The organism is Amycolatopsis azurea DSM 43854 (assembly GCF_001995215.1).
Lineage (GTDB): Bacteria > Actinomycetota > Actinomycetes > Mycobacteriales > Pseudonocardiaceae > Amycolatopsis > Amycolatopsis azurea.
Genome location: NZ_MUXN01000035.1, coordinates 1 through 51,007, shown reverse-complemented (window position 1 = coordinate 51,007; position 51,007 = coordinate 1). Strand labels below are relative to the sequence as shown.

The following is a 51,007-nucleotide window of genomic DNA, read 5'->3' as shown; positions in this document are numbered from 1 at the left end:
CCGGGCGGCGGCCGCCGCCCGGCGGGTTCCGGCGCTGGGGGCGGCGCGGGGGTTCCTCACCCGGCCAGCCGGGTTCGTCGGCTTCGCCCGGCCATTGGGCACGGCGAGGTGCATCAGGCTCCTGGCCAGGCCAGGAGCGATTGCGGTCGTCGTTCACGAATGGGCCTCCCAGACCGGCGCTTCGGGGGTCGCCGCTCTGTGCTCAACTGCGTTTTCGATACCTGTCACTGACCCGCTGTCCTCTGCGACCGGGTCCGTGGCCGGGTGCTTCCCGGATCTCCTGTTCCGAGGACGTAGGACCGCACCAGGTGGTTCCAGTGACAGCTCCGGCAGACCTCGACCTCGTAGACGGTGAACTCGGCGAAGTGCCCGTCCATCCGCATCAGTTCTTCCGGTGTCTTGGCGGACCCGGCGACGTGCTTGAGCTCCTCGCCGTACACCCAGGACACCAGGGTCAGTTCCTCCCGATGACAGACCGGGCAGTCCTGCTCACCTGGTCGTCCGTGGAATTTCGCGGCCCGCAGGAGGTACGGACCCGCGTCGCAGACGTCGTATGTGCCGACCCGTCCGGAGTGGACGCCCTTGAGCAGCGCGCGCCGCTGTAAGGCGTAGTCCACGACCTGCCGCTGGTTTCGCACGCCAACAGAGTACGGGCTCTTGCTGTGTGGTCCACGCCCCGTTCTCGGCGGGACGGTGCGTGCGCGGTCGGACACGCCGAAGATTCGATAACTCTCCGGTGAATTTAGTCCGGTTCCGAAGCGCTCGATCGGGGTTAGCTACACCACTCCGATGTATCGGCGCGATATAGTGGGCCGGTAGGTTGACCGAGCCGGTCTCGGTGGCCAACGCGACCGGTCGCGGTTTGTTCCCGGAAGGGGGTGCGGTGTGCTCGAGCTCGCGATCTTGGGGCTGCTGCACGAGACCCCCATGCACGGTTACGTGCTGCGCAAACGTTTGCACGAGACGCTCGGGATGTTCCGGACGTTCTCGTACGGCTCGCTGTACCCGACGTTGCGTCGGCTGCTCCGTGCCGGTTACCTCGTCGAGGAGCTCGAAGAGGTGGAAGACCGGGCATGGGCACGCCGGGGCAAACGCGTGTACAAGCTCACCGCCGAGGGCAAGGAACGGTTCGCCGAACTACTCGGCGACGCCGGCCCGCAGACATGGGACGACGAAGGCTTCGGCGTCCACCTGGCGTTCTTTTCGAGGACACCGGCCGACGTCAGGATGCGAATCCTGGAAGGCCGTCGTCGTCGGGTCGAGGAACGCCGAGAAGGACTTCGGACGGCAATGGCGCGGGCCGAGGAGAAGATCGACCGCTACACCCGTGAGCTGCACCGGCTCGGGCTGGAGTCCAGCGAGCGGGAGGTGCGCTGGCTCAACGAGCTCATCGCGCACGAACAGGCCGAGCAGCGCGGACCGGAGACCTGAGGCGCTCTCCGTGCCCGCTGCGGATTACCTACAACTGTTGGACTAATGAAGGAGAAACCGGCATGGGCGAGAACCGCCGCGTTCGGGTGGCCATCGTGGGCGTCGGCAACTGTGCGGCCTCGCTGGTCCAGGGCGTTCAGTACTACCGCGACGCAGATCCCAGCACCCGCGTGCCCGGTTTGATGCACGTCGTGTTCGGCGAGTACCACGTCCGCGACATCGAGTTCGTCGCCGCGTTCGACGTGGACGCCAAGAAGGTCAGCCGCGACCTGTCCGAGGCGATCTTCGCCAGCGAGAACAACACCATCAAGATCGCCGACGTGCCGCCGCTGGGCGTCACCGTGCAGCGCGGTCACACCTACGACGGGCTCGGCCGGTTCTACCGCGAGACCATCGAGGAGTCCGACGAGGCCCCGGTCGACGTCGTCGCGGCGCTGCGCGAGGCCGAGGTCGACGTGCTCGTCTCCTACCTGCCGGTGGGTTCCGAAGAGGCCGACAAGTTCTACGCGCAGGCGTGCATCGACGCCGGTGTGGCGTTCGTCAACGCGCTGCCGGTGTTCATCGCCTCCGACCCCGAGTGGGCGGAGAAGTTCCGCGCGGCAGGCGTGCCGATCGTCGGCGACGACATCAAGTCCCAGGTCGGCGCCACCATCACGCACCGCGTGCTGGCGAAGCTGTTCGAGGACCGCGGCGTCCAGCTCGACCGGACGATGCAGCTCAACGTGGGCGGGAACATGGACTTCCTGAACATGAAGGAGCTGGAGCGGCTCGAGTCGAAGAAGATCTCGAAGACCCAGTCGGTCACCTCGCAGGTCGACCGCGAGCTCGGCAAGGGCAACGTCCACATCGGGCCGTCCGACTACGTGCAGTGGCTCGACGACCGCAAGTGGGCCTACGTCCGGCTCGAAGGCCGCGCCTTCGGTGACGTGCCGCTGAACCTGGAGTACAAGCTCGAGGTGTGGGACTCGCCGAACTCGGCGGGCATCATCATCGACGCCGTGCGTGCCGCGAAGATCGCGAAGGACCGCGGCATCGGTGGCCCGATCCTGTCGGCTTCCTCGTACTTCATGAAGTCGCCGCCGGAGCAGTACGACGACGCGACCGCGCGCGACGAGGTCGAGAAGTTCATCGCCGGCGAGGCGTGAGCTTCTTCTGACGTGAGCTGAAGGCTCCCGTCACCGCATACGACGCGGTGACGGGAGCCTTCGCTGCTTCAGGAGTAGGTAGGACTACTTGGTCAGGCGTGAGTACAACGCCGCTACCTGCTGTTTCCCCCGGTTTCGGGATGCCTGGGTCATTGAATCGGCCTGTTCTGCTCCGTAGTGTGATCGATTGACTACCGGAGCAGGGGAGGGCTCATGGCTGGTTATGACGTGGTGATCGAGAAGATCAGAGGTACGGGGCGAGCGGCGACGCGGGTCGCGGAAGGGCTGCGCGGGGCGACGTGCTCGGCGGCGGTGCCGTCGGGCGACGCCGGCATGCCGGGAGCGCGCTGTGTGGGCAAGCTCGCCGCGGTCAAGCAGGCCTTGCGGGATCGTGAGCAGGGCTACGAGCGGCGTCTCGACACGCATGCGGCGAGTATGGCGAAAGCCGCCGACCTCTATAGCAGTCGTGAAGACGCTGCCACGGCGGATCTCTCTGTCCCGGCGCAGTCGACGGGTGGGAGGAAGCCGGTCTGATGGTCACCTGGGCTGATGTGACTCGATGGGATTCCGCACCTCTGCAAGGCGCGGTCGGTGAGGTCAACACCGCGTACAACAAGGTCGTCGCATGCTCGGAAGACCTGCGCGGCATCACTACGGCCGACGGCTGGCACGGCACCGCGGCCGGAGCCGCTGCGGACGAGGTCGATCAGGTCATCGACGGCCTTGAGGAGTACGCCGCCGAGGTCGCCTCGTTGCGCCGAAGCGCGGGGGACGTCGGAGACGCGATCAGCGGCGTCATGAACGGCGTCAAGGAAGTCGAGGGGCTCGCCCGCGCCCACCACTTCACCGTCGGTGGCGACGGGGCGATCGTCGACAACGGGCCGCCCCCGGACACCCCGGAGGATCAGAGGGAAGCCGTCGCCCGCGAACGGGCGACGATCGCGGCGGAACTGCGCGATCGCGTTTCCGAGGTGCTCAGGAGCGCGACCGACATCGATGACGACTTCTGCCTCGTGCTCGACCGGATCATGTCCGGACAGACCATCGACGCGACCGGCAACGACAACGAGAACACCTCGCTCGCCGCGGCAGGCAATTCCGGCGCTGCCATGGGATCGCTCAGCATCCCCGCGCCACCGCCAGAGGGCGCGACGGCGGCTCAGAACGCCGCCTACTGGGCGACCTTGAGTGAAGCGCAGCGGACCCGGCTGGCCATGGACCGGCCGGAACTCGTCGGACCACGGGACGGTTTCTCGGCAAAGCAGCGCGACATCGCCAACCGTGAACTGTTGGACCGGCAGCAGTCCAGGTTGCGGCATGAACGCGACGAACTACAGCGAAAGATCACCGAGTTCCCTCGAACCGGAGCCGGTCAGATCAAGCTCAACGACCGGCTGGAGTTCGACGCGCTCAAGGCGGATCTCGACGAACTCGACGGGAAACTTCGCGGTCTCGACGACATCGACCACCGGCTTTCGATGAGCGATCCCGCCAGTCCGAACTACGACCCCACCAAGCAACGGCCCTACGTGCTGCGCATCGATGACGCGGGCGCAGGCCGGGCTGTCGTCGCGATGGGCAATCCTGATACGGCGCAAAACGTCGCGACCTACGTGCCCGGTACCGGGTCGGAGCTTTCCAAGGTCAACGGTGACCTCGGACGAGCGGACAGCATGGTCAGCGCCGCGCAGCAGGCCGGAGCGAAAACACCGTCGGTGATCACTTGGATCGGCTACGACGCACCGCCGGGCCTCATGGACGCTGCGAACGAGAGTTTCGCCGACAACGGGAAACATGCTCTCGACAGCTTCCAGGACGGACTGAGGGAAAGCCATCAAGGAGCTCCCTCTCACAACACAGTCCTCGGGCACAGCTACGGCACGACCCTCGTCGGACACGCTGCGAGAGACGAGCACCTCGCCGTAGACGACATCGTGCTCGTCGCCAGTCCGGGCGTCGGTGTCGATCACGCGAGCCAGCTCAACATGCCTCCCGAGCACGTGTACTCCACGACGGCCGCGAACGACGCGATCAACATCACCAACTTCCCTCGTATCGAGGGGCAGGGCGATCCCCTCGACCCCCTCGGTCCCGACCCCACCGACCCGGAATTCGGCGGCAGGACGTTCACCTCGGATCCAGGCCCAAGTGGCCCGATTCTCGGCAACAGCGAGGCCGCTCACAGCGAATACTGGACGCGAGACAACCCCGCTCTGCGCGACATGGGCCGAATAATCGCGGGAAAGCAGCCAGGTAATTGATGCAGAACAGGAAAGTGACCTTCTCAAGTGCGGCGTCGGCGATGCTGCTTCTCTGTGTCGCGAGTTGTGACAGTCCTCAGGAGGGCGAAGTGGGTGGCACGATAACGATTCAAGAGGCGAACCAGCGGCTTGAAGGCTATATCCAGCAGGCAAAGACGGCTCTTCCGGCGTCAGCCGTGTTGGTGCTGCGCGGGCAGAGCAAGGAAGCGCCTTGTGATGATCCGAGTGACAACGGGCCGAAGGGGCGGGTCGTGGCCGATCGCGGTTACCAGGTGACCGGCCTGGCTGCTGCGGGTATTTCGGAGTACTTCAGTGCTCTGCGCTCGTGGGCGCAGAACAACAACTACCAAGTCCTGCAAGAGAAGCAGAACCCGCAGTACCTCTGGCTGGAAAGGCGTGACGACGGATTCCGTCTGGCGTTGGATTCCAACGAGTCCGGCGAGCTGTATCTGAACGGCTCGTCGCCCTGCGTCTGGCGCAATGGCACACCGGAGCCGACCAGCTAGGCGTCGGGCAGTGACGCCAGTGCGGCGGGTAGATCCGTGATCGACCCGATCACCGTCGTCTGCGCCAGCACCGCCGGATCCGGCGGGAAGTGCGGATTCGGCACCGCGTACACCGTCATCCCTGCGGCCAGCGCCGCGCGCAACCCGTTCGTCGTGTCCTCGACGGCCGCGCAGTTCTTCGGCTCCGCGCCCAGCAGTTCGGCCGCCTTCAGGTAGACGTCGGGCGCCGGTTTTCCCGCGCCGACCTGCTCCGAGGACACCGCCGTCGGCACCGGTAGCCGCGTGATGTCCAGGAACGCCTTGATCAGCAGCGGCGGCGACGAGCTCGCGATCGCCACCGGCCAGTGCTTCGCGACCTCGCGCACGACGTCCGGGGCGCCCGGGATGATCGGCGGCTTCTCCGCGTACCGCCGCGCCATCCGTTCGATCACCACCTGCGCGACGTCCGCCGGACGGAGCTGGACGCCCAGGTCGTGTGCCAGGTAGGCGGCCCATTCCGGGGTGCTCATCCCCTGCATCGCCCTGGTCGACTCGTCGCGCCAGGTGCCGTGGAACTCGTGGACGACGGCCCGGCGGACCTCGTCCCATGTCGTTTCCGAATCCACCAGGACACCGTCGAGATCGAAGATCACCGCTTCCACGCCTTCAACCCTAGGCGTTGGCACCCTGTGCGGCAGATTACTTAGCCATGCTCAGTAATTTTAGTTAGCATGGCTAAGTGACCACGAAAGTCGCCGACCTCGCGCACCGGCTCCGCCCGCTGGTGTTCCGGCTGTACTACCTCGTCCGCCGGGAGACCCCGCAGGTACAGCTCACCCTCACCCAGGGATCGGTGCTGTCGGAACTGTTGAACGGCGGACCGCGCCGGATGAGCACGCTCGCCGACCTCGAACGGGTCCGGATGCCGACGATGACCGACGTCGTCCGCCGTCTCGAACGGCTCGGCCTGGTCAGCCGTCGTCCGGATCCCGCCGACGGCCGGGCCGTGCTCGTCGAGGTCACCGAGGTGGGGCAGCGCTTCCATCGCCGGTTGATCGTCGCCAGGGAGGAATTCCTCCGCGAGCGGCTCCTCGAACTGGACGAGTACGACCGCGCCGCGATCGAAGCCGCGCTCCCCGCCCTCACCAGGTTGCTGCGGCACGAAACTCAGGAAGACAAGAAGGAGGAACTGATCCGCGATGAGCGCTGAGTCCCACTCGAGCCTGTTGGACGCCCTGAAAGGACAGCCCAAACAGGTATGGATCACCGCGTTCGCCGCGGTCATCGCGTTCATGGGCATCGGGCTGGTCGACCCGATCCTGTTGTCGATCGCCGAAGGCCTGCACGCGACGCCGTCCGAAGTGACCCTGCTGTTCTCCTCCTACCTGGGCGTCCAGGTGGTGGCCATGCTCTTCACCGGTGCCATGAGCGCCCGCTTCGGCGCCAAGCGCACGGTGATCACCGGCCTGTCGCTGATCGTGCTGGCCACCGCGCTGTGCGCCGCCGCCGGCTCGATCGAGCAGCTCGTCGGGCTGCGCGCGGTCTGGGGTCTCGGCAACGCCTTCTTCATCGCGACCGCGCTGTCGGTGATCGTCGGTGCCGCCGCCGGTGGCCAGTCCGGCGCGATCCTGCTCTACGAGGCCGCGCTCGGTGTCGGTCTCGCGGTCGGCCCGCTGCTGGGCGCCCTGCTCGGCAGCATCTCCTGGCGCGGCCCGTTCTTCGGCACGGCCCTGCTGATGGCCGGCGCGCTGGTGCTCTGCGCGGTCTTCCTCCGCAAGGACGCCCACGAGGACCGGCCACGTATCCGCCTGCTCGACCCGATCCGCGCCCTCAAGCACACCGGCCTGCTGCGCACTTCGATCGGTTCCGCCCTCTACACCGCGGCGTTCTTCGCCGTCCTCGCCTGGTCGCCGTTCGTGCTGGAGTGGAGCGCGGTCGCGGTCGGCCTGGTGTTCTGCGGCTGGGGTCTGTGCGTGGCGGTGGCGGGCGTGGTCCTCGCCCCGCGGCTCGCGGCGAAGTTCGGCGAACGGCACGCGACCGTGCTGGCCGTGCTCGCCTACGCCGTCCTGCTCGCGGTGATGCTGGTGCCGAGCAAGCCGGTGCTGGTGGCCGCGATCATCGCCTCGGGTCTGGTGTCCGGCCTGCTCAACACGCTGTTCACCGGGATGGCGATGTCCATCAGCGACGCTCCCCGTCCGGTGGCCAGCGCGGGCTACAACTTCCTCCGCTGGATGGGCGGCGCGGTCGCCGCGACCCTGGTCGGCCACGTGGCCGAGTGGTTCGGCTCGCCGCACGCGCCGTTCCTGGTCGCCGCCGTGCTCTGCGTCCTCGCCGGTGGACTGCTCGCCGCGCGCCGCACCAAGCCGGACGTGTACCGGGTGCCCGAGGAGGCCGCGCTCGTCGGCGAAGAGTTCTGATCTGTACGGAAAGTGAACAATGGACCAACGGGGGGTTTCCTCCCGTTGGTCCATTGCCCTAGCGTCGACCTCCCGAACTGCCTGACCGGAGGTCCGCGTGAAGTTCCTTCCGTTACTGGCCGGCCACTCACCAAGCCGGGCTTCAGTGACCTGTACCTATCGCTGTGGCGACGCGTGCTTCCACGACGCCCCGAACACCTCGGACAACCCCACCTTCGCCGAGGTGCTCGGCGCGGTGAGCCGCCGCGGCGCGCTGAAGGCGACCGCCGTCGTCGCGCTGGCCGCCGGAACCCCGATCGCGCTCGCCGCGCCCGCGTCCGCCGAGCCCGGGGCCGCGCCGACCGGCCGCCCGAAACCGCCGCCGGGCACCGACTACCGGCGCGTCCAGCCGAACACGCTCGACGCCGTCGTGGTGCCCGAGGGCTATGAGCAGGGCATCGTGATCCGCTGGGGTGACGCGGTCCTGCCTGGCGCGCCGGAGTTCGACTTCGACCACCAGACCGCCGAGGCGCAGGCGAAGCAGTTCGGCTACAACTGCGACTTCGCCGCGCTGCTGCCGCTCGACCGCTGGGGACTTTGCTCGCTCCTGGTCACGAACCACGAGTACACCTCGGAAGAGTTCATGTTCCGCGGTTACGACCGCGAGAACCCGACCGAGGAACAGGTCAAGATCGCCTGGGCCGCACACGGCCTCACCGTCGTCCAGGTGTCGCGCGGACGCGACACCGGGCACCTGCGGCCGAAGATGTCCCGCTACAACCGGCGGATCACGCTGCACACCCCGTTCAAGGTGACCGGTCCGGCGGCGGGCAGCGACCTGCTCAAGACCGCCGCCGACCCGACCGGCACGGTGGTGCTGGGCACGATGAACAACTGTGCCGGTGGGGTCACGCCGTGGGGCACGATCCTCTCCGGCGAGGAGAACATCAACCAGTACTTCGGGAACGCGGAGACGGTGACCGATCCCGTGGCGCGCAAGCGATTCGCGCGTTACGGCATCAAGGGAACCGCGACCACCCGCAAATGGGAGCGGTTCGACGCGCGCTGGGACATCGCCAGGGAAGCGAACGAGGCGCACCGGTTCGGCTGGGTGATCGAGCTGGACCCGAACGATCCGGACAGCACCCCGGTCAAGCACACGCATCTGGGCCGGTTCAAGCACGAGACGGCGAACATCCGCGTCGCCAAGGACGGCCGCGTCGTCGCCTACTCCGGTGACGACGAGCGTTTCGAGTACATCTACAAGTTCATCTCCAAAGGGCGGATGAAGCCGGGCGACAGCGCGCATGCCCGGCGGCACAACATGACCCTGCTCGACGACGGCACGCTCTACGTCGGCCGGTTCACCGGCGACAGCCCCGTCGCCGAGATCGACGGCACCGGGAAACTGCCCAGTGACGGCGAATTCGACGGCAGCGGCGAGTGGATCCCGCTCGCGTCCGGCAAGAAGTCCTTTGTGGACGGAATGACCGCCGACGAGGTGTACGTCTTCACGCGCGAGGCCGCCGACCGCGTCGGCGCGACCAAGATGGACCGCCCCGAGGACATCCAGGCGCATCCCCGCACCGGCCGGATCTACTGCGCGCTCAGCAACAACGTCGAACGCGGCAACCCCGGCAAGGAAGGCGCCACCGAGCCCAACCCGCGGCTGAACAACAAGCACGGTCAGGTGCTGGAGTTCGAGGAACGCCGTGGCGACGCGCTCGCGCTGACGTTCAGCTGGCGGCTGTTCCTGGTGTGCGGCGATCCGTCGTCGCCGGACACCTACTTCGCCGGGTTCCCCAAGGACCAGGTCTCGCCGATCTCCAGCCCGGACAACGTGGCCTTCGACAAACACGGCAACCTGTGGATCTCCACCGATTCGGCGGGCGCGCTCGGCATCAACGACGGCCTGTACTCGGTGCCGCTGGAGGGCCGCAACCGCGGGGAGCTGAAGCTGTTCCTCACCGTGCCCCGCGGCGCGGAGACCTGCGGGCCGATCGTCGAGGAGAAGATCGTCACGGTCTGTGTCCAGCATCCGGGTGAAATCGACGGGGCGAATGCCGACAAACCGGCCTCCCATTGGCCCGACGGAGGCGGAAATCAGCCCCGTCCGTCGGTGGTGGCGGTCTGGAAACCCGGCAGGCATGGCCTGGCGGACATCGGTTCTTAGTCGATAACCAACGATCTAGCAGTACTTTTGGTCGATGGCGCGCCGCCGGTCCGGCAGCGCGCCATCGCTCGTTCGCGCGCTGTTCATCTTCTGGCCAGGACCGGCTCTTGTTCGTCGCTTAACGTCACGGCGTTCCCCCGACTGGACTACGTGAACCCACCGCGAACATGGAGGCCCTGTGTCCTTCGAGCCTCAGCGGCTCCTGCCGTTGATCACCTCACATCCCGGCGGCCGCTCCGCGGTCACCTGCGAGTACCGCTGCGGCAACGCGTGCGCCCACCCCGAGCCGAACACGTCGGACAACGAGTACTTCGGCGACGTCGTCAAGAACATGCTGTCCCGTCGTGGCGCGTTCAAGGCCGGTGCCGTGATGGCGGCGGCCGCCGGTGGTTTCGCCGCGCTGTCCGGCACCGCCGCCGCTGCCGAGCCCACCGACGTCGCGGCCGCGGGGCACGGCAGGCCGGGCCGCCCCGGCCGTCCGGTGCCCGGCACCGACTTCGAAGCGGTGCCGCCGAACAAGGTCGACGCGGTCACCATCCCCGAGGGCTACGACCAGCGTGTCGTCATCCGCTGGGGCGACGCCGTCGAGTGGGGCGCGCCGAAGTTCGACTTCCACAAGCAGACCGCGGCCGCGCAGGCCAAGCAGTTCGGCTACAACAACGACTTCGTCGGCCTGATCCCGCAGGACCCGCTGGGCATCGGCAACCTGCTGGTGGTGAACCACGAGTACACCACCGAGGTCCACATGTTCCCGGCCGACCAGTACGACCCGGCCAACCCGACCGAGGAACAGGTCAAGATCGCCTGGGCCGCCCACGGTCTTTCGGTCGTGCAGACCTTCCGCGACCCGATCGGCGGCGCGCTGCGCGCCGTGCCGAGCCCGTTCAACCGCCGCATCACGCTGAACACCGCCTTCGAGGTGCGCGGACCGGCGGCCGGTTCGAAGTTCCTCAAGACCTCCGCGGACCCGACCGGCCGCAAGGTCTTCGGCACGCAGAACAACTGCGCCGGCGGCGTGACCCCTTGGGGCACCGTGCTTTCCGGTGAGGAGAACGTCAACCAGTACTTCGCCAACGCGGCGAGCGTCACCGACCCGGTCGCGGCCGCGCGCCTCAAGCGCTACGGCTTCTCCGGCGCCGGGACCACCCGCAAGTGGGAGCGGTTCGACAAGCGCTGGGACCTCGCGCAGGAACCCAACGAGGCCAACCGGTTCGGCTGGGTCGTCGAAATCGACCCGAACGACCCGAACTCGACGCCGGTCAAGCACACCGCGCTCGGCCGGTTCAAGCACGAGGCCGCGAACATCAAGATCACCAAGGACGGCCGGGTCGCCGTCTACTCCGGTGACGACGAGCGCTTCGAGTACATCTACAAGTTCGTCTCCAAGGGCAAGTACAAGCCGGGCAAGAGCGCGCACGCGCGCCGCCACAACTCGGCGCTGCTCGACGACGGCACCCTGTACGTCGCCCGCTTCACCGGCGACAGCCCGGGCGAGATCGACGGCACCGGGAAGCTCCCCAAGGACGGCGAATTCGACGGCGTCGGCGAGTGGATCCCGCTGGTCTCCGGCGACAAGTCCTTTGTGGACGGTTTCACCGCCGAAGAGGTCTACGTGTTCACGCGGCAGGCCGCGGACAAGGTCCAGCCGACCAAGATGGACCGCCCCGAGGACATCGAGCCGAACCCCGTCAACGGCCGGATCTACGCCGCGCTGACGAACAACAGCGACCGCGGCGCGGCGGGCAAGGCGGGCGTCGACGAGCCGAACCCGCGGATCAACAACCGCAACGGGCACGTCCTCGAATGGGAAGAGGACCGCGGCGACTCGGCGGCCACCAAGTTCTCCTGGCGGCTGCTGCTGGTCTGCGGTGACCCGAAGACGGCGGACACCTACTTCGGCGGCTTCCCGAAGGACCAGGTCAGCCCGATCTCGTGCCCGGACAACGTCGCGTTCGACCGGCACGGGAACCTGTGGATCTCCACCGACGGCAACGCGCTCGGCTCCAACGACGGCCTGTTCTCGGTGCCGGTCGACGGCCCGGAACGCGGTCACGTCAAGCAGTTCCTCTCGGTGCCGGTCGGCGCGGAGACCTGCGGCCCGGTGGTGACCGACCACCTGGTGCTCGTCGCCGTGCAGCACCCGGGCGAGAACGCCGCCAGCTCGGCGAACCCGACGTCGCACTGGCCGGACGGCGGCACCACGCAGCCGCGGCCGTCGATCGTTTCGGTGTGGAAGAAGGGCCGCTGGGGCCAGGTCGGCCGCATCGGCGTCAAGTAAGCCCGTGACCGGGACGCCGCTGCCGTGGGAAGACGGCAGCGGCGCCCGGTCACTCTCGGTTCTGCCTGATCGGGGCCCTCGTCGACACGGTTCAGCGATTACGGAACCGGGGACGGATAACTAGCTTCAGCCCTGTGAAACGGGCACTGGTGTTGATGACGGCCGGAACACTCCTGCTGGCCACGGGCGCTTTTCCCGCACGGGCGCAGGCCCCGGACATCCCGTCCGGCTGCACCGGCGGTGCCGCGCCGAACCCGAGCGTGGAGCAGGGCAGCCCGCCCACCGGGTACACGTTCAACCCGGCCGCCCCGGTGCCCGCCGGCACGTCGAGGAGCAAGCACCCCCGGCTGTCGACGGCGGGCGGTTACCAGCAGGACGGCGGCAAGTACGCCCTGATCTCGACGCCGGACAAGATGGTCAGCACCGCCTACGCGGCGATGAGGTTCGTGCCCGGCGCCGTCTACACGCTGACCGGCTGGACCGGCACTAACGACGTCAACCTCCGGCGCGCGGACGCCGTGCGGGAGACGGGACTGCGGTTCTACAACGCGTCGGACAAGGTCGTCCTGGAGAACAAGCTCAAGGTCGCGCACGCCGTCGAGACCGACGGCAAACTGGCGAGGCAGGACTTCCCGGCGTCGGTCGCCCCGCCGACGGCGAGCTCGGTGAAGTTCTTCGCCGCCACCGACCACAACTGGGTCATGTGGGACTGCGTCCACCTGCGGATCGACTCGTTCTCGGTGAAGGCCGAGGTACGGGATCCGGCGAGCGGCGCCTGGGGTGCCACGGCCACCATCGAGGCGGGCACCACCGCGAACTACCGCTTCACGGTGACCAACGACGGCACCACGACGCTGGCGGCGGTCAAGGTCGACGACCCGTACTGCGACGCACAGCCGACGCCGATCGCGACCCTCGACGCCGGCAAGTCCGCGACCGTCACCTGCGACCACAAGAACGTCACCGAAGCGGACAACGGCCACGTCAGCACCGTGACCGTCTCCAGCGGCGCGCTGCCGAAGAAGACCTCGACCACGACCATCAAGGTCACCCCGCCGCCCGCGATCGACGAGATCGGCGAGTTCGTCTGGAACGACGTCGACCGCAACGGCCTCCAGAACGACGGTGAGCCCGGTGTCCCGGGTGTGAAGGTGACATTGAAGGACGCGTCGGGCACTGCGCTCGGCACGCTCACCACGGACGCCGGCGGCAAGTACCGCTTCACCAAGCTGAAGGACGGCATCTACCAGGTCTGCTTCGACATCGGCGCGCTTCCGCCCGAGTTCGCGGGCTACACGTACACGGCGAAGGACGTGGGCGACGACGCGAAGGACTCCGACGCCGATCCGACGTCGGGCTGCACGGCGACCACCACGGTCGGACCGCGGAAACGGCAGGACCTGACGCTCGCGGCGGGGCTCAACGCGCCGATGAGCAAGCTGGGCGACTTCGTCTGGCTGGACAAGGACAAGGACGGCCTGCAGGGCCGCGACGAGCTCGGCGTCCCGGACGTGAAGGTGACTTTGAAGGACGCTTCCGCGAAGGAGGTCGGTTCGACCGTGACGGGGCCGGACGGCCGGTACTCCTTCGGAAGCGTGCTTCCGGGCTCGTACCAGGTGTGTTTCGACGCCGGGGCGCGGCAGCTCACCCGGGCTGGCGCCGCGCAGTACAACGGCACCGATTCGGCGGCGGACCCCGCGACCGGATGCACGCCGGTGGCCAAGCCGGGGGCGCCGGAGGATCTGACCAGGGACGCCGGGCTGATCGAGCCGTAATTGTCGGTGGGTGCCGCTAGCGTCGCCCACCGTGACCTCCCACCTCGATTCCACCCGCGAGTCCTACGACACCGTCGCCGAGGACTACGCGATCCGGGTCGGACAGCTCTTCGACCAGGAGCCGATCGGCCGCGCGATGCTGGCCGCGTTCGCCGAGCAGGTGCGCGGCGCGGTCGTCGACGTCGGCTGCGGCCCGGGTCATGTCACCGCCCACCTGGCGTCGCTCGGCCTCGACGTCGCCGGTGTCGACTTGTCGCCGAAAATGGTCGAGATCGCCCGTCGTCGGTACCCTGACCTGCGGTTCTCCGTCGGCTCGATGACCGCCCTCGACCTCCCCGACGGTGAGCTGGGCGGTCTCGTCGCCTGGTGGTCGATCTTCCATCTGCCGCCCGAGGAACTCCCGAAGGTGTTCGCGGAGTTCCGCCGCACGCTCGCGCCCGGCGGCCGTCTGCTGATCGGATTCCACGTCGGCGACGAGCGGCTGAGCCCGGAAACGGCGTACGGCCACCCGGTCACCTACGACGCCTACCTGCTGGAACCCGGCAGGATCGCCGACCTGCTGGGTCAGGCGGGCTTCGAGGTCGCCGCGCGGCTGACCATGGAAGGGAGGAAGCGGCCTCAGTCGTGTCTGTCCGCCCGCGCGGTTTGACTCGCCGGTCGCGGGCCTGATCTCCTTCGCACGCAACCGAGCCGGGCGGAGCCATGACGCAGACGAACACGACCACGGGCGAGAACACGCCCGACTGGCCTTCGCGCGCCTGGTTCCGGCGGCCGTCGACCTGGACGTGGTTCGGGTTCGGCCTGGTGCTGATGGTCTACGCCGACCTGGCCTGGAGCCGCCGCTGGATGAGCGACGACGGGCTGATCGTGCTGCGGACGGTCCGCCAGATCCTCGCGGGTAACGGGCCGGTGTTCAACATCGGCGAGCGCGTCGAGACCAACACCAGTCCTTTGTGGACGGCGGTGCTGAGTGTCCTCGGGATGATCCCGGGGGTGCCGCTGGAGTGGATCTCCGTGGTGACCGGGCTGGTCTTCTCGGTCGCCGGGCTGTTCTTCGGCCTGGACGGCGCCCGGCGGCTCTACCAGCCGTTGGCGTTCCACGGGCTCGCGCCCGCCGGGGCACTGGTCGTCTGCGCGCTGCCGCCGTTCCGCGACTTCGCGACGTCCGGACTGGAGACCGGCCTGATCACGTTGTGGCTGGGCGGCACCTGGTGGCTGCTCGTCCTCCGTCTGTCCACAATAGACGATTTGCGGACCTGGCCGGTCGCGCTGGTCGCCGGGCTCGGGCCGCTGGTGCGGCCGGATCTCGCGCTCTTCAGCGTCGTCGCCTTGTCGGCGCTGCTCGTGCTTTCGTGGCCGGGACGCCGTCGAGTGGTGGGGTTGCTGGCCGTGGCGGCCGCGCTTCCGTTGGCGTATCAGGTGTTCCGGATGGGCTACTACGGTCTGCTGACGCCGAACACCGCGTTGGTCAAGGAGGCGTCTGAGGCGAACTGGGCGCGCGGCTGGGCGTACTTCGTCGACCTTGTCCAGCCGTACTGGCTCTGGCTCCCGCTGCTGTTGCTCGCGGCCGTCGTCGTCACCGTCGCGTCCACTGTGGACAAAACCTTCGCGGTGCTCACCGCGGTCCCGGTCGTCGGCGCGGTGCTCCTTTCGGCGTACGTGGTCAGGGTCGGCGGGGACTTCATGCACGGGCGCATGCTGCTGCCGGCGCTGTTCTGCCTGCTGCTGCCCGTGCTGGCCCTGCCGGTGACGAGGCTGACCACGGTGTTCCTGGTGAGCGTCGGGATCTGGGCGTTCGCCGCCGGGTCGCTTCGCCCGCCGTACTCCGCTGCTCCGAGTGCTGTCGGCGTCACCGACGAGCGGGCGTACTGGTCGAAGACGACAGGGCACGAGTACCCGATCCTGGCCGAGGACTACGCCGGCCACCCGCTGATGCCGTCGACGCTGGACGCCATCCACGGTGTGAACGGCCCTGCGGTGCTGGTCCAGGACTACGCGACCAGACGCTGGTACGCGTACCCGACGGACCGGCCGTACGTGACCGTCGCCGCGGACAGCATGGGCGCCCTCGGCGTGCTGATCCCGCTCGACATGCGGCTTCGCGACGGTTACGGCCTCGCCAACCCGTTCGCCGCGCATTCGACGGCGCTCCCCAACGGCAGGCCTGGACACCAGAAATGGCTGCCCCCGGTGTGGGAACTGGCGAATTCGGCGCGCCTCCCGATCGCCGAGGGCGGCCCGGCCCGCGCCGCCGACGTCGCGGCCGCGCGGGTGGCGCTCAGCTGTCCGGAGATCGCGGCGATCGACGCGTCGGTGCGGGATCCGCTGACGGCCGGACGGTTCGCGGACAACCTCATCGGGTCGTTCACCCGCGGCTCCGTGCGGTTCTCGCGGGTGGTGACGCCTCCAGTCACCTGCGGTACCTGACCCGCCCGCGGTGTGTCGTCCCTCCAATCACGCGAGATCGCCCTCCAATCACGCGAGTTCCGTCTCTGATCACGCGAGATACGCTTTCGAGCACGCGAGATCGCCGTACTAGCGTGGCGGCCATGGCTGATCTCCCCCTCGCCCTCGTCACCGGCGCCACCCGCGGTATCGGCGCCGCGGTCGCCCGCGCGCTCGCCCCCACGCACCGGCTGCTGCTCGGCGGCCGCGACGCCGACGCGCTCGGCGAACTGGCGGGCACGCTGCCCGGCGCCCGGGCGTGGCCGGTCGAGCTGACCGATGCCGAGGCGCTGGAAGCGGCGACCGCCGAGTTCGGCGAACTGGACGTGCTGGTGCACTCGGCCGGCGTCGCGCGGCTCGGCACGATCGAGGAGACCACCGACGCCGATTGGCGGGCGAACTTCGAGGTCAACGTGCTCGCCGTCGTCACGCTGACCAGGCAACTGCTGCCCGCGCTTCGTACCGCGAAGGGGCATGTCGTGGTGATCAACTCGGGTGCCGGGCAGAACGCGCGTCCGGGCTGGGGTGCGTACGCGGCGAGCAAGTTCGCCGTCCGCGCCTTCGCCGACGCGCTGCGGGAGGAGGAGTCCACGCTGCGGGTGACGTCGATCTACCCCGGCCGCACGGACACCGAAATGCAGCAGGCGATCATCGCCGACGAGGGTCGTGCTTACGAGCCGGAACGCTTCCTGCGCCCCGAATCCGTCGCGGCCGCTGTTCTTGCCGCGGTCAGCGCCACCGGCGACGCGCACCCGACCGAGGTGACCCTGCGCCCACGGGGCCTGGTCTGACTCCGCTCCCGCGCTTTCCGGCTTGTGCCCCCAATGTCGCATTGGAGACGCTCAGCGTCCCTAATGCGACATTGGGAACCTTGCTGCACCCGCCCGGCCGCGGTCGTGTCGCGAAAGCCACTTTCAGGACCTCAGGTGTCCCCAAAGCCACTTTCGCGACATCCGCACCCGCCCGGCCGAGGTTGTCCACAGCCCCTCACCGTTGTGGACAACCTCGCCCCCGCCAGCGCTTTCCCGCAGTTCCCGCCCCCAACCCCCGATAGACTGGCCTCGGGGCCGCCCCCTGGGATGGGCGGGGGGCTGGGTAGGTGAGTTAAGAGCGCAGACGTGCGGAGGTGTCGGCGACTTCGGCCTGGACTTGCGTGCGGTCGACCCGCAGGGATTCACCGTCGCCGACGACCTGTTCGCCTGCCACCCACACGTCGCGCACGCGGCGTGAGCCGGCGGCCCACACCAGGTTGGAGAGCAGTTGCTCGTCCGGGACGTCGAGGCCCGCGGCGAAGGCGGGGTCGTCGAGGTCGACGTGCACCAGGTCGGCCCACCGGCCGGGTTCGAGCGCGCCGATGTCGGTGCGGCCCAGCGCGTCGGCGCCGCCGCGGGTGCCGAGCAGGAAGGCGTCGGCCGCGGTCAGCACGGTCGAGTCGCCGGTCGCGAGCCGCGCGAACATCGCCGAGAGCTGGAGTTCCTCCCACAGGTCGATGTCGTCGTTCGACGCCGGGCCGTCCGTGCCGAGCCCGATGGCGACGCCCGCCTTGCGCAGCTCAGTGACCCGCGCGATGCCCGAAGCGAGCTTCGCGTTCGAGCCGGGGCAGTGCGCCATGCCGACGCCGCGCGCCGCGAACAGCGCGATGTCCTCGTCGGACAGGTGGATGGCGTGCGCGGCCAGGGTCCGGCCCCGCAGCATCCCGACCTTCTCCAGCAGCGCGGGCACCGAGCCGTGCGCTTCACGCTGCTTGACGTCTTCGAGCGCCGCCTCGGCCACGTGGATCTGCACCAGCGCGCCGCGTTCGGCCGCCGATTCCGCGGTCGCCCGCAGTGCCTCTTCGTTCAGCATGTACGCCGAGTGCGGCCCGTAGCCGACCTCGATCCGCTCGCCGGGGCCGAACCGGAGACCGTCGGTGTCGATCCAGCGTTCGATGCCCTTCAGCATCGCGCGCCAGTCCATCCCGGGCAGTTCCATGATCGGCGGGCCCAGGATCACGCGGCCACCGGTGGTGAGCACCGCGTCGGCGAGCTGTTCGCCTTCGAAGTACATCTCCGCGCTGGTCGTGACACCGTGCCGCAGCATCTCGACCGAGCCCAGCACCATGCCGGTGCGGATGTCGGCGGGCTTCAGCTTCGCTTCGGCGGGCCAGATGATCTCGGTCAGCCACCGCAGCAGCGGCAGGTCGCCGCCCATCCCGCGCAGCAGCGTCATCGGGCTGTGCGCGTGCGTGTTGACCAGACCGGGCAGGAGAAGACCGCTCAACCGGGTCACGGGAGCGGACGTTTCGGGAGCTTCGGCAGCGGGGCCGACATGGGTGACACGCCCGGCCTCGTCCACGTCGACCACGGCGTCACGCAGCAACGAGCAAGCGGGGTCGGCGGGGAGAACGACAGGAGCGTGGAAACGGCGTTGCATGACCGAGAGCCTACTTTCAGTCGACGACCCCGCTACGCCACGCCCACGCCGCGATCTCCACCCGGTTCCGCGCACCCACCTTGCCCTGCACAGACGCCAGATGCGTCTTCACCGTGGACAGCGAGAGGAACAGCTCGGCCCCGATCTCGGTGTTCGTCAGCCCCTTCGCAGCCGCCTTGACCACGTCCAGCTCCCGCGCGGTCAGCGGCTCCGAGGGCGGGATGATCTCGCGTTTCACCGCGCCACCGTCGAAATGCTTCAGCAGCCGGACGGTGATCTGCGGCGACACCAGCGCGTCCCCGCGCGCGGCCGCGCGCACCGCCTCGATCAGCAGCGCCGGGCCCGCGTCCTTCAGCAGGAACCCGCTCGCGCCGTTCCGCAGCGCGGTGTGCACGTACTCGTCCAGGTCGAACGTCGTGACCACCACCACCTTCAGCGGATCGGCGACGTCCGGGCCCGCCAGCTGCTTGGTGACCTCGAGCCCGTCGATCCCCGGCATGCGGATGTCCAGCAGGCAGACGTCCGGCCGCAGTTCACGCGCCTTCGCGACCGCCGAGACACCGTCCGGGACGTCGGCGACCACCTCGATGTCGTCCTGCGCGTCCAGGATCATCCGGAAGCCGATCCGCACCATGTCCTGGTCGTCGGCGATCAGTACCCGGATCACTCTTCTCCTTCAAGTGGTAGCCACGCTTCGACGCGCCATCCGCCGCCCGGCGCCCGCCCGGCGGAGAGCCGGCCGTGCAGCAGGGCGACCCGTTCGCGCATGCCGATCAGACCGTAACCGCCCGACCCGCCGGCCGGACGGCGATCCGGCTCGCGTCCGTCGTCGGTCACCTGGAGGTGCAGTTCGCTCCCGGCCACCTCGGCGATGACCAGCGCCTCCTTCGCGCCCGACGCGTGCTTGCCGATGTTCGTCAGCGACTCCTGCACCAGCCGCAACGCCGACCGCCCGACCTCGTGCGGCACGTCCGACGGCAGTTCGAGCTTCATCGACGTCTTCACGCCGTGGTTCGACCGTTCGATCAGCGACCGCAGATCGGCGGCGAGATCGGTGGTGGCCTGCTCGCTGAACTCGCTGCTTCCGGCGGGCGCGTCACCGCGCATGCTCCGCACGAGCCGCCGCATCGCCGCGAGCGCCTCCACCCCGGCGTCCTCGATCCGGCCCATCGCCTCGACCGCGACCTGCGGGTTCTTCTCGCCCATCATCTTCGCAGCCTGCGCCTGCACGACGATCCCGGTGACGTGGTGGGCGACAACGTCGTGCAGTTCCCGTGCCAGCGCCATCCGCTCCGACGTCTGCGCGTCGCTGATCGCCGACTGGATGACCTGCGTCCGCTCCGAATCCCGCGAACGCAGCGCCAGGCCGACAGCCACCGAGATACCGAGCAGCAGTACCCCGGCGACCGCGAACCCGGCGATGTCGTCCGGATCGGTCATGAGCCGGGGCGTCGGCCGGTTGGTGTTGAGGATGCAGGCGCCCGCCACCACCGCGGACAGTGCGGCGATCCGGGTCGTGGCCTTGCTCAGACCGACCGCGCGGACCAGGGTGATGACCAGCCCCATCCCGGCGACGATCTGCGTCCCCGGCACCCCGCCTGGTGTCGGGTAGTCGTAGCGAAGCCGGAGGAACGGCGTCACCAGCGCCGAAAGCACCATGACCGCGGTGAGCGCGACCATCGCGTCGGCCGGTCGCCGCGGCGCCGCGACAGCGATGACCGCGGCGATGATCGAGCAGACCAGTACGGGCAGGCCGTGCGCCCCGCTGGCGTAGGTGAAGCTGAATTCCAGGATCAGCGCGATGCTCAACATGCCGATGAGCGGCCATTGGCCCATCACCAGCTTGTTGAGCTTCTGCAGCGTCTCGTAGCGCTTCGGATTCGTCATGCGGTCGCGCCCTGGAATCGCGAAGACCAGCGTGCCGCCCAGCAGGATGCCGCCGAACAGCATCGCCTGCGCCATGGTGCCGCCTGACAGGCCTTCCATGTACCGGCCGGACACCGCGGTCAGCGTCGCCAGCACCAGACCGGAGATCACCGCGAACGCGACCCCCGGCCGCGTCCGGCGCGCGGCGTAGAACAGGATCTCCACCCCCGCCACCACCTCGGTGATGGACAGGTTCGCGAGCACGCTCGAGTAGGTCGGGATGTTGAAGTACCGGACGACCAGCGTGTAGGACACCAGCACGACCGAAGCCGCGACGGCGGCGACGGCGGCGCGTTTCTGCGCCCAGAGCGCGCAGAACACCATCCCGAAGATGCCGGGGAACAGCAGCAGGTCGACGAACCGGGGGCCGGCGTCGTCGAACGCGGCGTCGGTGATGAACGCCAGGTCGAACGCGAACGCGGCCAGCAGGACGACCGCGGGCATGCCGATACGGCGCGCGAGCGCGCTCGCCCGTACGGAGAACTTGTTCTGGGATGGACCTGCTGTCACACCGTGACGGTAGAGGATCCGCCGCCGTCCGCACCTTGGCCGACCGGCCCGACCCACCTCGGCCGATCGGCCGATGCGCGCGTGATCAGCACTGGCCGTCTGCCCGAAGTGGACACAGGTGATTCACAGCGAAGCTCTTCACCGAAGCGGAACACAAGTGACTGACTAGGGAGAATCACGGTGGTAGATCCACAGTGGACAGGCCAGCCGGTGCTCGCCGGACGCGGACTGGTGAAGCGGTACGGCACGCAGCACGCGCTGGCCGGGATCGACATCGACATCCAGGCGGGTGACGCGGTCGCCATCGTCGGGCCCTCGGGCTCGGGCAAGACCTCCCTGCTGCACGTGCTCGCCGGGATCCTCCGCGCCGACTCCGGGCAGATCTTCCTCGCCGGGCAGCGGGTCGACCAGCTCAACGAGCGCAAGCGCAGCGAACTGCGCCGCACCGAGTTCGGTTTCGTGTTCCAGTCCGGGATGCTCGTCGCCGAACTGAGCGCCGAGGAGAACGTCGCGCTGCCGTCGCTGCTGGGTGGCAAGGGCCGCAAGGAATCCATCGAAGCGGGCCGCGAATGGCTGGCGAAGCTCGGCCTCGCGGGCAAGGAGAAGCGCCGCCCCGGTGAGCTTTCCGGCGGTGAGGCGCAGCGCGTCGCGATCGCACGGGCGCTGACGCACCGGCCGAAGGTGATCTTCGCCGACGAGCCGACCGGCGCGCTCGACACCCGCACCGGCCGCGCCACCATGGACGCGCTGCTCGCGGCGGCCGCGGACAGCGGCGCCGCGGTGATCGTCGTGACCCACGACCGCGAACTCGCCGAAGCCATGCCGCGCACGGTCTCCATCCGCGACGGACTGATCGCGACGAGGCTGGCCGCGTAATGAACAGTTTCCAGCTGGCCATGCGGGTGCTCCGGGTCGACCGCCGGACCCGCACGTCGGCCATCCTCACCGCGGTCGGGGTCGCCGTCGCGACCAGTCTGGTGCTCCTGCTGGCCTCCCTCCCGGGCGCCACGCAGGCCCGCTCGCAGCGCGCGATCTGGCAGGACATCGGCAGCTACTACTCCCAGTCCGGGGAGAGCCAGCGTCCGGCGCCGCTGCTGATGGCGGCCAACAAGGACTACTCGGGCGACCGCGAGATCATCCGCGTCGACATCGCCCAGACCGGCACCTCGCCGATCCTCAGCCTGCCGCCGGGCATCCCGAAGCTGCCCGGCCCCGGCGAGGCGATCGTTTCGCCCGAACTCGGGAAACTGATCCAGGCGGCGCCGCAGGCCCAGCTCGGGGACCGGTTCGGCAAACTCGTCGACGCCCTCGGACCCGACTCCCTGATGTACCCGGAGCAGCTGGTCGCCGTCGTCGGCCACACCCCGGAGTCGATGCCGAAGACGGCGATGGCCGCCGACGGCTTCCCCGACAAGCAGGCGAAACCCGACCCGATGCTCGAACTGCTCGCCTGGGTCGGCGTGATCGTCCTGCTCGTGCCGAGCCTGGTGCTCGTCGCGTCCTCGGCCCGGCTCACCGCCGCCCGGCGCGAGGTGCGGATGGCGGCGCTGCGGCTGGCCGGGGCGACCCCGGGGCAGGTGATGAAGATCGTCGCCGCCGAGACGGCGTTGTCCGCGGTGGTCGGCGCCCTGCTGGGCATCCTGGCGGCACCGGCGCTCCAAGGCCTCTCGACGTTCGTTCCCTGGGCAGGCGGGACCTGGCTCGCGTCGGACTTCAGCCTCCCGATCGGTTCGACCGTCGCGGTCGCCGTCGTGATCCCGCTGCTGGTCGTCTTCGCGGGTGTCCTCGGCATCCGCCGGGTCCTGAAGACGCCGCTGTTCGCGGCCTCGGCACACGCCCGCAAACCGCTGCACTGGTGGCGACTGCTCGCGGTCCCCGTGGCCGGCGCCTTCTTCCTGTTCGCGGTCACCCAGGACAACGGCAGCCTGGGGATGGTGATGCTCGGGCTCTTCCTGCTGGTCGCGTCGGCCGCGATCATCGGACCGTGGGTCACCTCGGCGGTCGGTGGCACGTTCGTCCGGATCTGGCGCAAACCCGCGTCGCTGCTGGCCGGGCGCAGGCTCCGCGACGACCCGAAGAGCGCGTATCGGGCCACGGCGGGTGTCGTGCTCGCGGTGTTCACCGGCTCGATGGCGCTCACGCTGCTGCCGACGTTCGAGTCGATGGCCGGCGGTGGCCGGACCTTCAAGGACAACGTCCTCTACGCCGAGTCCGACGCGACCCAGGCGCAGCAGATCGCCGACAAGACCAACGCGTCCCTCTCCCGTAACGGGGTCACCGAAAAGGCCGTCGCGGTCGGCCAGGTCTACCTGACCACCGGCCAGGCGGGGACCCGTTACCAGTCGCAGAGCCGCGCCTTCGTGATGACCTGCGAAGACGCCACGAAACTGCTCCGGGTGAACATCGGCGGCTCCTGCCAGCCCGGTCCCGCGATCTACAGCCGGACCAGCCTCGACCCGGCGGTCTACAGCGTGACGAACGACTACGACAAGGCCGGCACGCCGCTCGACGCGAAGGCCCCGGTGCACCTCTTCCCGTCCAGTGACGAGGACACCTACGGCACGATCGTCATCGACCCTGCCCTGGTCCCCGCGGGGGTCACGCCGGAAAGGTACGACGTGGTCGTGCCGACGACACCGCAGAACGGCGAGGTCGTGCGGACCGCGCTGGTCGGGGCGGCCCCCGGCCAAGAGGTCACCAGCCGCGGCCTGCACCTGATCGGCCAGCAGCAGGAACTCGGCGACCTCCGCCGCGTGACCGTGATCGGCCTGATCGCCGCCGGCGTGCTCGCCGGATGCAGCGCCGCCGTGGCGACCGCCGGTTCGGTGATGGACCGCCGCCGCACCTTCGGGGCGCTCATCGCGGCCGGGACACCGGTCCGGGTGCTGGCGAGGGCGCTGCGGATGGAAGCGGCCCTGCCCGCGATGGTGGCCACCATCGGCGCGGGTGCGGTCGGAGTCGGGGTCGGCATCGGGCTCTACAGCATGGTCGAGAAGGACGGCGTCGTGCTGAGCCCGTGGCTGCTGGCGCCCGTGGTGCTGGGAATCGGGGTGGCGTTGCTCGGGGCATCCGTCTCGACCCCGGCGCTCAAGCGGGTGCAGTCGGAGCCCCTGGCCGACGAGTAAAAGGTTCGCCCGAATGGCGTCATGGCGCCGGGGCGAGCAGGTCTCGTGGGTGGAGTCGGAGGTAACCATCCACGAGCCGGGTGCCCGGTCATCCCTCTGTCGGGGGATGGATGAACGGGCACCGGGGACGCGCAGGGGGCGTCCCAAGGCACGGGGGTGTCAAGAAAGGGCCGGTCAAGGACGTGGGGACGTCCCTGACCGGCCCTTTCAGGCGTTCTGAAGAGCTATACCCGCTCGAAGATCAGGTCGTGCGAGATCCGGCCCTCGACGTCGGCGCGGTTCTCGAACTTCGTGACCGGGCGCCACTCCGGACGCGGCGCCCAGCCGCCGGGCTCATCGGCGTACCGGTTGCGCAGGAGCGGCTCGGCCGAGCAGACCTCCATCATCTGCTCCGCGTAGTTCTCCCAGTCGGTCGCCATGTGGAAGGTCCCGCCCGGCGCGAGCCGTGACGCCACCAGCGAGACGAACTCGGGCTGCACGATCCGCCGCTTGTGGTGCCGCTTCTTCGGCCACGGGTCCGGGAAGAACAGCCGGACCCCGGCCAGCGAACCCGGCTCGACGTGCGAGGTCAGCAGGACGACGGCGTCACCGTGCATCAGCCGCAGGTTCTCCACCCCGAGCTTCTCCGCACGCAGCATCAGCTGGCCGAGACCCGGGTCGTACACCTCGACCGCGACGTAGTTGAGTTCCGGCGCCTCGGCCGCGAGCTGGGACGTGGTCTCGCCCATGCCCGAGCCGATCTCCACCATGACCGGGGCCTGCCTGCCGAACCAGTCGTCGAAATCCACCGTGCCTTCGGGCAGTTCGCCGACCGTGCGGCCGAGCGACGGCCAGAGATCGTTCCAGGCTCGCTGCTGCCCGACGGTCATCCGGCCGCCGCGTTTGACATAGCTGACCACGCTGCGCATCCGTGGCTGGTCCTCGTTTTCCACCCGCCCATTAAACGCGGGGGTTACCTCACCGCTTCGAACTCCCCCAGCCGCGAGCGCAGGCCGGCGAATCCGGCGACCGCGATCGGCGGCGGCGTCGTACTGGAATGGGCGGGGAGAACGTCGATCCAGCCGTCGTGGCGGCTGGTGTTCAGCACGGTGGTCGGGATCGAATGCCCGGAAGCCCCGCGTTCGGACGGCATGAACTCCCAGTAGCCGGATTCACCGTCCGCGGCCCACGGGACGAATTCCCAACCGGGACGCCTGCCGAGCAGACCGGAGATTCGGTCTTCGATGCGGAAACCGAGTTCCCGCGATTCGAGCCTGCCTTCCACGACGGCGCGAAGCCACCACGGCGCGGGGATTTCGCCGTGCATTCCACTGGACGCGCGGTACAGCGCGACAACGAGATCTTCGGGTGCGCGATGCACCCAGGCACGGCGGATATCGGACGGCCGGGTCGCCGACGCCACCGTTCGGGGTAGTTCGATCGCTTGGGACCATTCGAGGTCGAGCATGGGCTCGAGTCGTGGCCGTGTGCTTTCCGTGCGGGCTTTCGGGATCGTGCGTTCCACTCCCTGACCGGAATCCACCGTCAAGGATCACCTCCGGGGCCGAGAGCCGAAATGCGGCTCATCCCGAGCATCGCCCGGTCAGGAACAGTATGTCCGCATCCTGTGAGAGAAGCCACAGGCTCTTAACGTGGACTTAACTCCTTTGGAGGCGGTAAAAGCTCACGCGTCCCGTCGATGGGTGATCATCAGTCCGGCCGCATAAACAATCAGGCAGATGGCTCCGAAATAAGCCGAATAACCCCACGGCCCCAGCGGCGGCTCGAGTTTCAACATCGAAACCGTCAGATCCGGCCCGGCGAACTGATTCGCGGCGACGAACGGCATCCACTGGTAGATGTCGTCGCCCACGCGCGGAATCAGGATGACGAGCCCCTCGATCAACTGTGTCCAGGCCAGCGCGAACACGAGGGCGAACGCGGGGCTGCGGAACAGCAGGCCGAGACCGACACCGAGGAAGCCGGTCAGCAGGAAGGTCAGCCCCTGCCCCGCCACCGCGCGCCAGTCGGCGCCCGAATGCAGGCCGAGATCCGCCGCCGGTTTGATCAGGTACGCGATCCCCCACGAGCAGAAGCCCACGAGCAGGCCGATCAGCCCCGAGAAGACCCCGACGACCGCCCCCTTCGCCAGCAGCGCGGGCACCCGCGACGGCACCGCCTGGAAGGTGAGCTTCAGCGTGCCCCAGTTGAACTCGGTCGCCGCCGCGAGGATGGCGAGGACGAGCACCACGGTCCGGCCCATGGCACTGGCCGTCTGCGTGGCGGAGACGGTCGCCTGGCCCTCCAGCGGCACCAGACCGAAGAACAGCGCGGTGTAGCCGATCGCGAGGACCACCGCGATCCCGGCGCACCACCAGGGCGCGCGGGTGCTCAGCAGCTTGATCCGCTCCGCGCGGAGCAGGTTCGCCGTGCTCATCGGGCCACCTCCGGGACGCCGGCGCCGTATTCGACGGCCTCGGCGGTGAGTTGCATGTACGCCTGTTCGAGCGAGCCGGTGAGCGGGTGCAGTTCGTGCAGTGTCGCGCCCGCGGCGAACGCGAGCTCGCCGATGTCGTCACTGTCCATTTCGGACACGATGAGCGCGCCGTCCTCCTCGCGGAATTCGGCGCCTTTCTCGGTCAGTGCCGTCCGCAGTTCGGCAAGGTGCGGGCTGCGGACCCGGACGCCGAGGCCCTTCGCGCGGCCGACGAAGTCCTCCATCGTGCCCTGATAGATCAGCTTCCCCCGGCCGATCACGACGAGGTCCTGCGCGGTCTGCGCCATCTCCGGCAGCAGGTGGCTGGACACGAACACGGTGCGGCCCTCGGCGGCGAGCGCGTGCATCAGCCGCCGGATCCACACGATGCCTTCGGGGTCGAGACCGTTGACCGGCTCGTCGAACAGCAGCACCCGCGGGTCGCCCAGCAAGGCCGTGGCGATCCCGAGCCGCTGCGACATCCCGAGCGAGAACTGCCCGGCCCGTTTGCGGGCGACCGGCTCCAGCCCGACCAGGCGGAGCACCTCGTCGACCCGCTTGTCCGGCAGGCCGTTGGTCGCGGCCATCCAGCGGAGGTGCTCGCGGGCGGTGCGGCCCGGGTGCCGCCAGGTGGCGTCGATCATGCCGCCGACCATCCGAAGTGGATCACGCAGCTCGCGATAGGCCTTGCCGTCGATGGTCACCGAGCCCGACGTCGGGCTGTCGAGCCCGAGCATCATCCGCATGGTGGTGGACTTGCCCGCCCCGTTGGGGCCGAGAAACCCGGTCACCCGGCCCGCCTCGGCGGTGAAGGAAAGACCGTCCACGGCGAGTTTGTCGCCGTAACGCTTCGTGAGTCCAGTGGCCTCGATCATCGACCCTCCCGCCAGGTGGATTCCGACATTACCAACGGGGAAAGGACCGGGCCGCCCCCCGACAGGCGGCCCGGTCCTTGTTCCCCTTTTTCTCCCCGGCCGGACGCCCAGCTCCCCCGAGCGGGACGTCCGGCTTCTCCCCTGTGGAAGTTCTTACGCGTCGCGCTTGTCGGCGACGACCAGCGAGACGACCAGCATCACCAGCGCGAAACCGGCGAAGTAGGCCAGCGACCCGCCCTGGCTCAAGGGCGCGTCCGCGGCGGCGGGACCCGAACCGTTGAGGAACCTGTCCGCGACGTGGAACGGCATCCAGTCGTAGATGTCCTTGCCGATCTTCGGGATCAGCTGGATCAGGTTCTCCACCGCGAGGACGTAGATCAGCAGGAGCGAGATGGCGCCGGCGCTCTGCCGGATCAGGATGCCGACGGCGACCGCGATCACCGAGGCGAGCGCGAACACGACGCCGACCCCGGCGACGCTGATCCACTCCGCGGTGGTGTTCAGCATGAGGTCTTCCGGCCGCATGACCGAGGCGAGGCCCCAGGCGGCGAACGCGGCGATCTCGCCGATCACGAGCGAGAGCAGCGCGACGACGCCGGTCTTCGCCAGCAGCGCCGCCTTGCGGTTCGGCACGGCCTGGAAGGTGGTGCGGATGGTGCCGAAGCGGTATTCGGTGGTCACCGAAAGCGCGGCCAGCACCATGATCACGGTCATGCCGAAGACGTAGCCGAACTGGGAGTTCGAGACGTCGGTGAATTCACCCGACGGGGCGGCCCCGGCGAAGATGGCGGCGAAGCCGATCACGACCGCGAGGGTGATCAGCGCGCACCACCACGGTGAGCGTGTGGTGAACAGCTTGATGCGTTCCACAGCGAGCAGAGTCATGGCTTTTCTTTCCTCAGAAGGTGAACGGCTACTGGGCGGCGGAGACCACTTCGGCGGCTTCGGCTTCGAGACCGGTGTGGTACTCGACCGAATCGCCGGTGATCTGCATGAAGGCCTGCTCCAGGGAGCCGGTCTGCGGGCTGAGCTCGTGCAGCACGATCTTGTTGGCCGCGGCGATCTCGCCGATCTTGGCACTGTCCAAACCGGACACGACGATCGCGCGGTCCTCGTCGGTGACCTGGGCGCTCGCCTGAGTCAGCGCGGAGCGCAGCTCGGCCAGTTGCGGCGAGCGGACCTTGACCGTGTTCTCGGCGGCCCGCGACACGAAGTCCTCGGTGGAGGACTGGGAGATCAGCTGTCCCTTGCCGATCACGATCAGCTGGCTCGCGGTCAGCGCCATCTCCGAGAGGAGGTGCGAGGAAACGAACACCGTGCGGCCGTCGTCGGCCAGCCGGTGCATGAACTTGCGGATCCAGAGGATGCCCTCGGGGTCGAGGCCGTTGACCGGCTCGTCGAACAGGAGGACCTCGGGGTCGCCCAGCAGCGCGGCCGCGATCCCCAGCCGCTGCGACATGCCGAGGGAGAACCCGCCGGCGCGCTTCCCGGCGACGCTGGTGAGCCCCACGGTCTCGAGCACCTCGTCGACCCGGCTCTCCGCGATCTTGTTGGACTTCGCCATCCACCGCAGATGGGCCCGCGCCGACCGGTTGGGGTGCACCCACTTGGCGTCCAGCAGCGCGCCGACGGTCCGCAACGGGTCCTTCAGCTCGCGGTACTGCTTGCCGCCGATGCGGACCTGACCCGAGGTCGGATTGTCCAGGCCGAGGATCATCCGCATGGTCGTCGACTTTCCCGCCCCGTTGGGGCCGAGGAAACCGGTGACCTTCCCGCTCGCGACGGAGAAGGACAGGTTGTTCACCGCCAGTGTCTTGCCGTACCGCTTGGTGAGGCCCGCTGCCTCGATCATGTCTGCTCCCCTCGGCGACTGCGAGAACAATCGTCGTCCATGTGGGTGGCCGGGCGCGTCATCCTGAGGTGCCAACCTGGTACCCGACCTGAGAAGTAGCTTGCCGTCTCCGGACGGCGTACGCGATCGGTGACACCCCTGAGAGTGACCCTGAATCGCCGGGGTTAATGAACCGTGGTTCAATAATCGGATGGCGAGACCCCGCACCATCACCGACGAACGGCTGCTGGAAGCGGCGGGGACCGTGATCGGCAAGGTCGGCCCCGGTTTCACGCTGGCTCAGGTGGCGGCGGAGGCCGGCGTCGCGGTCGGCACGGTCGCCCAGCGGTTCGGCTCGAAAACCGGCCTCCTGCAGGCGTTGAGCCGGTTGAACACGCGATCCGTCGTGGGACTGATGCGGGAATGCGGCGAGCTGGCCGATCCCGTGGAGGCCCTGCGGGCGGCGGTCGTAGTGGTCTACGAGGGGCTGGGCACCGCGGAGACGGCGGCGAATCACCTCGGGCAGCTGGGGGTGGACATCGGCGATCCGGAACTCCGTGCCCTGCTCGGTGCGCATTTCACCGCCGTGGAAGCGGAACTCCGGCGGCTGACGCGGGTCGCGGCGCGCGACCTGCCGGGCGCACCGGGGGTCGTCCGTGCGGCGCGAGTGCTGCTGGGGGTGGCGAACGGGGCCGCGCTGGATTGGTCGATCCGGCCGAAGGGCCGGATCGCCGATCGATTGGGGCAAGACGTGGACGCGGTGCTGACCGCGTGGAAAGGAGTGTCCTGAATGGACCGGAAAGTGGCCGTCGTCACGGGGGCGACGCGAGGATGCGGCCGGGCGATCGCGGTGGAGCTGGGCAGGCTCGGCTGGACGGTGTTCGTCACCGGCCGCACGACGAGGGACCGGCAGTCGCCGATGAAGCGGTCGGAGACGATCGAGGACACCGCGGAGCTCGTCGACGCGGCGGGCGGCTGGGGAATCCCCGTCCGCACCGACTTCACCGAAGTGTCCGATGTGGACGCGCTGAAGGCGCGGATCGAGTCCGAAGTGGACGGCCGGATCGACCTCCTGGTCGACGACGTCTGGGGCGGAGACCAGTTCGCCGACTTCGACGGGGCGTACTGGAACTCCAGCCTCGACGACGCGCTCACGCTGGTGCACAACGCGCTCGACACGCATCTGATCGCGTTGCACCGGCTGCTCCCGCTGGTCGTCCGGCGGGAGGGTGGTCTCGTCATCGAAGTCACCGACGGTGACCACGACGAGTACGTCGGCGCGGGGATCCCGTACTTCCTCGCGAAATGCGGCATCCGGGCGATCGGCCGGGCACTCGGCGCCGAACTGAAGAAGTACGAATGCGTCGGCATGACCGTCACGCCGGGATTCCTGCGGTCCGAGGCGATGCTGGACTACTTCGGCGTCACCGAGGAGACCTGGCGCGACGCGGTGGGCAAGGCCGCCCCGGTCGACTTCGCCATCTCGGAGACCCCGGCGCTGCTCGGGCGCGGTGTCGCGAAGCTGGCGACCGACCCGGAGGTCTCGCGGTTCGCGGGCAAGACGCTGGCGTCGTGGACCCTGATGAACGAGTACGGCCTGACCGACGTCGACGGCTCGCGCCCCGACTTCGGCAAGTGGATGGCCGAAGTCCGGGAGACGGGCCAGGACACGGCGACGGCCGACCACTCGCTCTACCGCTGAGGCCGGGCTGGCCGGGGAGCTACTGAGGGGTAGGGCAAAGGTGGCGTGTCGCGAAAGCCACTTTCACAACCTTCAGTGTTGCGAAAGTGGCTTTCGCAACGTCATCAGCGGCGACAAGCGGCGAGCGCCCGGCAGTGTGGAACCGCTTCGCGATGCCTCCCCACGGCCCATGGAACGCCCCGGTCAGGCATGTCGCGAAAGCCACTTTCGGGACACCTGACGTCCCGAAAGTGGCTTTCGCGACACGGCCGTGAGCCGGCCTCGAAGCGCCAGGCACGCTTGCCCCACTTGTCACTTCTTCCCGGCCAGCACGTCCAGGTAATGCTGGTTGAACATCACGCCGAGGACGTTGCCGAACGGGTCGACGACGGCCGCCGTCACGAAGCCGGGACCGCGTTCGATGATCGGCTCGTACTCCTTCGCGCCCTTGTCGAGCAGCTTCGCGAAGGCGTCCTCGATGTTGTCGACGGCCCAGTTCGCGATGGCGCCACCGGGTCCGGGCTGCGCCAGTGCCGGCCGGTAGTCACTGCGGACCAGGCCGAACTCGTGCTGGTAGTCGCCGATCCGGAACTCCGCGTACGCCGGCTCCCCGTCATGACCGTCGCGTACGAAGTACGGCTCGATCCCGAACAGGTCCGAGTACCACGCGATCGCGGCACCCAGGTCGTCGGCGTAGAACGTGGTGGTGGTGAGACCTCGCAGCATTTCCTTCTCCTCAAGTAGTGGCTCTGAGAAGAAGGATCCACCGCAAAGTGCTCACCGAATGACCACTTTTCCGGGCGGGTTTCAGGTGACCCCGGGACGCGCCAGCCCGGTCTCGTAGGCGAGCACCACGGCCTGCACCCGATCGCGCAGGTCCAGCTTGGACAGGATCCGCCCGACGTGCGTCTTCACCGTCGCCTCGGACAGGAACAGCGTCTCGGCGATCTCCAGGTTCGAGAGGCCCTTCGCGATCAGCACGAGCACCTCGCGCTCCCGCTCGGTGAGGACGTCGAGCTCGGCCGCGTCCCGCATCGGCTTCCCGCCGCCGCCGACGAACCGGTCGAGCAGCCGCCTGGTCACCGAAGGCGAGACCACGGCGTCGCCCGAAGCGACCGCCCGCAGCGCCGACACCAGGTGATCCGGCTGCGTGTCCTTCAGCAGGAACCCGCTCGCCCCGCCCTGCAACGCCGAGTAGACGTACTCGTCCAGGTCGAACGTCGTCATCACGAGCACCCGCGCCGTCCCGGCTTCGACGATCCGCTTCGTCGCCTCGACCCCGTCCAGCACCGGCATCCGGACGTCCATCAGCACGACGTCGGGCCGCAGCTCTTCCGCCAGGCGGATGGCCTGCGCACCGTCACCCGCCTCGCCGACGACATCGATGTCCGCCTGCGCGCCCAGGACCATCCGGAACCCGACGCGCATCAATTCCTGGTCGTCGACGACCACCACCCTGATCACGTCGCCAACCTAACCGGGAGCCTCGCGTGCACCTGCCACCCTCCACCGGGAGCGGGCCCGACCTCCAGCGTGCCGCCGAAGACGTTCGCCCGTTCCCTCATTCCGATCAATCCGTTCCCGCCGGGGACGGCGAGCTTCCTCGGCGGTGCCGTCTGCGACGCCGTCTTCGCGGCGGCGGGCACCAGCTGTTTCGCGCGGCCGGCGCCGTCGTCGGTGACCCGGACGTCGATCACGTCCTTCTCCCGGCGCACCAGCACCTCCGCCTGCGCGCCCTGCCCGGCGTGCTTCAGCGTGTTCGTCAGCGACTCCTGCACGATCCGGTACACCCCGAGCGAGACACCCGCGGGCAGCCCTTCCAGCGCGTCGGACCCGATCGCCAAGGTCACCGGGACACCCGCCTGGCGGATCCGGTCCGCGAGGTCGGTCAGCGCGCTGGCGTCCGGCTGCGGCACGCGCGGCTCGTCGTCACCGTCGCTGCGGAGCACGTCCAGCAGCCGCCGCAGTTCGGCGAGCGCGCCGCGGCCGGTCTCCGAAATCGTCTGCAAGGCCCGTTTCGCCATCTCGGGATTCCCGTCGACCGCGTAGGACGCGCCGTCGGCCTGCACGACCATCACGCTCACCGCGTGCGCCACGACGTCGTGCAGCTCACGGGCGATCCGTCCGCGTTCCTCGCCGACGGCGATCCTGGTCGCCTGGTCCCGTTCCGTCTCAAGTAGATGCAACCTGGCTTCCACCTCCTCGTGATAGGCGCGCCTCGCGCCCGCGAACTCGCCGAGCGCCCAGCACAGCGCGGCGGAGAAGACACCGATGATCACCAGTACCCACATGTCCTCCGGCGGGTCGACCCACATCTGGACCCCGGAGACCACGAAGGTCGCCAGCAGGTACAGCAGCCCCTGTTTGCGTCCCACGTAGACCAGCACCGAGTAGATGCTGATGACCAACGCGAACGCGCTGGCCGCGCCCAGCTCCAGCGCCCCGTGCGGGATGCCGATCAGCAGCAGCAGGTACGCCGACCACAGCGGTGCCTTCCGCCGGAAGACCAGCGGGGCGACCATCGCGATGTCCAGCGGAACGACCACGTACCAGGGCGGCATCGGGACTTCCGGCGTCTCGACCGCCGCCACGTAGAACAGCAGGTCGGTCAGCAACAGGACGACGGCGATGAGACTGTCCCCCGCCATGGGGTGGGCACGCATCCAGAGGCTCAACCGTCGCACCTGGTAACACTATGTCGGCCCCGGACGTTCGCGCGTCGGTCGCCGGTACCACCTTCGGTGCGACCCGAGGATGAGCGGCATGGGACGATTCGGGTCGGCTGGCCCGACGACTGGGAGGGGGTGGGCGCCGTGACCTCGGTGACGGAACAGGGCCGTCTCGCCGGTCCGCTGTCGATGTCCGTGGCGAACCTCTGCCACCGCTTGCAGCCGCAGGTGTCCGCGCGCACCGCCGCGGGCTTCGCCGAAGTGCTGCGCAGGCTGGGCGGACCGCTCCAGGTCGCCGTCGCCGGCCGGATCAAATCGGGTAAGTCCACACTGGTCAACGCGCTGATCGGGCGCCGGGTCGCGCCGACCGACGTCGGCGAGTGCACCCGGCTGGTGACCCGGTTCCAGTACGGCACGGTCGACCGCGTCGAGATCGTCTTCAACGACGGCCGCAAGCAGGTGCTGCCCTTCTCCGCCGACGGGATGATCCCGGCCGAGCTGGGCATCGACATCGACCAGGTCTCGCATATCGAGGCCTACCTCACCAACGCGGTCCTCCAGGGCATGACCGTCATCGACACCCCGGGTCTCGGGTCGCTCGACGCCGCTTCGGTGTCGCGGACCGAGCAGCTGCTGGGTGCGGCGAAGCACCGCAAGCCCGATGACGAAGAAGAGGACGAAGAGGGTTCGGACGAGCTGGACGACACCTCGCGCAACGCCGTCGCGGGCGCCGAGGCCGTGCTCTACGTCGTCACGCAGGGCGTACGCGCCGACGATCAGCAAGCGCTGGCCGCGTTCACCGCCGCGACAGCGAGCCGCGAGGCCGGCCCGGTCAACGCGATCGCGGTCCTCAACAAGGCGGACACCATCGCGCCCGAGTCGGTCGAAGGCTCGGGCGGCGACGTGTGGAAGGCCGCGACGCTGTTGTCGGAGAAGCAGGCCGCGACGCTGAAGCCGCGGATCGCGGACGTGCTGCCGGTGATCGGGCTGATCGCGGAGTCGGCCGAGTCCGGCGGGTTCTCCTCTCCCGACGCCGAGGCGCTGCGCCAGCTGGCCGAGATGGACGACGACATCCTCGAGACCATGCTGATCTCGGCGGACATCTTCACCAGCTGGGAATGCGACGTCGCGGCGGGCACGCGGCTGCGGCTGCTGGAGAAACTGGACTTGTTCGGCGTCCGGTACGCCGTCGAGACGATCCGCAAGGAACCGGAGATCACCGCGGGCTCGCTGCGGCGGAAGCTGCTCGACGCCTCCGGGCTCGAAGCCGTCCGCCAGCGGCTGAGCATCGTCTTCGCCGCCCGCGCCGACGGCATCAAGGCCGCCGCCGCGCTCGCGTCGGTCACCGCGCTGGCCCACGCGTCAGGCGACCCGGCCGAACGGCAGCGCGTCCACGACGCGATCGAGGTCCTGCTCGCCAAGCCCGAGGCGCACCAGCTCCGGCTGCTCGAAGCGCTCACGCTGGTCGCGTCCGGCGCCGTCGACATGCCCGAGGACCTGTCCGAGGAGGTCCTGCGGGTCGGCAGCAACGCCGACATCGGCGCGCAGCTCGGCAAACCGGGCGCGCCCCGGGCCGAACTCGCCGCCCACGCGCTGGAACGCGCAGGCTGGTGGCGCTCCTTCGCGTCCTTCGGGGCTACGCCCGCCCAGAGCCGCGTCGCGCACGTCGTGCACCGGGCGTACTTCCTCATCTGGCAGCAGATCCGCGACCCTCAGGCCTGACGCCCCTCGCCCATCTCCAGACCCCGGATTGATAAACCGAGCGCTCGGTCTAATAATGGGCGCATGGAAACGATCGTCGACGAGCCCCAGTGGCTGCGCACGGCCTCCTGGGTCGGCTGCCCGCTGGTGGGCGCAGGGCTCGGCTGGTTCCTCCAGTCGATCTCCGGCTGGGTGGCCTCCCTGAGCTGGGTCCCGTTCAAGGGCCCGTTCCAGCTCGTCTCGGACATGCCCAGCCCCTGGGGTGTCGTCACCGGGGTCGGCTTGGGCCTGGTCCTCGGCCTCGCGTTCGCCGCGGTCTGGGCGCACGAGCGGCTGATCGTCAAGGTGACGCCGACGCGCATCACGCTCACCACCAAGGGCCGCAGCCGCGCCTACGAAGCCAAGCTCCAGGCCGTCTTCTTCGACGCCAAAGAGCTCGTCCTGCTCGCCTCCGACGGCCGGGAACTGGTGCGGCAGAAGAGTGACGTCGACCGCGAAGCCGTCGCCAAGGCCTTCACCGAGCACGGCTACCCGTGGCACGCCGAACCGCCGGCGGTGAAATGAGGACGGTCGACCCGGCCAAGCACGAGGCGAAACGCCGCGCCATCCTCGACGCCGCCGCGTGGTGTTTCTCGGAGAAGGGCTTCGAGAAGACCACGACCGCCGAGATCTGCCGCGCCGCGGGGATCAGCACCGGCAGCCTGTTCCACTACTTCCCGAACAAGCGCGCGGTGTTCGTCGGCATCTTCGAGCAGGACGGCGACGAAACCGCGGCCCTGATCGCGGCCGCCGACGAGATCGAAGATCCCTGGGAGGCGATCCTCCACGTCCTCTTCAGCGTCTCCGAACAGCTCTTGAACCCGATGGCGGCCAGGCTCGTCCTCGAGGTCGCCGCGCAGTGCGCCCGCGACGCCGAACTGGCGGAACTCGTCCAGGGCAACGACCGCGCCCTGCGTGACGCCCTGATCGGCCTCGTGAAACGGGCGGTGGAAGCGGGCCGGATCGATCCCGGTCTCGACCCGAAGACGGCGGCCAGCTGGCTCGTCGCGATGATCGACGCGCCGCTCTCCCGCGTGATTCTGGAGCCGGATCTCGATCCGGCCGCGGAACTGGCGGTGATGAAGATGCTGATCTCCAGATTCCTTCGTCCCGTTCTGCCGATTTCGGCCCCGGCGGGCGGTCCGGTGCCTGACACTGGTGAAATCTCCCCGGGCTGATCGGTAGGCCCGGGACACCAGTTACGGGGGTCGATTCGGGTGGCGGCTTGGCTGCGTAAGAAGACGGTCGAAACTGTGCCGATCGAAGACGTGAACCCTGACGACGTGCCGACCAACCAGATCTCCGCGGTGAACATCGCGGCGATCATCGCCGAGGCGGACGGGGAGACTTCGCCGTCCGAGGGAACCGAGATCGTCGAAGCCGCGTCGAAAACGGATGTGGAGTCCACGACCACGGGTCCGGCCGACCTCGAACAGGCTCTCGCCGACAGGCAGGCGCTGATCCAGCTCTGCCTGTACGCCCTCGATCGCGCCCGCAGCGGCGGCGTCGTCGAGCGGCTCGAACACGGTCTCGCCGGCATCGGCGTCCGTGCCCTGCGCCCGGACGGCGAGCGGTTCGACCCGGCCGTGCACGAGGCGGGCGGCGCGGTCGCCACCGAGGACCCGGCCCTCGAAGGACTCGTCGCGGAGACCGAGGTCGTCGGGTTCGCCGATCACGACCGGGTCCTGCGCGCGCCGATCGTCATCGTCTACGCGAAGAAGGCCCAGTGACCGCTCCGAGCGCGGCGGCCAACCTGCCGGCCCTCGTGAAGAGCACGCGCGAGCAGCTGCTCACCGTCGTCCGCGAGGCCGACCCGCAGGCCGCGAAATGGGTCGAGGACATCCGGAAGGCGCGGCCGAAGAAGCCGTCGGTCGTGGTGGTCGGCGAGACCAACCGCGGCAAGAGTTCGCTCGTGAACGCGCTTCTCTCCATGCCGGGACTGTCCCCTGTGGACGCCGACGTCGCCACGGCGACGTATCTCGTCTTCGAGCACGCCGAGCAGTGGTCCGCTCAGGCGTGCTATCCAGGTCAGCTGGCGCCGGTGCCGATCAACCTCAACGACCTGATCCACTGGGTCTCGGCCGCGCACGAGCTGCCCGAAGGCCAGATCCCGCCGCGGTACGTCGAGGTCTCCGGCCCGGTCCCGCTGCTCGAACGGGTGTCCATTGTGGACACGCCGGGGGTCGGCGGGCTCGACTCGATGCACGGGGTACTGGCGAAGGAGGCGGCCGCGGGCGCCACCGCGCTGCTGTTCGTCGTCGATGCCTCTTCGCCGTTCACCGCGCCGGAACTGCAATTCCTGCACGACATGGGCGAGCGCGTCGAGACCGTGCTGTTCGCGCTCACCAAGACCGACCAGTTCCGCGGCTGGCGCGAGGTCCTCGAAGCCGACCGGCGGCTGCTCGCCGAGCACGCGCCCCGGTTCGCCGACGCGGTGTTCCATCCGGTGTCCGCGCGCATGTTCGAGACGGCGGCCAAGGCCCCGAACGAGCAGATGGCGATGATGCTGCGCGAGAAGGCCGGGATCGCCGCGCTGCAGGGCGCGCTGCAAGAGATGCTGGTCGGCCGCTCGGCGATGCTGGGCGAAGCCAACACCCTGCGCGCGCTGTCGAGCGCGCTCGCCGAGCTCAAGGCGAAGGCGCAGGCGGAAAGCCGCGCGCTGTCCGCCGGTGAGGCCGAAGCCGAGCAGTTGCGCCAGCGTCGCGACGACCTGAGCACCGAACGCCGGTCTTCGACCCGGGGCTGGCAGCTGAAACTGCGCGCGGAGATCCAGCGGACCCGCGTCGAGGTCGGGCACGAGACCAGCAGGCAGATGCGCGACGCGTCGACGCACTTCCGGCAGCGGATCGACGGCTCGAAACGCGACGACCTCGCCGCGCTCCCCCAGCAGGTCGACATCGCGCTGCAGACGACGTCGCAGCGGATCTCGATGCTGCTGTCCCAGCGGCTCAACCAGGTCACCAACGTCGCGCTCGCCGAGCTGTTCTCGGCCGAAGAGCTCGACATCATCCGCGGCCAGTTCGCCAGGGCGGGCGGCCCGCCGGTCGTCCTGCGCCCGCCGGACAAGAAACCGCCGACGGCCGAGGACAAGCTGCTCATCTTCATGGGGGTTTCCGGCGGTCTCGGCGCCGGGAAGGTCGCCGCGCTGCCGCTGGCGGGCGTCGCGATCCTGAACCCGGTGATCCTGCCCGCGACGATCATCATCGGCCTCGGCGCCGGCTGGTGGATGGCGCGGACCCGCAAGCACGCCTCGGACAAGCAGCACATGAAGCAGTGGCTGGTCGAGGCGATCGCCGACGCGCGGTCCACGTTGGACCAGCTCGTCGCGGAGCAGCTGATCGAAGCCGAACAGCAGCTGTCGATGGCGCTCGACGAAGCCCTCGGCCGCCGTATCGACGCGATCGAGGCGGAGCTGAAGGAAGTCGACAAGACGATCAAGATGGGCGCGCAGGAACGGGCGAAGAAGATCTCGATCGTCGCGAAGCGCTTGAAGGACGTCTCCGACGGCCGTGACCGCGCCGAGGCCCTCCTCGGTCGCATACGGTCACTGCGCGACAATCAAGCGTGACCTTTCCCCAGCGACCGCAGCAGCCTTTCGGACAGCAGCCGCCTCAGCAGCAGTCTCCTTTCGGGCAGCAGTTCCCGCAGCCGGGACCTGGGCAAAGCCCGTTCCCGCCACTGCCGCCCCAGAAGGGGTTGCCGGCGAAGCTGCAACGGCTGAGCGAGGCGGTCCGTGATCCGAAACGCCGCAAGAAGCTGATCCTGTGGGTGGTCCTCGCCGTCGTCGCGGTGTTCCTGCTCGTCGTCGGGCTGGTCTTCCTGATCGGCGTCGTGCTGACGAAGTAGCCCTCCTGTTGTGGACCGGAACCGAACCGGCCTACGGTGAGTCATAAGCTTCGACACACCAGCAGGTCAACGAGGGGGTTATCCCATGTGGGTCGACGAGAGCGGCGGCACGGACACCGAAGCGGGCTCCACCGATGCGGTCACGGTCCACGTTGACGGCGAGGAGTACCAGGCCGAGCTCAACTACGACCTCGACAAGGACGGCGTCAACGACGCCGCGGTCATCCAGCACGACGACGGCACCGGCCAGGCGTTCGTCGACACCGACGGCGACGGCGACGCCGACCAGTACGCGGTGCTCGACGAGAACGGCAAGGTGGTCCAGGAGGCCGTCTACGACGAGGCCTCCGGCGCCTGGGTCGAGGCGGGCGGTGGCGGCCACGACGACGGCTCCGACGCGGGCACCAGCGGCACCATGCACGCCGACATGCCGAGCGGCGACGTCGAGGTCGGTCCGCCGACCATCGACACCGACGGTGACGGGACCCCGGACACCGCCGTCATCCAGACCGAGGACGGCCGCACGATCGCCTTCACCGACAAGGACGGCGACGGCAAGGCCGACATCGCGGTGGAGACCGACGCCTCCGGCAACTCCAAGACCTACGAGCACACCGGACCCGGCCAGTGGACCGAGACCGGCAGCGGCGTGGTCAATGAGGACATCGGCTCGGCCTTCGCGAGCACTCCGGCGGCCGCCGAGGGCGACCCCGCGGGCGACGCGGCCTGGGGCGGCGCGGGCACCGAAACACTCGAAGGAGTGGCGAAGATCGATTCCGGCACCGGCCAGTGGATCAGCCAGAACTAAATCCTGAAATGGACTAAACCAATAGAAGAATGGTTTAGTCCATTTTGCAGGGTCAATTCGTGTAATCCTGGTCACAGAACAGCCCGGTACGAGACCTCGTACCGGGCTTTCTCGTGTCCGATTCGGCCTTCGCCCGCCTCGCCGTTGTGCTGTCGATCACCGGAAGAATTTCTGCGTATGGCCCATTCCGGTGATACTGAATCGATTCCCTTATCGTTCTTGTGAGAGAACCGACAGGTCAGCTCTCGGTTACCTGCCGGTCATCCGGCTACTCTCGGGGAATCCCAAAACCTGCACACCGGTCTTCCCGCCGGTGTGCGAAGCCATTCGGTCGCCGGCATCGAAGCCCGCATCGGAACAGCGTCGTTCCCGATGTGGGCTTCTGCCGTCGGAAGTCAGGAGTAGAGATGACCGCAGTCGCCATCCCTGGACTGGAAAAAGCGCCGACGACGCACAGTGGCGTCCTGTCCTGGGTCCGGGAGGTCGCCGAACTGACCACTCCGGACCGCGTGGTGTGGGTCGACGGGTCCGACGAAGAGGCCGCGCGCATCAACGCCGAACTGGTCTCCGCCGGCACGTTCGTGCAGCTCGACGCCAAGCCCAACTCGTACTGGGCCGCCTCCGACCCCAACGACGTCGCCCGCGTCGAAGAGCGCACCTTCATCTGTTCGAACGATGAATCCGACGCCGGTCCCACCAACAACTGGATGGACCCGGCCGAGATGAAGGCCACGATGACCGAGCTGTACCGCGGGTGCATGCGCGGTCGCACGATGTACGTGATCCCCTTCTGCATGGGCCCCCTCGGTGCGGAAGACCCCAAGCTCGGCATCGAGATCACCGACTTCGCCTACGTCGTCGCCTCCATGCGCGTGATGACCCGCGCCGGCAAGGCCGCGCTGGACAAGTTCGTCACCGAGGACGGCACCGAGCGCTCGTTCGTCCCCGCCCTGCACTCCGTCGGCGCGCCGCTGGAGCCGGGTCAGAAGGACGTCTCCTGGCCGTGCAACACCACCAAGTACATCTCGCACTTCCCCGAGACCCGCGAGATCTGGAGCTACGGCTCCGGCTACGGCGGCAACTCGCTGCTGGGCAAGAAGTGCTACTCGCTGCGCATCGGCTCGGTCATCGCCCGTGACGAGGGCTGGCTGGCCGAGCACATGCTGATCCTCAAGCTGATCTCGCCGGAGGACAAGGTCCACTACGTCGCGGCGGCGTTCCCGAGCGCCTGCGGCAAGACCAACCTCGCCATGCTCCAGCCGACCATCCCCGGCTGGCGCGCCGAGACCCTCGGCGACGACATCGCGTGGATGCGGTTCGGCGAGGACGGCCGCCTGTACGCGGTGAACCCCGAGTTCGGCTTCTTCGGCGTCGCGCCGGGCACCGACTGGCACACCAACCCCAACGCGATGCGCACCATCGAAAAGGGCAACACGGTCTACACGAACGTCGCGCTCACCGACGACGGCGACGTCTGGTGGGAGGGCATGGGCGAGAAGCCCGCGCACGCCACCTCCTGGAAGAAGCAGGACTGGACGCCTGAGTCGGAAGAGAAGGCCGCGCACCCGAACTCGCGCTACTGCACGCCGATGTCGCAGTGCCCGATCCTCGCGCCCGAGTGGGACGACCCGCAGGGCGTGCCGATCTCGGCGATCCTGTTCGGCGGCCGCCGCAAGACCACCGTCCCGCTGGTGAACGAGGCCCGCGACTGGCAGCACGGCGTGTTCATGGGCGCCACCATGTCGTCGGAGACCACCGCGGCCGCCGCCGGCGCGGTCGGCAACGTGCGCCGCGACCCGATGGCCATGCTGCCGTTCCTCGGCTACCACGCCGGTGACTACTTCAAGCACTGGCTGGACCTCGGCAAGAACGCCGACGCGAACAAGCTGCCGAAGATCTTCTACGTCAACTGGTTCCGCCGTGGCGACGACGGCCGCTTCCTGTGGCCGGGATTCGGCGAGAACTCGCGGATCCTGAAGTGGGTCATCGACCGCGTCGAGGGCAAGGGCAACGCGAACGAGACCCCGGTCGGCTTCGTGCCGGGCGCCGAGGACCTCGACACCGACGGCCTCGCGGAGCCGCTGGCCGACATCCAGGCCGCGCTGGACGTCTCGGCCGACGAGTGGCGCAAGGAACTGCCGCTGATCGAAGAGTGGTTCGAGAAGATCGGCGACAAGGTCCCGTCGTCGCTGCGTGACGAGCTGGACGCGCTGAAGCAGCGCCTCGGCTGATCGCCTGAACGGGTCGAAGGCCTCATCCTCAGGGTCATTCCTGAGGATGAGGCCTTCTTCTTTCCGGCTTGGGTACCGTGGCCGCATGCTCAAGTTCGGCGTCAACATGGTCGTCCCGGACAACCGGGCCGCGTGGGTCGGGAAATGCCGGAAGGCCGAGGATCTGGGGTTCGACGTCATCGGCGCCGCCGACCATCTCGGCATGGCCCCGCCGTTCCCGGCGCTGGTGCTCGCCGCCGAGGTGACGAGCCGTCCCCGGCTCAACACCTTCGTCATCAACACCGCCTTCTACAACCCGGTGCTGCTCGCCCGTGACGTCACCGGCACCGACCAATTCACCGAAGGCAGGCTCGAACTCGGCCTGGGGGCCGGATACGTGAAGGCCGAATTCGAAGCGGCGGGACTGGAGTTCCCCCGGGCCGGAAAGCGCGTCGACCACCTCGAAAACACCATCAAAGAACTCAAACGGCTCTACGCCGACGAAAACCACAAACCGCCCACGGTGCAGAAGCCGGGGCCGCCGTTGATGATCGCCGGACGCGGCGACAGGCTGCTCACGCTCGCCGCCGAACACGCCGACATCATCGGTTTCACCGGCACGGCCGCCGTTCCCGACGGCGGCGCGCTCGCCGTCGACGACGCGGACGGAATCGAGGAGCGGGTGAACTTCGTCCGTGGGAAACTGGACGGCCGTGAAGCCGAATTCAACATTCTCTCGCATTTCGTCGCCGTGGTCGAAAACCGGCGAGAAGGTCTGGAAAGCCTGCGGGAACTGCTCGACGACGCGCTGACCGTGGACCAGCTCGCCGCATTGCCGACCGCGCTCGTCGGGACGCACGAGCAGATCGCCGAACAGATCCTGGCGCATCGCGAACGGTTCGGCTTCGGCTATTTCACCGTGCTGGAGCACAACATGGACGCGCTCGCGCCGGTGATCGAGTTGTTGCGCGGCCGATGATCGACGTACGCGGGCTCGGCGTCCAGGCCGGGGAGCACTGGTTGTTCGACGGCCTCGACTTCGAAGTCGAGGCGGGCGAATGCGCGGTCATCGTCGGCCCGAACGGGGTCGGGAAATCGACGCTGCTGCGGTGCCTGTACGGAACGCAAGCCCCGCAGCGGGGGCGGGTCGTCGTCGCGGGCGGAAAACCCGACGAACGCGATGTTTCCTTTCGCCGCAAGGTTTCCGTGCTGTTCGACGATTCCGACTTCTTCGCCGAACTGACCCCGATCCAGCATCTCGAACTGCTGGAAGGCTCCTTCGGGACCGATCTCGGTGATCACGAGGCCTTGCTGGCGGACGCGGGTCTGTCCGAACGCGCGAAGGTCACCGCGGGCAAGTTCTCGGCGGGGCAGCGCCGCCGGCTGCTGCTCCTCGGCGCGACGGTGCGGCCGCACGACGTCCTGCTGCTCGACGAGCCCGAACGGGCGCTCGACGTCGCCGGGAAGGAATGGCTGACGTCGCTGATCGCGCGGTCGACCGGGGCCGGGGCGGCGGTCGTCGTGGCCACGCACCATCCCCCGCTGCTCGAAGCGGCCGACTCCACCCTCGAGTTGTGGTGAGCACGAAAGCCCCCACGCACGTTCCGGGACGACAGCGATTCGGCGGACTACTCAACGGGGACTACCAGACCTTCTTGGCGCTGTTCGGTTTCGGCGCGTTGTTCACCGCGTTCGAGAATCTCCCGAAGCTGCGTTCGATCCTTTTCGGACTGTCCGTTGTGGACTTTCCGGCGGTGTTCGGTCTGCTGGTCGTGCTGTGCGCGATGTTCTGGCGCAGCCTGCTGCGCCGCGGCTTCGTCTGGGCCGAACCGGCGGCGCTGACCTGGATGGACTTCGCGAGTGTCGACAGGCGCCGCGTCGTCGTGAAGCGGATGTGGACGCTCTGGCTCGGGCTGGTCCTGGTGGTCGGCTACACCGGGGCGCTGGTCACCGCGATCGGTGGCGGGTCGAAGGACGTGTGGATCGCGATGTCGGCGTTGACCGCGTCCGGGGCGGTCCTGGCCGCGGTCACCGCGCGGCGGACGGCGATCCGCGGGGAGACCGCGGGACCGATCGTGCTCGCGCTGGCCGGGCTGGCGGTGGCCGCCGCCGGACTGGGTCCGATCGCGGTCGAGGTGCTGGCCGGCGCGCTGTTCGTGGTGGCGGTGGCGGTGGCCTTCGGCGGCGAGCCGATGTCCGGGGTCGGGCGTCTGGAACTCGTCGACGGCTGGAACGCGCGGCTGCTGCGGGCGATGGCCGCGGTGTTCATGGATCCGATGCTGCTGATCCCGGAATCGAGGCCGGTGCCCTGGCTTTCATTGCGGCGTCCGACGACGTTGCGGCTGGCGTGGGCAGGAGTGCTCGGCCGACGGCGTTACGCGTCGGTCAGCGTGGTGGTCGCTTGCCTGGTCGGTGTCGGGCACCTGGCCTTCCCGGCCGTCCCGGCGGCGCCGTTGTTCGCGGTCGGCGCGTACGCGGCGCTCGTGCCGTTCGTCGGCGGGCTCGGCGAACTGTGGCGCAATCCGGGCCGCAGGCGCTGGCTCGGCGCGTCCGACTGGGAGTTGCGGCTGGTCAACGGTCTGGTGGTGGCGGTGCTCGGCCTCGGCTGGGGCGTGCTGCTCGGCCTGGTGACATTGACGCTCAGGGTGACTCCGGCGTGGCCGGTGTGGCTCGCGGTCCCGCTCGCCGTGTTCGCCGCGCTGCGGACCGCGACGCGGCCGCCGATGAACTACGACGTCAGCGGCGGGGGTGCGGCTCTCCAGGCGATGCGGGGCGTCGACGTCCTGCTGGTCGGCTCGCTGCTGCTCAGCGTGACCGGCTGAGGTCACCCATTCCCGCGTTCGGATCATTCGGATACTCCGAACGCGGGTTACCCTCGATGCGACGAAAGGAGCACGAGGTGGGCGGCGGGCACGCACCGGGTAACGGACGGCGGGCGACCAGCGAGTTCCCCGTGGGCTGGACCGACGAGCAGATCATCGCGGTGATCAAGGACGTCGCGAACGATCCGAGCGAACCGCGCCGCAGACAGCACAACGGCCGCTGGCGCTGCGCGGGCGAACGGTACGGCGTGCACCTGATCGTGCTGGTCGAGGACAACGGCCACGTCAAGACGGGCTATCCGGTGGCGGGCCCCGGCGTGGTCCGCAATCCCGACACCGCGGCGGATCCGGCGAACCCGACCGTCGCCGACCTCGCCGCCGGCCGCATCAGCTTCTTCGGCGACAGCCTTCTCGACCAGCTCGCCGACCGCGTCGCGCCGGACGTCCTGGCGTTCTACCGCACCCTGCACTGGTCAGGCGAGTGGGAGGAGCTGGCGGACGTGCTCGTCGCGCACGCGATGGCCGAGAACCTGCGGCTCTCCGTGGACGAATACGCGACCCTGGAAAGCCTGCTGAACAGCTTCGACCTACCGATCGACGGCTTCCTCTACCTGAACGACCGGGCCCACGCCCTGGCCACCCTGCGTCCCTGACTCGCGTGATCCGCCCCCGAGCACGCGAGTCCCGTGCTCGATCACGCGAGTGCGCGTTCTGATCACGCGAGATCGGCCTAACTCGCTTCGGCGACGTCGGCGATGTCCGGAGCGCCACCCTCGGCAGCGGCCCGCAGCACGTCCAGCGGCAGGCCGACGGCGTCCGCGAGTGCCATCACAGTGAAGAAGGCGGGCGTCGGGATCCGGCCGGTCTCGATCTTCCGGAGCGTCTCCACCGAGATCCCGGCCTCCGCCGCGACCTCGACCATGCTCCGCGACGCCGACGCGCGCGCGTCCCGGAGCGCCAGTCCCAGCCGCTCACCGCGTTCGCGTTCTTCGTCCGTCAACGGCACTCGCACCATGAGCCCAATACTAATACCGGCCGCCCACCCGCAGGGCGATCCGGCGGCCCAGAACCAGACCCCACCCGAGTTACCCCCAGCCTGTGGACAACTCTGTGCACAGGTCTGTGGACCGTGCAAAAGAAGGGCCCCGCCGAGCCGAAACTCGACGGGGCCACAATCCCTAGGGGCTTCAGCCGCCCGCGGGCACCGGAAGTGGGAGTCCGGGGAGGCTCTGGTCGTTCGGCACCTTGCCGTCGACGAGGTAGTCCTCCACGACCTTGTCCACACCCGTGTTGCCGCCGGCGTAGATGCCGTGGTCACCCTCACCGGTCACGGTGATCATCCGCGAGTTGGCGAACGCGCGGTGCGCACGGGTCGCGCCCTCGATCGGGGTCGCCGGGTCGTGCACCGACTGGACGATCAGCACCGGCGGGACGCCGCGGCCGTCGAGCTTCGGCAGGTCGACCGGCTTGTTCTTCCAGAAGATGCACGGCTGGATCAGCCAGCCGGCGCCGAGCAGCGGCAGATCGCGGTCGATCAGCTTCTGCGACTGGCGGATGACGCTCTGCCGGTTGCCGGTCCACGGGCCCTCGTTGCAGGGGATGGACCAGAAGCTGGCGTTGTAGGCGTCGCCGTCGCTCGGGACGACCAGCGGCTGCGGGCCGATGACGCCGTCGGCCTCCACCGTCTCCGCCTTGACCTTCTGCGCGGCCGTGGCCTTCTGCTGCTGCGAGCCGGAGCCCTCGGTCAGCGTCTTCAGGTTGACCAGGTAGTCGGCCAGCGCCGGGAAGTTGCGCTTCGAGTAGAGGTACGACGCGATGGTCGAGTCGAGCGCGTTGGCCGACACCGGGACGCCGTCGACCTCGACCGGGTTCTGCGTCAGCGCGAAGCGGACCTTCTCGTAGCTCTGGCGCGCGGCCTCACCGTTCTTGCCGAAGCCGTAGACCTTGTCGTACTTGCCCATCCACGGCAGGAAGTCCTGACGCCAGCGGCGCTCGAAGCCGAGCGGCTGCCCGTCGAACGAGTTCTGCCAGGTCGTGGTGAACTCGGTCGACGAGTCCAGCAGGAAGCGGCCGGTCCGGGTGGGGAACTGCTGCGCGTAGTGCGCGCCCATCCAGGTGCCCGCCGAGTAGCCGACCCAGTTGATCTTGTCGCGGCCCAGGAGGACGCGCAGCAGGTCGATGTCCCGGATGGTCTGGGCGGTGTTGATGAGCGGGCCCAGCTCGCCGGACTTCACCTGGCACGAGTCCGCCGCGTACTTGGTGGCGTCCAGGATCAGGTTGAGGTTCGCCCGGCTGCGGTCACGCGGGTCCAGGTCGGAGCCGGTGCCGACCGCGTTGCCGCAGGTGATGTTGGTGCTCTTGCCGGTGCCGCGCGGGTCGAGACCGATGATCTCCTGGTTCGCGCGCAGCTTCGTCTGGTTACGCAGACGGGCCGGGAAGTTGCGGCCCGGAGCGCCAGGGCCACCCGGGTTCGTGATGACGCTGGCCGTCGCGGTGCCGCTGGTGGCGGCGAGGCGGCTGACGGCGATCGTCAGGTCGATGCCCTCGTTCGTCTTGTACCAGTTGCGCGGCGAGCGGTAGGTCGCGCATTCGATGTTCTCGGCCCCGGGAGGCGGCGCGGTCGGCAGCTCGTTCGCCGTGCACTTGTGCCAGTCGAGCTTCTGGTTCGCGTACTGCGCCGGAATGTTGGTGGAGTTCAGAGGCTGCTGTTTGGCAGCCTCCGGTCCTGCGAACGCAGGAGTGAACCCGGCCAGCATGGTGCCGGCGACAGCCGGGATCACCACCGCATAGCGGAGTTTCTTCATCCGATGCCCCTTTGATCTTGCGTGCGAAGTTCCTGTTCGCGACTGCGGCTATTGATATCCGGCGGGGAGGCCGACGGCAACCGCCCTTCGTCGGATGGGGCGTCGCTGATCAAATCGATATCCGGTAGGCGTGACCCAGGTGGGCGAGAGGTTCTAGGGTCATCGGGTCCATCCGGGGTTACGGGAATGTTAGGTGAGGTCCGATGGCGTCAGGTAAGGCAGACGGGAAGGTGAGGGGCTTTCAGTTCAGCCCCTGGAACCTCCTGCTGATCATCCCGTTGCTGGTGCTGATCACGTCGCTGTTCAATGCGGACGGCCCTCGGCTGTTCGGGATGCCGTTCTTCTACTGGTTCCAATTCGTGTTCGTGGCCGTCGGCGTCCTGTGCACCTGGATCGTCTACGTGATGACCAAGGACAAGCCGACCGGTGAAGGTCCCGACAAGCTGTCCGTGGACAAGCTCGACGAGAGGGACGTCAAGTGACCAACATCCAATGGCCGGAGCTGATCATCTTCGCGATCCTCTTCGCGGTGGTCACCGTGCTCGGCTTCGTCGCGTCACGCTGGAAGGCCGGCAACAACCTCGACCACCTGGACGAATGGGGTCTCGGCGGCCGCAAGTTCGGCTCGTGGATCACCTGGTTCCTGCTCGGCGGTGACCTCTACACGGCGTACACGTTCGTCGCCGTCCCCGCGCTGATGTTCAGCGCCGGCGCGATGGGCCTCTTCGCGCTGCCGTACACGATCATCGTCTACCCGATCGTGTTGATGCCGGCGCTGCGCATGTGGTCGGTCTCGCGGGTCCGCGGTTACGTCACGCCCGCCGACTTCGTGCGCGGCCGGTTCGGTTCGCCGACGCTGGCGCTGCTGATCGCCATCACCGGGATCATCGCGACGATGCCGTACATCGCGCTGCAGCTCGTCGGCCTCGAAGCGGTGCTGCGGACCATGGGCATCAACGGCTCCGGCATCGTCGGCCACCTGCCGCTGCTGGTCGCCTTCGTCATCCTGGCGGTCTACACCTACCAGTCCGGCCTGCGCGCGCCCGCGTTGATCGCGTTCGTCAAGGACATCCTGATCTACATCGTGATCCTCGTGGCGATCATCTACCTGCCCTCGAAGCTCGGCGGCTGGTCGGCGATCTTCGACTCGGCGCAGGCGAAGTTCGACCAGACGCCGTCGAAGGCGGACGGCATCCTGCTCAACGCCAACAACCAGCTGCAGTACGCCACGCTGGCACTCGGTTCGGCGCTCGCGCTGTTCCTGTACCCGCACTCGCTCACCAGCGTGCTCGCCTCACGCGGCCGCAGCGTGATCAAGCGGAACATGGTCGCGCTCCCCGCGTACTCGCTGGTGCTGGGCCTGCTGGCGCTGCTCGGCTACGTGGCGATCAGCGCCGCGGTCAAGCCGATCACCAACAACGCCACCGGCAAGCCCGACACGAACACCGTCGTCCCGGTGCTGTTCGACACGCAGTTCTCGTCGTGGTTCGCCGGGATCGCGTTCGCCGCGATCGGCATCGGCGCCCTGGTGCCCGCGGCGATCATGTCGATCGCGGCGGCCAACCTGTGGACCCGGAACATCTACAAGGAGTACATCAAGAAGAACGCGACGCCGGGTCAGGAGGCGAAGCAGGCCAAGCTCGCTTCGCTGATCGTGAAGTTCGGCGCGGTGGCGTTCATCCTGTTCATCGACCCGCAGTTCTCGATCGACCTGCAGCTCATCGGCGGTGTGCTGATCCTGCAGACCCTGCCCGCGGTCGCGATCTCGCTCTACACGCGGTGGTTCCACCGGTGGGGCCTGATCGCCGGTTGGATCGTCGGGATCGGCTGGGGTCTGATCATGCTCTACAACATCCCGAACGCGGCGACCGGCAAGGCGCACTTCGGTGGTTCCGCGCTGGCGCTGGACAAGCTGTCGGTCTTCGGCTGGCACCCGTTCAGCGGTTCGCAGGTGCAGATCTACGTCGGGTTCGTGGCGTTGGTGGCGAACCTGCTGATCGCCGTGATCTTCACGGTGATCGCGCGGCGGATGAAGGTCTTCAACGGCACGGACGACACCGCGCCCGAGGACTACCACGCCGACGAGCACGACAAGGATCTCCGCGAGATCGGCGTCCACTAGTCGCTTTTGGCGGGAAGGGCCGCGTCCGGTTCGGACGCGGCCTTTTTCGTCGCGGCCGTCGCGGTCAGGTACAGGACGAGGCCGTTCAGCAGGTGCCAGACGAAATGGGTTCCGGCGGGGAAGTTCCCGCAGACGGTGTGGTCGGCCGTGCGGAACGAAAGGGACACGCCGAAGACGCCCGCCGCGATGGCGAACCTGCGGCGGTGCTCGCCCTTGAGGACGACCGCGAAGACCACCAGCCCGATCAACGCCGAGAGGTACATCCCGCCGCCCAGCGACGCGACGACGGCGGTGAAGGCGAGGAACACGGGGATGGCCAGCCAGGACAGCCTTCGGCTGACGCCGAAGAACAGATGCGGGAACACGGCGGCGTAGTACAGGACGAACACGAGGATGAAGCCGGTGTCGGCGGCCGCGGACCAGCGGGTGGCGAGCAGGTGGAAGGCCGTGCTGCCGAGGAAAACCAGGCCGATGAGAACCGCGAACACGCGGCCCTTCGGTTGCCGCCAGACGGCGATCGCCGCGATCAGGAACGCGAGGTTGCTCAGGCTGTTGAGCGGCTCGCCCCAGAGTCCGGGGGCGAGGCGTTCGCAGTAACCGTCGAGGTACGCGGTCCAGTTCACTGCTCCAGGTAACCCTGCCCGCGTGAACTGCGGGTGTCGGCTTTCGGGAGCCTGCGGTTCGGCTGCCCGCGCGTTCGGGGGGAGGCGGGCGCGTTCGGGGGAGGCCGGCGCGTTGCGAAAGCCACGTTCGCAACCTTCAACGTTGCGAACGTGGCTTTC

General features: G+C 68.6%; 48 protein-coding genes. 31 read left to right on the top strand and 17 right to left on the bottom strand.

Annotated elements, in window-relative coordinates; all coding sequences use genetic code 11:
• Window positions 1-224: 224 nt before the first annotated feature.
• Entirely contained in the window at window positions 225-638 is a 414-nt protein-coding gene (locus tag B0293_RS40705) for a DUF5318 domain-containing protein (RefSeq protein WP_005168207.1), read from the bottom strand.
• 247 nt (window positions 639-885) lie between these two features.
• Between B0293_RS40705 and B0293_RS40700 the strand changes: the two genes are divergently transcribed.
• The 5 genes from B0293_RS40700 to B0293_RS44565 all read left to right on the top strand — a co-directional run bounded on the left by B0293_RS40700 (window position 886) and on the right by B0293_RS44565 (window position 5,343).
• Window positions 886-1,431, top strand: a complete 546-nt coding sequence (locus B0293_RS40700; protein ID WP_005168208.1) for a PadR family transcriptional regulator — start codon at window positions 886-888, stop codon at window positions 1,429-1,431.
• Between the two features lie 62 nt (window positions 1,432-1,493).
• A complete protein-coding gene (locus B0293_RS40695) occupies window positions 1,494-2,576 on the top strand; it encodes an inositol-3-phosphate synthase (protein ID WP_005168209.1) in 1,083 nt (360 codons plus the stop codon).
• A gap of 213 nt (window positions 2,577-2,789) precedes the next feature.
• Entirely contained in the window at window positions 2,790-3,110 is a 321-nt protein-coding gene (locus B0293_RS40690; RefSeq protein WP_005168210.1) for a hypothetical protein, read from the top strand.
• A complete protein-coding gene (locus B0293_RS40685) occupies window positions 3,110-4,837 on the top strand; it encodes an alpha/beta hydrolase (RefSeq protein ID WP_005168211.1) in 1,728 nt (575 codons plus the stop codon). The genes B0293_RS40690 and B0293_RS40685 overlap by 1 nt, the downstream gene beginning before the upstream one ends.
• A complete protein-coding gene (locus B0293_RS44565; protein WP_245192191.1) occupies window positions 4,837-5,343 on the top strand; it encodes a hypothetical protein in 507 nt (168 codons plus the stop codon). The genes B0293_RS40685 and B0293_RS44565 overlap by 1 nt, the downstream gene beginning before the upstream one ends.
• Here B0293_RS44565 and B0293_RS40675 read toward each other — a convergent pair.
• Window positions 5,340-5,984 carry an HAD family hydrolase gene (locus tag B0293_RS40675; RefSeq protein ID WP_005168213.1) on the bottom strand — a complete coding sequence of 215 codons (645 nt, stop codon included), beginning with the start codon at window positions 5,982-5,984 and terminating at the stop codon, window positions 5,340-5,342. The two genes, B0293_RS44565 and B0293_RS40675, sit on opposite strands and share 4 nt — an antisense overlap.
• A 77-nt stretch (window positions 5,985-6,061) precedes the next feature.
• Between B0293_RS40675 and B0293_RS40670 the strand changes: the two genes are divergently transcribed.
• The 8 genes from B0293_RS40670 (at window position 6,062) to B0293_RS40635 (ending at window position 17,180) form a co-directional block, all read left to right on the top strand.
• Entirely contained in the window at window positions 6,062-6,532 is a 471-nt protein-coding gene (locus B0293_RS40670) for a MarR family winged helix-turn-helix transcriptional regulator (protein ID WP_005168214.1), read from the top strand.
• Entirely contained in the window at window positions 6,522-7,739 is a 1,218-nt protein-coding gene (locus B0293_RS40665) for an MFS transporter (RefSeq protein WP_039920039.1), read from the top strand. Before B0293_RS40670 ends, B0293_RS40665 begins: the two co-directional genes overlap by 11 nt.
• A gap of 97 nt (window positions 7,740-7,836) precedes the next feature.
• Window positions 7,837-9,891, top strand: coding sequence for a PhoX family protein (locus B0293_RS40660; protein WP_029715428.1), 2,055 nt, complete (start codon window positions 7,837-7,839; stop codon window positions 9,889-9,891).
• Between the two features lie 178 nt (window positions 9,892-10,069).
• Entirely contained in the window at window positions 10,070-12,169 is a 2,100-nt protein-coding gene (locus B0293_RS40655) for a PhoX family protein (RefSeq protein ID WP_005166989.1), read from the top strand.
• A 134-nt stretch (window positions 12,170-12,303) separates the two neighbouring features.
• On the top strand, window positions 12,304-13,944 hold the full coding sequence (locus tag B0293_RS40650) for a DUF7850 domain-containing protein (RefSeq protein WP_245192149.1): 1,641 nt from the start codon (window positions 12,304-12,306) through the stop codon (window positions 13,942-13,944).
• 31 nt (window positions 13,945-13,975) lie between these two features.
• The gene (locus B0293_RS40645) at window positions 13,976-14,593 is read left to right on the top strand and encodes a class I SAM-dependent DNA methyltransferase (protein WP_005166993.1); all 618 of its coding nucleotides are present in this window, start codon (window positions 13,976-13,978) and stop codon (window positions 14,591-14,593) included.
• Between the two features lie 53 nt (window positions 14,594-14,646).
• The gene (locus B0293_RS40640) at window positions 14,647-16,371 is read left to right on the top strand and encodes a hypothetical protein (protein WP_005166995.1); all 1,725 of its coding nucleotides are present in this window, start codon (window positions 14,647-14,649) and stop codon (window positions 16,369-16,371) included.
• A 122-nt stretch (window positions 16,372-16,493) separates the two neighbouring features.
• Entirely contained in the window at window positions 16,494-17,180 is a 687-nt protein-coding gene (locus B0293_RS40635) for an SDR family oxidoreductase (protein WP_005166997.1), read from the top strand.
• Between the two features lie 313 nt (window positions 17,181-17,493).
• Here B0293_RS40635 and B0293_RS40630 read toward each other — a convergent pair whose 3' ends face one another.
• The 3 genes from B0293_RS40630 to B0293_RS40620 are packed head-to-tail and all read right to left on the bottom strand — an operon-like array spanning window position 17,494 to window position 21,237.
• Window positions 17,494-18,801 carry an amidohydrolase family protein gene (locus tag B0293_RS40630; RefSeq protein ID WP_005166998.1) on the bottom strand — a complete coding sequence of 436 codons (1,308 nt, stop codon included), beginning with the start codon at window positions 18,799-18,801 and terminating at the stop codon, window positions 17,494-17,496.
• A 16-nt stretch (window positions 18,802-18,817) separates the two neighbouring features.
• Window positions 18,818-19,468: a response regulator gene (locus B0293_RS40625; protein WP_005167000.1), complete on the bottom strand. Its 651-nt coding sequence runs from the start codon at window positions 19,466-19,468 to the stop codon at window positions 18,818-18,820.
• A complete protein-coding gene (locus tag B0293_RS40620) occupies window positions 19,465-21,237 on the bottom strand; it encodes a sensor histidine kinase (protein ID WP_005167001.1) in 1,773 nt (590 codons plus the stop codon). Before B0293_RS40620 ends, B0293_RS40625 begins: the two co-directional genes overlap by 4 nt.
• 180 nt (window positions 21,238-21,417) lie before the next feature.
• On the opposite strand from B0293_RS40620, the gene B0293_RS40615 reads away from it, so the two are divergent.
• Together B0293_RS40615 and B0293_RS40610 are read left to right on the top strand one after the other, a co-directional pair.
• On the top strand, window positions 21,418-22,113 hold the full coding sequence (locus B0293_RS40615) for an ABC transporter ATP-binding protein (RefSeq protein WP_005167005.1): 696 nt from the start codon (window positions 21,418-21,420) through the stop codon (window positions 22,111-22,113).
• On the top strand, window positions 22,113-24,362 hold the full coding sequence (locus tag B0293_RS40610) for an FtsX-like permease family protein (RefSeq protein ID WP_005167007.1): 2,250 nt from the start codon (window positions 22,113-22,115) through the stop codon (window positions 24,360-24,362). The genes B0293_RS40615 and B0293_RS40610 overlap by 1 nt, the downstream gene beginning before the upstream one ends.
• A 224-nt stretch (window positions 24,363-24,586) precedes the next feature.
• On the opposite strand, the gene trmB is transcribed toward B0293_RS40610, so the two are convergent.
• From trmB to B0293_RS40580, 6 genes are all read right to left on the bottom strand, one after another.
• Entirely contained in the window at window positions 24,587-25,270 is a 684-nt protein-coding gene (trmB, locus tag B0293_RS40605; protein WP_005167010.1) for a tRNA (guanosine(46)-N7)-methyltransferase TrmB, read from the bottom strand.
• A 44-nt stretch (window positions 25,271-25,314) separates the two neighbouring features.
• On the bottom strand, window positions 25,315-25,866 hold the full coding sequence (locus B0293_RS40600) for a hypothetical protein (RefSeq protein ID WP_029715419.1): 552 nt from the start codon (window positions 25,864-25,866) through the stop codon (window positions 25,315-25,317).
• A gap of 159 nt (window positions 25,867-26,025) precedes the next feature.
• Window positions 26,026-26,778 (bottom strand): ABC transporter membrane protein, encoded by a 753-nt coding sequence (locus B0293_RS40595; protein ID WP_005167014.1) that lies wholly within the window; start codon window positions 26,776-26,778, stop codon window positions 26,026-26,028.
• Window positions 26,775-27,692, bottom strand: coding sequence for an ABC transporter ATP-binding protein (locus B0293_RS40590; RefSeq protein WP_005167017.1), 918 nt, complete (start codon window positions 27,690-27,692; stop codon window positions 26,775-26,777). The genes B0293_RS40595 and B0293_RS40590 overlap by 4 nt, the downstream gene beginning before the upstream one ends.
• 153 nt (window positions 27,693-27,845) lie before the next feature.
• Window positions 27,846-28,577: an ABC transporter permease gene (locus B0293_RS40585; protein ID WP_005167019.1), complete on the bottom strand. Its 732-nt coding sequence runs from the start codon at window positions 28,575-28,577 to the stop codon at window positions 27,846-27,848.
• A gap of 28 nt (window positions 28,578-28,605) precedes the next feature.
• Window positions 28,606-29,544: an ABC transporter ATP-binding protein gene (locus B0293_RS40580; protein ID WP_005167021.1), complete on the bottom strand. Its 939-nt coding sequence runs from the start codon at window positions 29,542-29,544 to the stop codon at window positions 28,606-28,608.
• A gap of 190 nt (window positions 29,545-29,734) precedes the next feature.
• Here B0293_RS40580 and B0293_RS40575 point away from each other — a divergent pair, with 190 nt between their 5' ends.
• Complete coding sequence (locus B0293_RS40575; protein WP_005167023.1) at window positions 29,735-30,313, top strand: TetR/AcrR family transcriptional regulator; 579 nt, start codon at window positions 29,735-29,737, stop codon at window positions 30,311-30,313.
• Window positions 30,314-31,225, top strand: a complete 912-nt coding sequence (locus B0293_RS40570) for an SDR family NAD(P)-dependent oxidoreductase (RefSeq protein WP_005167025.1) — start codon at window positions 30,314-30,316, stop codon at window positions 31,223-31,225. It abuts the gene before it with no gap.
• A gap of 291 nt (window positions 31,226-31,516) precedes the next feature.
• Here B0293_RS40570 and B0293_RS40565 read toward each other — a convergent pair whose 3' ends face one another.
• The 3 genes from B0293_RS40565 to B0293_RS40555 all read right to left on the bottom strand — a co-directional run bounded on the left by B0293_RS40565 (window position 31,517) and on the right by B0293_RS40555 (window position 33,867).
• On the bottom strand, window positions 31,517-31,930 hold the full coding sequence (locus B0293_RS40565; protein ID WP_005167027.1) for a VOC family protein: 414 nt from the start codon (window positions 31,928-31,930) through the stop codon (window positions 31,517-31,519).
• A gap of 81 nt (window positions 31,931-32,011) precedes the next feature.
• The gene (locus B0293_RS40560; RefSeq protein ID WP_005167029.1) at window positions 32,012-32,668 is read right to left on the bottom strand and encodes a response regulator; all 657 of its coding nucleotides are present in this window, start codon (window positions 32,666-32,668) and stop codon (window positions 32,012-32,014) included.
• Window positions 32,665-33,867, bottom strand: a complete 1,203-nt coding sequence (locus tag B0293_RS40555) for a sensor histidine kinase (protein ID WP_425331840.1) — start codon at window positions 33,865-33,867, stop codon at window positions 32,665-32,667. The genes B0293_RS40560 and B0293_RS40555 overlap by 4 nt, the downstream gene beginning before the upstream one ends.
• A gap of 195 nt (window positions 33,868-34,062) precedes the next feature.
• Between B0293_RS40555 and B0293_RS40550 the strand changes: the two genes are divergently transcribed.
• From B0293_RS40550 to B0293_RS40500, 12 genes are all read left to right on the top strand, one after another.
• Complete coding sequence (locus B0293_RS40550) at window positions 34,063-35,595, top strand: dynamin family protein (protein ID WP_407640121.1); 1,533 nt, start codon at window positions 34,063-34,065, stop codon at window positions 35,593-35,595.
• Between the two features lie 63 nt (window positions 35,596-35,658).
• On the top strand, window positions 35,659-36,138 hold the full coding sequence (locus tag B0293_RS40545; RefSeq protein ID WP_005167036.1) for a YqeB family protein: 480 nt from the start codon (window positions 35,659-35,661) through the stop codon (window positions 36,136-36,138).
• On the top strand, window positions 36,135-36,791 hold the full coding sequence (locus tag B0293_RS40540) for a TetR/AcrR family transcriptional regulator (protein WP_005167038.1): 657 nt from the start codon (window positions 36,135-36,137) through the stop codon (window positions 36,789-36,791). Before B0293_RS40545 ends, B0293_RS40540 begins: the two co-directional genes overlap by 4 nt.
• 39 nt (window positions 36,792-36,830) lie before the next feature.
• Window positions 36,831-37,343 carry a nucleotide exchange factor GrpE gene (gene grpE, locus B0293_RS40535; RefSeq protein WP_005167040.1) on the top strand — a complete coding sequence of 171 codons (513 nt, stop codon included), beginning with the start codon at window positions 36,831-36,833 and terminating at the stop codon, window positions 37,341-37,343.
• A complete protein-coding gene (locus B0293_RS40530) occupies window positions 37,340-39,181 on the top strand; it encodes a dynamin family protein (RefSeq protein ID WP_005167043.1) in 1,842 nt (613 codons plus the stop codon). The genes grpE and B0293_RS40530 overlap by 4 nt, the downstream gene beginning before the upstream one ends.
• Window positions 39,178-39,459 (top strand): hypothetical protein, encoded by a 282-nt coding sequence (locus B0293_RS43400; RefSeq protein ID WP_143254755.1) that lies wholly within the window; start codon window positions 39,178-39,180, stop codon window positions 39,457-39,459. Before B0293_RS40530 ends, B0293_RS43400 begins: the two co-directional genes overlap by 4 nt.
• 85 nt (window positions 39,460-39,544) lie before the next feature.
• Entirely contained in the window at window positions 39,545-40,267 is a 723-nt protein-coding gene (locus tag B0293_RS40525; RefSeq protein WP_005167048.1) for a DUF6802 family protein, read from the top strand.
• Between the two features lie 407 nt (window positions 40,268-40,674).
• A complete protein-coding gene (locus B0293_RS40520; RefSeq protein ID WP_005167049.1) occupies window positions 40,675-42,498 on the top strand; it encodes a phosphoenolpyruvate carboxykinase (GTP) in 1,824 nt (607 codons plus the stop codon).
• An 85-nt stretch (window positions 42,499-42,583) separates the two neighbouring features.
• A complete protein-coding gene (locus tag B0293_RS40515) occupies window positions 42,584-43,456 on the top strand; it encodes an LLM class F420-dependent oxidoreductase (protein WP_005167051.1) in 873 nt (290 codons plus the stop codon).
• Window positions 43,453-44,058, top strand: a complete 606-nt coding sequence (locus B0293_RS40510; RefSeq protein WP_005167052.1) for an ABC transporter ATP-binding protein — start codon at window positions 43,453-43,455, stop codon at window positions 44,056-44,058. The genes B0293_RS40515 and B0293_RS40510 overlap by 4 nt, the downstream gene beginning before the upstream one ends.
• Window positions 44,052-45,299 (top strand): DUF6297 family protein, encoded by a 1,248-nt coding sequence (locus B0293_RS40505; RefSeq protein WP_039919749.1) that lies wholly within the window; start codon window positions 44,052-44,054, stop codon window positions 45,297-45,299. Before B0293_RS40510 ends, B0293_RS40505 begins: the two co-directional genes overlap by 7 nt.
• A gap of 77 nt (window positions 45,300-45,376) precedes the next feature.
• Window positions 45,377-45,952: an EndoU domain-containing protein gene (locus B0293_RS40500; RefSeq protein WP_005167056.1), complete on the top strand. Its 576-nt coding sequence runs from the start codon at window positions 45,377-45,379 to the stop codon at window positions 45,950-45,952.
• 77 nt (window positions 45,953-46,029) lie between these two features.
• Here B0293_RS40500 and B0293_RS40495 read toward each other — a convergent pair whose 3' ends face one another.
• Together B0293_RS40495 and B0293_RS40490 are read right to left on the bottom strand one after the other, a co-directional pair.
• Window positions 46,030-46,314 carry a helix-turn-helix domain-containing protein gene (locus tag B0293_RS40495; RefSeq protein ID WP_039919751.1) on the bottom strand — a complete coding sequence of 95 codons (285 nt, stop codon included), beginning with the start codon at window positions 46,312-46,314 and terminating at the stop codon, window positions 46,030-46,032.
• 172 nt (window positions 46,315-46,486) lie between these two features.
• Window positions 46,487-48,103 (bottom strand): alpha/beta hydrolase, encoded by a 1,617-nt coding sequence (locus tag B0293_RS40490; protein WP_005167059.1) that lies wholly within the window; start codon window positions 48,101-48,103, stop codon window positions 46,487-46,489.
• A 203-nt stretch (window positions 48,104-48,306) separates the two neighbouring features.
• On the opposite strand from B0293_RS40490, the gene B0293_RS40485 reads away from it, so the two are divergent.
• Window positions 48,307-48,585, top strand: a complete 279-nt coding sequence (locus B0293_RS40485) for a DUF3311 domain-containing protein (protein ID WP_005167062.1) — start codon at window positions 48,307-48,309, stop codon at window positions 48,583-48,585.
• Window positions 48,582-50,225, top strand: coding sequence for a monocarboxylate uptake permease MctP (mctP, locus tag B0293_RS40480; RefSeq protein ID WP_005167063.1), 1,644 nt, complete (start codon window positions 48,582-48,584; stop codon window positions 50,223-50,225). The genes B0293_RS40485 and mctP overlap by 4 nt, the downstream gene beginning before the upstream one ends.
• Here mctP and B0293_RS40475 read toward each other — a convergent pair.
• Window positions 50,222-50,848, bottom strand: a complete 627-nt coding sequence (locus B0293_RS40475; RefSeq protein ID WP_005167065.1) for a hypothetical protein — start codon at window positions 50,846-50,848, stop codon at window positions 50,222-50,224. The two genes, mctP and B0293_RS40475, sit on opposite strands and share 4 nt — an antisense overlap.
• Between the last annotated feature and the right edge of the window lie 159 nt (window positions 50,849-51,007).

Excerpts from the sequence above, each read along its gene's own strand:
- B0293_RS40665 (WP_039920039.1), top strand. The coding sequence starts at position 6,522 with ATGAGCGCTGAGTCCCACTCGAGCCTGTTGGACGCCCTGAAAGGACAG.
- B0293_RS40515 (WP_005167051.1), top strand. The coding sequence starts at position 42,584 with ATGCTCAAGTTCGGCGTCAACATGGTCGTCCCGGACAACCGGGCCGCG.
- B0293_RS40495 (WP_039919751.1), bottom strand. The coding sequence starts at position 46,314 with ATGGTGCGAGTGCCGTTGACGGACGAAGAACGCGAACGCGGTGAGCGG.
- B0293_RS40580 (WP_005167021.1), bottom strand. The coding sequence starts at position 29,544 with ATGATCGAGGCAGCGGGCCTCACCAAGCGGTACGGCAAGACACTGGCG.
- B0293_RS40540 (WP_005167038.1), top strand. The coding sequence starts at position 36,135 with ATGAGGACGGTCGACCCGGCCAAGCACGAGGCGAAACGCCGCGCCATC.
- trmB (WP_005167010.1), bottom strand. The coding sequence starts at position 25,270 with ATGCGCAGCGTGGTCAGCTATGTCAAACGCGGCGGCCGGATGACCGTC.
- B0293_RS40485 (WP_005167062.1), top strand. The coding sequence starts at position 48,307 with ATGGCGTCAGGTAAGGCAGACGGGAAGGTGAGGGGCTTTCAGTTCAGC.
- B0293_RS40585 (WP_005167019.1), bottom strand. The coding sequence starts at position 28,577 with ATGACTCTGCTCGCTGTGGAACGCATCAAGCTGTTCACCACACGCTCA.
- B0293_RS40525 (WP_005167048.1), top strand. The coding sequence starts at position 39,545 with ATGTGGGTCGACGAGAGCGGCGGCACGGACACCGAAGCGGGCTCCACC.
- B0293_RS40595 (WP_005167014.1), bottom strand. The coding sequence starts at position 26,778 with ATGAGCACGGCGAACCTGCTCCGCGCGGAGCGGATCAAGCTGCTGAGC.
- B0293_RS40520 (WP_005167049.1), top strand. The coding sequence starts at position 40,675 with ATGACCGCAGTCGCCATCCCTGGACTGGAAAAAGCGCCGACGACGCAC.
- B0293_RS40510 (WP_005167052.1), top strand. The coding sequence starts at position 43,453 with ATGATCGACGTACGCGGGCTCGGCGTCCAGGCCGGGGAGCACTGGTTG.
- B0293_RS40690 (WP_005168210.1), top strand. The coding sequence starts at position 2,790 with ATGGCTGGTTATGACGTGGTGATCGAGAAGATCAGAGGTACGGGGCGA.
- B0293_RS40545 (WP_005167036.1), top strand. The coding sequence starts at position 35,659 with ATGGAAACGATCGTCGACGAGCCCCAGTGGCTGCGCACGGCCTCCTGG.
- B0293_RS40630 (WP_005166998.1), bottom strand. The coding sequence starts at position 18,801 with ATGCAACGCCGTTTCCACGCTCCTGTCGTTCTCCCCGCCGACCCCGCT.
- B0293_RS40555 (WP_425331840.1), bottom strand. The coding sequence starts at position 33,867 with ATGCGTGCCCACCCCATGGCGGGGGACAGTCTCATCGCCGTCGTCCTG.
- B0293_RS40685 (WP_005168211.1), top strand. The coding sequence starts at position 3,110 with ATGGTCACCTGGGCTGATGTGACTCGATGGGATTCCGCACCTCTGCAA.
- B0293_RS40590 (WP_005167017.1), bottom strand. The coding sequence starts at position 27,692 with ATGATCGAGGCCACTGGACTCACGAAGCGTTACGGCGACAAACTCGCC.
- B0293_RS44565 (WP_245192191.1), top strand. The coding sequence starts at position 4,837 with ATGCAGAACAGGAAAGTGACCTTCTCAAGTGCGGCGTCGGCGATGCTG.
- B0293_RS40640 (WP_005166995.1), top strand. The coding sequence starts at position 14,647 with ATGACGCAGACGAACACGACCACGGGCGAGAACACGCCCGACTGGCCT.
- B0293_RS40570 (WP_005167025.1), top strand. The coding sequence starts at position 30,314 with ATGGACCGGAAAGTGGCCGTCGTCACGGGGGCGACGCGAGGATGCGGC.
- B0293_RS40490 (WP_005167059.1), bottom strand. The coding sequence starts at position 48,103 with ATGAAGAAACTCCGCTATGCGGTGGTGATCCCGGCTGTCGCCGGCACC.
- B0293_RS40635 (WP_005166997.1), top strand. The coding sequence starts at position 16,494 with ATGGCTGATCTCCCCCTCGCCCTCGTCACCGGCGCCACCCGCGGTATC.
- B0293_RS40695 (WP_005168209.1), top strand. The coding sequence starts at position 1,494 with ATGGGCGAGAACCGCCGCGTTCGGGTGGCCATCGTGGGCGTCGGCAAC.
- B0293_RS40610 (WP_005167007.1), top strand. The coding sequence starts at position 22,113 with ATGAACAGTTTCCAGCTGGCCATGCGGGTGCTCCGGGTCGACCGCCGG.
- B0293_RS40575 (WP_005167023.1), top strand. The coding sequence starts at position 29,735 with ATGGCGAGACCCCGCACCATCACCGACGAACGGCTGCTGGAAGCGGCG.
- B0293_RS40565 (WP_005167027.1), bottom strand. The coding sequence starts at position 31,930 with ATGCTGCGAGGTCTCACCACCACCACGTTCTACGCCGACGACCTGGGT.
- B0293_RS40550 (WP_407640121.1), top strand. The coding sequence starts at position 34,063 with ATGTCCGTGGCGAACCTCTGCCACCGCTTGCAGCCGCAGGTGTCCGCG.